Below are 48,977 nucleotides of genomic sequence, written 5' to 3'. Positions count from 1 at the left end.
TCGTGGGCGGGCCCGCCCGCGCCGGCCCCACCAACCCCGCCCCGCCCGCCCCGCAACGCGCCGCCCGGCCCGTCCCCCCCGCCCCCCGGGCGACCGCTGGTGCGGTCGCCGGGGCTCCTGGGACGTACGTCAGCTGTCTTCCGACGGCGTGGTCGAGCGGCTCGCGCCACCGCGGGTGCGGGTCACGACCTTCGGCGCCGGGGTCGAGGCGGTGCCGTTGCTGACGACCGGGGCCTCGGACTTGGGCGCGGTCATCACCGCGCCCTCGCCGGTGCTCACGACCTCGCGGCGGGCGCCGCGGCGCTGCCGGGTGACCACCTTGGGCTTGGAGTCGACCGGCTCGGCCGCAACCGGCTCGGCCACGATCGGCTCCGGCTTCGACTCGGGCTCGGTCGCCTCGGGCTCGACGGCCGGGGCCACGGGAGCGGGCTCCTCCTCGACGACCGGCTCGGCGACCGGCTCGGACGCAACCGGCTCGGACGGCGCCGGCTCCGGCTTCGACGCGGTCGAGCTGCCGACGACGGCGGCCAGGACCGGACGGCCGGTGGTGGCGGCACGGCGGGTGCGCGTACGCGTGGTGACCTTCGGGGCCTCCGGCTCGGCCGGGGTCTTCGGCTCGGCCGGAGTCTCGGCAGCCGGAGTTTCGGCAGCCGGGGTCTCGGCGGGCGTCTCGGCGGGCGTCTCGACCGGCTCGGTCACCGGGGTCGACGCCTTGGACCGGCGCGAGCGGGTGCGGGTCGTGACCTTGGGAGGCTCGACCGTCGCCGGCTCGGACGCGGCCTCGGCCGCCGGGGACTCAGCCGGGGTCTCGACCGGCTCGGCAACGGGGGCCGATGCCTTGGACCGGCGCGAACGCGTGCGGGTCGTGACCTTGGGGGCCTCGGCGGGCTCGGCGGGGGTCTCGACGGGATCGACGGCCTGGGCAGCCGGCTCGTCGGTCTTCTCCCCGCTGTCGCTCTGTCCGGCCATGGCGGCGAACTCGGCGGGCGTGGGCGTCTTGGCTGACTCCTCGACGGGCTCGGCGCGGTGCTCGGTGCCGATCTCGTCCTTGCCCTTGCCGCGGCCACCGCGACCACCACGACGGCGCGAACGCGGCTCGTCGGGGGCGACACCGGAGGACTTGCCGGCCTCGACCGGGTGCTCGTGGATCACGAGGCCACGGCCGCCACAGGCGTCGCAGTTCTCGGAGAAGGCCTCAAGCAGGCCGGTGCCGATCCGCTTACGGGTCATCTGAACCAGACCCAGCGAGGTGACCTCGGCGACCTGGTGACGGGTGCGGTCGCGGCCCAGGCACTCGACCAGGCGACGAAGCACCAGGTCACGGTTGGACTCGAGGACCATGTCGATGAAGTCGACGACGATGATGCCGCCGATGTCGCGCAGCCGGAGCTGGCGCACGATCTCCTCGGCCGCCTCGAGGTTGTTCTTGGTGACCGTCTCCTCCAGGTTGCCCCCGGAGCCGGTGAACTTGCCGGTGTTGACGTCGACGACGGTCATCGCCTCGGTGCGGTCGATGATCAGCGAGCCACCCGAGGGCAGCCAGACCTTGCGGTCCAGGCCCTTCGCGATCTGCTCGTCGATGCGGTAGGCGGCGAAGGCGTCGGCCTCGCCGTCGTACTTCTCAACCCGCTCCTCGAGGTCGGGGGCCACCGACTGGACGTAGTCCTTGACGGTCTCCCACGACGAGTCGCCGGAGATGACCAGCTTGGCGAAGTCCTCGGTGAACAGGTCGCGCACGACCTTGAGGGTCAGGTCGGGCTCGCCGTAGAGCAGCTGCGGGGCGTTGCCGTTGGCCTTCTTCTCGATGTCCTCCCAGCGCGCCTTGAGCCGCTCGACGTCACGCGTGAGCTCGTCCTCGGCAGCGCCCTCGGCAGCGGTGCGTACGATCACGCCGGCCGTGTCGGGGACGATCTCCTTCAGGAGGGTCTTGAGGCGGTTGCGCTCGGTGTCGGGCAGCTTGCGGGAGATGCCGGAGGTCGTGCCGTCGGGCACGTAGACCAGGAAGCGGCCGGCCAGCGAGATCTGCGAGGTCAGGCGGGCGCCCTTGTGGCCGATCGGGTCCTTCGTCACCTGGACGAGCACCTTCTGGCCGGAGGTCAGCACCGACTCGATCTTGCGGGGCTGGCCCTCCTTCCAGCCGAGCGAGGCCCAGTTGACCTCACCGGCGTAGAGCACCGCGTTGCGGCCCTTGCCGATGTCGATGAACGCGGCCTCCATGCTCGGCAGCACGTTCTGGACACGGCCCAGGTAGACGTTGCCGATCAGGCTGGTCTGGCTCTCGCGGGCGACGTAGTGCTCCACGAGCACCTTGTCCTCGAGCACCGCGATCTGGGTGAGGTCCTCGCGCTCACGGATCACCATGACCCGGTCGACCGACTCGCGGCGGGCCAGGAACTCGGCCTCGCTCACGATCGGGGCGCGACGACGACCGGCCTCGCGGCCCTCGCGGCGGCGCTGCTTCTTGGCCTCGAGGCGGGTCGAGCCCGCCAGCGCGGTGATCTGGTCATCACCGGTGCGGCTCTGGCGAACCTTGGTGACGGTGTTCTCCGGGTCGTCCCCGGCGGCGGCGTCGCCCGAGGCCTCGCCGGCCCGGCGGCGGCGACGGCGACGGCGCGAGGAGGTGCCGCCCTCGCCCTGGTCGGCGTCGGCGTCCTTGCCGGCGTCGTCGCTCTCGGCCTCGGAGTCGTCGGACCGGTCGTCGGTGTCGGACGCGTCGGAGCCGTCGGCGTCGCCGTTGGCACCCTTGCGACGGCGACGGCCGCCACGGCGGCGACGACGACGGCCGTTGCCGCCGCCCTCACCATCGTCGGCCGAGCTCTCGTCGGACTCGGTGTCGGACTCGGTCTCGGGCTCGGTGGTCTCGGCCTCGGGCTGCGTCTCGTCGGCGGGCTTCTCCTCGACCGGTGCCGCGTTGCGCGAGCCGCGCTTGCGGGTCCGGGTCGGGGCCTCCTCCTTCGCAGCCTCGACGGCGGGCTCGGGCTCAGCGGCCTGAGGCTCCTCCTCGGCGGGCGCCTCGACAGCGGCCGCGACCGGCTCCTCGACGGGCTTCGGCTCGGCCGTCTTGCGCGTACGCCGGCGGGTGGTCGTCTTGGTCGGCGCCTGGAACAGCACCGCGGGGGCCGGCGGACCGGCCTGCTCGGCCTCGGTCTCCTCGAGGGTCTCGTCGGCGACCTCCTCGGCGGGGGTCTCGACGGGCTCGACGACGGGCGCGGCGGCCTTCTTGGCGGCCGTCTTCTTCGCGGTGGTCCGCTTGGCGGCGGTCTTCTTCGCCGCCGTCTTCTTGGCCGGAGCCTCGACGGTCTCGGCGGGAGCCTCGGGGGCCTCGCCCTCCGGTGCGGTGATGGCCTCGGGGGTCTCGACCTCGGCCGGCGCAGGGGCCGCAGCCTTCTTGGTCGTACGCTTCCGGGTCGTCTTCTTCGCCGCCGTCTTCTTGGCGGGGGCCTCGGTTGCCTCAGCGGCCTCGGCGGTCTCGTCGGCGGGGGCCTCAGTTGCCTCTGCCGGGGCCGCGGCGGCGGCCTTCTTGGTGGTGCGCTTGCGCGTGGTCTTCTTCGCCGCGGTCTTCTTCGCGGGAGTGGTCTCGCCGGTCGCTTCCGCGTCGGTCGTGGGGGTGTCGGTCACCGGAGCCTGCGCTGTTTCAGCGTCGTTCTCGGTGTTCTCGACAGTGGTCTCGTCGGCCATGCCGTTCTCCTCATCCAGGACCTTCACAGGTGCCGGATAGTCAGGTGCCGGGAAACGGGCGCTGCGCAGTATCGAACTTTTCCACGTAGCAGCCGCGTCGCGGCGCAAAGCTTGTCAGGGCGGCGGCATCCTCCGCAGCGGTGCGTCACAGGCGGCGGTTCGTCACCTGCCGCGGTCGCTCGGCCGTCCGGGACCTTCCCGGGCGAGTCGCTCTCACTGACCTGCTAGGCCTGCGTCGCGGTCTGGTGACGCCCTACCTCCTGTGTGCCGGAGTGCGGCCCCGGAGGGTCCACGCCGGCGAGGCGTCGTCGGACTGTCCATTCCTCGGGTCGGGCCCGATTGTTTGAGCAGTCGTCTCGGAGTATCGCATACACCCTGTCAACAGATCGATATCCGGGGATGACGTACGCCCCTGGACGGACCTGCCAGATCATCCCGCGGGCTGATTCGTCCGCCGCGCCGCGCGCCTAGGCTCGGCCTGTGATCCAACTGCGCAACCTCACCAAGAGGTACGGCGACAAGACCGCCGTCGACGAGCTCACGCTCGATCTCGAGCCCGGCTCCGTGACCGGCTTCCTGGGCCCCAACGGCGCCGGCAAGTCGACGACGATGCGTCTCATCCTCGGCCTCGACGCCGCGACGTCGGGAACTGCGACGATCGACGGCAAGGCGTACGCCGATCTCGACCGTCCCGCGCACACCATCGGCGCGCTCCTGGACGCCAAGGCGGTCCACCCGGGCCGTTCGGGACGGAACCACCTGCGCGCGATGGCTCGCAGTCAGGGCATCGAGGACCGCCGGGTCGACGAGGTCCTGGAGCTGACCGGCATGACCGCTGCCGGCCGCCGCCGTGCCGGGATGTACTCCCTCGGCATGAGCCAGCGCCTCGGCATCGCCGGCGCGCTCCTCGGCGATCCCAAGGTGCTGATGCTCGATGAGCCGGTCAACGGCCTCGATCCCGACGGCGTGCGCTGGATTCGTACGCTGCTCCGCGCCCTCGCCACCGAGGGCCGCACAGTATTCGTCTCCTCCCATCTGATGAGCGAGATGGAGCAGACCGCCGACCGGCTAGTCGTCCTGGGCCGCGGGCGCCTGGTCGCCGACGCACCGATGAGCGAGTTCCTCTCCCCCAGCGGCACCCGCGTACGCGGCCCCGCGCTCGGTCCGCTCGCCGATCTGCTGGCCGGCCACGAGGTCACCTGGAACGGCGAGAACGAGCTGACCGTGGCGGTGCTGTCCCCCGAGGAGGTCGGCACGCTCGCCCATCGGGCCGGGGTGCTCCTGCACCTGCTCGAACCCGTCGAACCGACCCTGGAGGAGTCGTACGTGAAGCTGACCGCGGATGCCGTCGAGTACGCCGCCGGAGGTGCCGCATGAGTGCCCTCGCACGGGTCGTGAGCTCGGAGTGGCTCAAGATCCGGACCGTACGCTCCTCGCTCTGGTTCCTCGGCGGCGCAACCGCGATCATGCTGCTGACTTCGCTGCTCCAGGCCGACGACGGCGATCCGTCGGCCGTCGCCTCCACGGCGTCGGTGATCGGGTCGACGCAGTACTTCGTCCAGTTCCTCGCCGCCGCCTTCGGCATCCTCGCGATCACCGCGGAGTTCGCGTCGCGCTCGATCACCGTCACCTTCGCGTGCACGCCTTCGCGGACCCGGGTGCTGAGCGCCAAGGCGCTGGTCGTGGCGGCGAGCGTCCTCGTGGCTGGGGTGGCCGTGGCCGGGCTCGGCCTGCTGGCCGCGGCGATCCGGCTCGGGGAGCTCGGTGACCTCACCGGCGACGACGTCGCACTCGTCCTGCGGCTCGGCGTGTTCCTGGCACTGCTCGCGACCGTCGGCCTCGGCTTCGGCGGCCTGTTCCGCCGCACCGCCGGGGCGCTCTCCTTCGTGCTCTTCCTGCTGCTGCTGATGCCGGAGCTGCTCGGGCTGCTCGCCCAGCGGTTCGGCTGGTCGTGGCTGGAGACCGCGATCGACTACACCCCGGCACCGGCCGGGTACGCGCTCGTCGAGGGTGACTGGCTCTTCGGGGGCGTACTCCTGATCTGGGCGGTCGGGCTGGTCGCCGGCGCCGCCTGGGTGCTGCGCCGCCGCGACGTCTGATCCTCCCTGCGGTCGTCCCTAGGGGAGCCGCCCTTCCTTCATCTGCCGCGAGGCGTACACGTTGGTGATCACCACACCGTCCAGCCAGGCGGTCAACCGCTCCGCCTCGGCCTCCAGCGCCACGCGACCCGTGTCGCCGATGTCGTGGCGGAGGATCACCCGCACCGTCGCGTCCGCGTCCTGAACCCAGCAGCCGACGATCCGGCCGTCCCACCAGGCGGTGTTGCCGGCGTTGCCGTTGGAGTCGAAGAGGTACGCCACGTCCTCGGCGTCCAGATAGAACCCGCGTTCCTTCCAACCCATGACCGTGGGGTCGAGGGTGGGCAGCAGCGCGGCCCAGGGCTCGATCTCGGGCTCCGGCGAGGTGCCGATCGGGTCGTCCGGAAGGACCCATCCCGTGCCACCGCTCTCGAGCCCGACCTCCACGGCACCGACCGCGGCGAGCGCGGCTCGCACGGCGGACTTCGTGGACCCGAGCCACCAGACCACGTCGGCCTCGGTGCCCGGACCGAAGGTCCACAGCCAGCGGCGGACGAGCTCCGCGTAGCCCTCCGCAGACGCATGCGGGACCGGCACCTCGTCGAGCCACGCCTCGGTCAGCGTCCAGGCAGGCTTGTTCAGCCGCCAGTGACCGAGGTTGGTCGCGCGTATCAGCCGACCCTGCGCGGCGAGGGTGCCGATCACCCAGCGCCCGATCGGAAACTCTCCGCCCCACTTCTTGCCGGGCGTGCCCATCCGGAAGCGGGCGTCGAGCTCCGGCACCAGCTCACGCAGCTGCGTCGTGGTCCGCGGCTCTCCGTCGGCCAGCGCGGCCAGCGTCGCGGCGTACGCCTTCTCGATCCAGCCGTCCTGGTCCTCGTGGATGCCGCCGGCGGTCAGCCACTTGTAGAGGTTCTTCTCCTCCTGGGCGGCCACCCGGGCCGAGGCGCTCCCCAGGGCGGCCGGCAGCAGGTCGCGCGGGAAGGCGAAGAGCGTACGCCGCATCGCCAGCTGCTTGACCAGGGACCGCTCCTCGTAGAGCGCCCGCTCGACGTCCTCGACGCGGAGATCGTGGACCCGCGCGTGCAGGGCGAGGTGGACGGTCGCGGCCTCGGTCGCGTGCCAGGCGGTCATCGCCTGCGTCGCGGCCGCCACGTCGGCGTACCTGTGGTCGGGGGCGAGCCCGTGCCGGCGGGCCAGTCTCGCCCGGCGCTCACGGTCGGTGACCATTCTCATCGGCAGAGCCTCATCGAAGGCACGTTAGTGGAGCGGGTCGCCGATCGTGCCGGAAGCCTCGTCGAAGACTCCCTGGCTGAGCCGGGTCAGGAGCGGCAGTCCGCCGTGCTCGGGGCCGACCTTCAGGCCGCCGATGCGCTCCAGGCCGGTGACGACGTCGTCGGGACGTACGGTCGGGGTGCCGTGCTTGAGCAGGAGCTCCAGCCGGGAGCCACCCTCTCGAGGCGCCGAGCCGAGGCGTACGACCGCACTTCGGGCATCGAACTCCCGCAGACCCTTCTTGGTCATCCGGGACACGATGACCTCCTCGGCTCCGAGGAACGCCTCGACCGCCGCGGCCGCCTCCTCCGGAGCCGTCGGCAGGTCGATGATCCACTCGCTGCCGGTGAGCAGGTCGGCCAGCGCGCCCTTGGGCGACGTGGCGGTGTCCACGACGTCGATCAGGTCGAGACCGTCGGGCATGACCTCGTCCAGGGCGGCCTTGGTCGCGGCGGGGTCGACCGTCTCGCGCAGTCCCAGCTCGACGTACTCGGCCTCGCTCGCCGCTCCCGTCGGAGCCGCGCCGGCGTAGGAGATCCGCGGGTGCGGGTTGAAGCCCGAGGAGTAGGCCACCGGGATCCGGGCCCGCGCGACCGCGCGCTCGAAGGCGCGGCTGAAGTCGCGGTGGCTGGTGAACCGGAGCCGGCCGCGCTTCGCGTAGCGGATGCGGAGACGCTGGACCGGCGGGGCCTGCTGTTCGGGCTGTTGACGCACGAGGTCGATTATGTCGGTCCTCGGGCGCGATCACCCACCCGGCGAATGGAAAGCGAACGGTCTGTAACGGTTTGCACACCAAAAATGGGAGACTCGCGCGGTGACCCACCACAGAAGCAGGAAGTTCTCGGTACGCCTCAAGGAGCTTTTGCCGATCTTCGCGGTGGTCCTCACGGTCGGCGCCATCGCTGCACTGACCGTCCTCGCGCCCCGGTTGAGCGACTCCAGACAGGCCTCCGCGGACGCCTCCTCCTCGCCGAGCGCCGATCCCGATGCGCCCAGCCCGTCGGCCTCCGCCTCGGCGCCGTCGGAGCCGCTGCCGAAGTTCAAGACGCTCGACGCGCCACCGGCGATCGACAAGGTCCCGAAGAAGCCCAAGATCGACCCGTGCGCGGTCCCGCGCAACCTGAGGGTGATGACCTTCAACATCAAGGGTGGCCGGGTCTCCCCCGGCGAGCTCGGCGGCATCGCGAGCGTGATCCGGGCCTCCGGCGCCGACGTCGTACTCCTCCAGGAGGTCGACCAGAACCGCCGCCGCTCCGGCAACGTCGACCAGCCGGCGATCATCGCCTCGCACCTGGGCATGCAGTCGGTCTTCGGCGCCAACGCCTACATCACCGACCGCGGTGGCTACGGCACCGCGATCCTGTCGCGCTACCCCATCGACGGCTACGACAACACCCACCTGCCCAACCGCGACGGCAAGGAGCAGCGCGGCGTGCTCCGGGCCAACATCATCGTCGAGGGTCAGCGCCTGGTCGTCTTCAACACCCACCTCGACCACACCTCCGACTCGCTGCGGCAGGCCCAGATCGGTGCGGTCATGTCCAAGGTGAACGCCTACGACGGCGCCAAGCTCCTCGGCGGCGACCTCAACGCCGGCGACGGCTCCAGCGTCCTGGGCGCCGCCCTGGGCACGCTCTCCGACGCCGGCGCCTCGTTGGGCTCCAGCCACGACGGCGGTGGCCGCGTCGACTACCTGCTCCCCAACTCCTGGCTCTCCGCCGGCGACGGCAGCGTCACCCCCACCGGCCTCTCCGACCACCACGCCGTCAGCATCGACTTCGCCATGCGCGGCGCCGCGGACTGCTGAGGCTCCAGCGTCAGGTACGACGACCGGGCCAGCGCGTCAGTAGCGCTCGACCGTTACGGCTCGCTTCGGCGGGTCGTACGCCTCCGGCCAGAAGTCGGTGACACGTGTGATCCGCCCGGCGTCGATCTCGAGGAACGTCTGCGACTCACCCGACTCATCACCCATCCTCCAGTCGAACCAGACCACGGCCCGATCGTCGTCGGCGATCACGATCTTCGGGCTGAGGCGCCATTCGCCCGGGTAGGTCTGGTTGAACTCGAGAAACGACTCGCGCCCGATGATCAGCTCACGGGTCTGCGGCATGTCGTAGACCACGTCCTCGTCCAGCACCGCCGCCAAGGCGTCCCAGTCCCGGGCATCGAGGAGCTGGAGATATCTGCGCGCCAGCGCGCTGTTGTCCGACATGGCGGCAACCTACCGGTGGGCGAGCGAGCGCGTGGGAGACTTCCCGCCGTGATCGAGTTGCGCCCAGCGGTTGTTGCTGACGTCCCGTCACTTCTGGAGCTGTGGGAGGTGGCTGCGGAGAACGACTCGCGGCCGACCGACTCCGCGGTGAAGGTCGAGACGCTGATCGCGCGCGACCAGGAGGCCTGCACGGTCGCGGTCACCGAGGATGGCCGGGTCGTCGGCTCGCTGATCTCCGGGTGGGACGGCTGGCGCGCCCACCTCTACCGGCTGGCGGTCCACCCCGACGTACGCCGCCAGGGGCTGGCCCGTCGCCTTCTGGACCATGCCGAGACCCGCCTCGTGGCGCTCGGCGCGGGCCGGATCGACGCGATGGTGCTTGAGGGCAACGACCTGGGACAGTCGCTGTGGAAGAGCTCGGGCTACGAGTCGCAGGACGAGTGGCGCCGCTGGGTCCGCCCGGTCGGCTGAGCGGCGGTAACCGGTCGCCAAAGGGACCGAGTCGGGTCTACGTTCAGCGGATGGAGTTCCTGACCCCCGAAGACCTTCCCGCACCCGCCGGCTACAGCCACGCGGTGATCACCGACCCCGGCGCCCGGCTGGTCGTGACCTCGGGCCAGGTCGGCGTCACCGACGAGGGCGCCGTAGCCGACGGCTGGGAGGCGCAGACCCGGCAGACCTTCGTCAACCTCGGCGTGGCCCTGGCCGCCGCCGGCGCAGCCTGGGCGGATGTGGTCAAGCTGACCTACTTCGTCGTCGACACCACCGAGCTGCCGCTGATCCGGTCCGTACGCGACGAGTTCGTCGACCTCGCACACCCGCCGGCCAGCTCGCTGGTGCGGGTCGCCGGCCTCTTCCGCCCCGACGTACTCATCGAGGTGGAGGCCACCGCCGCCATCAGCTGACCGGTCAGCCAGATCGGGGGACGCCGAGCCGCTCGATGCCCTAGCCTCCGCGCCATGGATCACCCACCCGCGGCGCTCGGCCCACAGGCCGCACAGTCGACGACCCTGGCCTGGATCGCGCTGGCGCTCACCTTGGTGTGGGTCCCTCCGCTCGGTCTGTTGATCGGCCCTGTGGATACCTTCCTGGGCCTGGCGTGCACGATCGGCGGCACGACCCTGGCCGTCGTGGTGCTCCTGCGCTCACGCCACGGCGTCGACCACGGCAAGGTCCCGGCGTGGATCGCCTTGGCGAGTGCCGCGCTGCACCTGGCTGTCACCCTGGCCCTCGGCCTGATCCTGCTGACGACCACCGAAGCCATAGATGTTCCCGAGGTGGCGGAGGAGGCGGGTTGGCTCGTTCCTCCGGAAGAGTCAGTCACGGGCGACTGCCTGCAGAGTGTCGAGCGCCCGATCTCCACGCCCTGCGACGAACCTCACCGGGTGGAGGTCGCCGGCACCTACACGCTTCCTGACAAGGGCTGGTTCGAGGATGCTGAAGCCGAAGCTGATCCGCTCTGCTCCGACGCCGTAGCCAAGTACCTCGATATCCCCGAGGACGAGGCTTCCGGGCGCCACGGATTCTCCATCTCCGCAGACGAGCCCTACAAGGTCGCCTGCTGGGCCGTCTCCGAAGACCCCGTCACCGGCACGATGCGCGCCACTAGCCCCTGACCAGGAACTACGGCCGCCACAATCCCGCATGTGAGCGGTAATGACAGCTGAGGTCGCGACGGTCGCCGTCACTTCCACGCACATGCGGGAAAGTGACGGCTCCCAGGATCAGTCGAGTTCCTCGAGCGACCTCGGGAACTCACGTGGGTCGGTAAGCTGCGACTGCGCCTGACCGGCATTCAACTCGTCGGTGTCTTCGGCGATCAGAGCCGCCAAGTCGAGTCGCTCCGGATTGAAGACCAGGACATGCCAACGTACGTTCGCTGAGCGGTCAGAGGCGAGGCGGGTCAGCGTTGCCGGATCCAGACGCCGCGACGACGCAGCGACGGCACGCACACGCGCGATGCGATCGGCCGCCAGCATCTCGGTGTCCTCCCTGGACAGATGCTGATTGAGCACGGACTCAGCTCGCACACTTGGGTGCTCGTCGCGGGCAAGTCGCGCGAGGACCTCAGGGTCTTTCGACCATTGGGCCAACTGCTCCCGGACCTGATGGGCCGGATCGCGCATGAGCGCCTCGATGTCCGTCGAGCTCAGGTCACCGCGATGGGCCACCATCTCCCGAACGTCCCGGATCGGTGAGGCCAGTGCGATCGCGATCGCGTGCCTGTTCGGGTTCTCGGTCACGGCGAATCGCACCTGATAGTGCCGATCCTCGACGAGTACGTGAAGCAGGTCCGGTGGCGCAGCCGGGTTCTGCGCCACGGCCGCACGGACCCTGGGCGAGCGATCGGCGGCAAGCGTCACCAGATCAGCGACAGTCGCAGTCGGGTCGGCCGCAAGTGCTGCCCGCTCTGCGACTGTGGCCAAATCACACCACGCTGAGCGGAAGCAGCTTCTTGCCCGTCGGGCCGATCTGGATGTCGGTGTTCATCTCCGGGCAGACGCCGCAGTCGTAGCAGGGGGTCCAGCGGCAGTCCTCGACCTCGATGTCCTCGCCGTTGGCGACGGCGAGGGCGTCTTCCCAGTCGGCCCAGAGCCAGTCCTTGTCGAGGCCGGAGTCGAGGTGGTCCCAGGGGAGGATCTCGTCGTACTCCCGCTCGCGGGTGGTGTACCAGTCGAGGTCGACGCCGGTGCCGGCGAGACCGGTCTCGGCGGCGGTCATCCAGCGGTCGTAGGAGAAGTGCTCGCTCCAGCCGTCGAAGCGGCCGCCGTCGCGCCAGACGTGCTCGATGATCCGGCCGACCCGACGGTCGCCGCGAGACAGCAGGCCCTCGACGATGCCGGGCTTGCCGTCGTGGTAGCGGAAACCGATCGCGCGGCCGAACTTCTTGTCGGCGCGGACCATGTCGCGCAGCTTCTGCAGCCGCTCGTCGGTGGTCTCGTGGTCGAGCTGGGAGGCCCACTGGAAGGGGGTGTGGGGCTTGGGTACGAAGCCACCGATCGAGACGGTGCAGCGGATGTCGTTGCGGCCCGAGACCTCGCGGCCCTTGGCGATGACCTTCTTGGCGAGCTCGGCGATCTGGAGGACGTCCTCGTCGGTCTCGGTCGGCAGGCCGCACATGAAGTAGAGCTTCACCTGGCGCCAGCCGTGGGAGTAGGCCGCACCGACGGTGCGGATCAGGTCCTCCTCGGTGACCATCTTGTTGATCACCTTGCGCATCCGTTCGGAGCCACCCTCGGGGGCGAAGGTCAGACCGGAGCGACGGCCGTTACGGGAGAACTCGTTGGCCAGGGTGATGTTGAAGGCGTCGACGCGGGTCGAGGGCAGCGAGAGCGACACGTTGGTGCCCTCGTAGCGGTCGGCCAGACCGGTCGCGACGTCACCGATCTCGGTGTGGTCCGCCGAGCTCAGCGAGAGCAGGCCGACCTCCTCGAAACCGGACTTCCGGATCCCGTTCTCGACCATGTCGCCGATGGTGGTGATCGAGCGCTCGCGCACCGGGCGGGTGATCATCCCGGCCTGGCAGAAGCGGCAGCCGCGGGTGCAGCCGCGGAAGATCTCTACCGAGAACCGCTCGTGCACGGTCTCAGCCAAGGGCACCAAGGGATTCCGCGGGTAGGGCCAGGCGTCGAGGTCCATCAAGGTGTGCTTGCGCACTCGCCACGGGATGTCGGGGCGGTTGGGGACCACGGCCTCGATCTGGCCGTCGGCGGCGTAGTTCACGTCGTAGAACTTCGGGACATAGACGGCACCGGAGACGGCCAGTCGCCGCAGCAGCTCGTCGCGGCCGCCGGGGCGACCGTCCTTCTTCCACTCGCGCACGACCTCGGAGATCTTGAGCACGACCTCCTCGCCGTCGCCGAGCACGGCAGCGTCGAGGAAGTCGGCGATCGGCTCGGGGTTGAACGCGGCGTGGCCGCCGGCGAGCACCACCGGGTCGTCGTCGCCGCGGTCGACCGCGTGCAGCGGGATCCCGGCGAGGTCGAGCGCGTTGAGCATGTTGGTGTAGCCGAGCTCGGTCGAGAACGAGAGCCCGAACACGTCGAACGCCTTCACCGGACGGTGGGCGTCGACGGTGAACTGCGGGATCGGGCCGTGCTCGTCGCCCTCGCGCATGATCTTCTCGAGGTCGGGCCACACCGCGTAGGTGCGCTCGGCGGCGATCCAGTCACGCTCGTTGAGCACCTCGTAGAGGATCTGGACACCCTGGTTGGGCAGGCCGACCTCGTAGGCGTCGGGGTACATCAGCGCCCACCGCACCTCGACCTCGTCCCACTTCTTGACGGTCGAGTTGAGCTCCCCACCGACGTACTGGATCGGCTTGGACACCAGCGCCAGGCGCGGCTCCAGCCGAGGGAAGACGGACTCAGGAACGAGGTCGCTCTGGGCGACGGTCACGATGGGCACCTCAAAGCTCGGGAACGATCAACCCCAAGCGTACGCCGCCTCCTGACTCCCCTACCAAACCCGGCGTCGCGAGGACAGAATGCCGGGCATGGCTTTGCGTACGTGGGCAGGAGAGTTCGCCGGAGGGACCGTGGCAACAGGCATGGCCAGGCTCAACGCCCGGCATCCGTGGAGCCACAACGACCACTTCCACAGCTGGATCCTGGCGAACCTGCCGGCGCGGCGTCGCCGCGCGCTGGACGTCGGCTGCGGCCGCGGCGAGCTCGTCGCGTCGCTGTCGCCGCGGTTCGAGGAGGTCCGCGGGAACGATCGCGACGAGGAGATGCGGCGATACGCCACCGCCCGGTGCGCGGGTCTCGCCAACGTCACCGTCGACGGTCGCCCCTGGGCCGAGACCACCGGGCCGATCGACCTGGTCACGATGGTCGCCGTTCTGCACCATCTGGACGTCGCCGCAGCCCTCGCTGATGTGCGCCGCCTCCTGGAGCCGGGAGGGCGCTTCCTGGCGGTCGGGCTCGCACCGCCGCACAGCGCGACGGACCATCTCTGGGACCTCGCGTCGGCCGTGACCAACCCGGTGATCGGCTACGTCAAGCATCCATGGCCGTCGGCCGACGGCACACCCGTCACCCCGGTCCCGGTCATGGACCCGACGATGCCCTTCGACGAGCTGCGCGAGACCGTCAGAGACGTCCTGCCCGGCGCCTCGATCCGCCGCCGCCTCGGCTTCCGGCACACCATCGAGTGGACCAAGCCGTCGTAGCGGAGCGGAAATAGGCGGTGGGGCCGCCCCTCCCGGACGGCCCCAACACCCTGAGCTCAGAGCCGGTGGCTCAGAACAGCGTGGTGAGCAGCAGGTTCGGGGAACCGGTGCCCGGGTTGGTGACCACGTCGGGGGTGGCGGCGCCGGTCAGGCCCGTGGCGACGTCGGCCGGGGTGGCCGAGGGGTTCGCCTCGAGGAAGAGCGCGGCGGCACCGGCGACGTGCGGGGTCGCCATCGACGTACCGGAGATGGTGTTGGTCGCACCGTCGTTCCAGGCCGAGGTGATGTCGACGCCGGGGGCGAAGATGTCGAGGCACTCACCGGTGTTGGAGAAGTCCGCGGCGGCGTCGGTGTCGTCGGTGGCACCGACGGTGATCGCCTCCGGAACGGCCGCCGGCGAGGAACCGCAGGCGTCGGAGCTCTCGTTGCCGGCCGCGACGGCGTAGGTCACGCCGTCGGCGATCGAGGCCTGGACGGCCGCGTCGAGAGCGGCGTCGTTGCCGCCACCGAGCGACATGTTGGCGACGGCCGGGCCGTCGGTGTGGTTCTCGGTGACCCACTCGATGCCAGCGACGACACCCTCGGTGGTGCCGGAGCCCTGGTCGTCGAGGACGCGGACCGGAACGATCGTGGCCTCCTTGGCCAGACCGTAGGTGGTGCCGGCGACGGTGCCCGCGACGTGGGTGCCGTGGCCGTTGCCGTCGGTCGGGTCGGTGTCGCCGTCGACCGCGTCGAAGCCCTCACCGATCCGGCCGCTGAACTCCGAGTGGTCGGTCGCGACGCCGGTGTCGATGATGTAGGCGGTCACGCCGGCACCGGTCTGCTCGTAGTGGTAGTTCTTGTCGAGCGGCAGCGCGGCCTGGTCGACTCGGTCCAGGCCCCAGGTCGGGTCCGCCTGGTCACCCTGGGTGGTGTAGCGGTGGTTGGCCTGCACGTAGGCGACGTCCGGGTTGGAGCGGACCTCTTCGAGCGCGTCCTTGTCGAGCGAGGCCGAGAAGCCGTTGAATGCCGTGTTGAAGACCTCCCGTACGTCTCCACCCGCGTCACGGGCGTCGCTGCGCACCGACTTGGCCTCGGACTTGGCCACGTCGCTGCGGCCCTGCTTCTCCATCACGACGATGTACTCACCCTCGATTGCGGTCGAGGCGTCCGCGCCGCGCAGCGGTGCCGGACTGTCCGCGGCACCGGCCGGGACTGTGAAGGCGATCGCCGAGGCTGCTGCTCCAACAGCTACGGCGGAGATGACTGCCGGCGCCTTGAAGGCCCGGTTCTTGATGGTTCGGTTCACGAACTGACTCCCGTCATCGTGCGGCCCGATGGGGCCACAACCATTCTTTGCACCGGACTTGGGAACCGCCTGTAGGTGGTCCCACGCGCAGACCTCACACGTGCCGGCCGAACGCCCTGCGCCCTCCCTACGGCCGCAACCCGAAGCGTTCGGTCAACCACGTAATCACGTTACGTATGACCCGTAACGACCCAAGTCTTCGCATTGCAGCAACGTGCAGATACCAAAGGTGAACACCAATAAACAGGCCATAAACAAGGCGGGAAAAATGGCGTGTAACCAACACACCGGGCCGCTCGCGTTACGCGAGCGACCCGGCGTGGTCAGGCCTCAGGTCAGGCCGTCAGATGAGCACCCGAGATCAGGCGACGGAGGTGTCGTCGATCAGGAAGCTGGTCCCGAGCGAGGAGTCCTCGGTGCCGGTGAACGTCAGCGTGACGGTGCTGCCGGCGAAGGACCCGAGCGAGAACGACTTCAACGAGTACGACGAGCTCGCGTTCAGGTTGGAGTACGTCGCCAGCGTCGTCGACCCGACCTTGACGGTCAGCTTGTCGTAGGCCGTCGAGGTGGTCGTCTCGTTGGTGATCACCCGCAGATAGAACGACAGGGTCTTGCCGGTCGTGGGCAGGGTGACCGACTGCGACAGCGTGTCGGTGCGGGCGGTGCCATAGCCGTTCAGCCACGCCTTGTAGGAGCCCGTACGCGCCGGGGCACCGCTCGAGTTGTCGATCACGCCCGAGGAGGCGCTCCAGCCGGTCGCACCCGACTCGAAGCCCGGGTTGGTCAGCAGGTTGCCCGTGGTCGGCGGGTCCGTCGGGTCGGTGCCACCGCTCCACAGCGAGTAGAGGAGGCGGTTGGGCGAACCGGTCCCGGGCGAGGTGACCACGCCGGTGGTGGCGTTGGAGTTGATCGCCGAGGCGACGGCGGAGGCCGATGCCGTCGGGTTCGCCTGCAGGTAGAGCGCTGCCACTCCGGCGACGTGCGGGGTGGCCATCGACGTACCGGAGATCGTGTTGGTCGCCGTGTTGGAGGTGTGCCACGCCGAGGTGATCGAGGAGCCCGGGGCGAACAGGTCGACGCACGAGCCGATGTTGGAGAAGCTCGACCGGGCGTCGGTGTTGGTCGTCGAGCCGACGGTCAGGGCTCCGGCCACCCGGGCGGGCGAGCCGTTGCACGCGTTCGCACCGGAGTCGTTGCCCGCGGCCACGGCATAGGTGACGCCGTCCGCCATCGAGCTGGAGACCGCGGAGTCGAGGGTCGAGGAGACCCCGCCACCGAGCGACATGTTGGCGACCGCCGGACCGGAGGTGTGGTTCGAGGTCACCCAGTTCACACCCGCGATCACGCCGGCGGTGGTGCCGGACCCGGAGGCGTCGAGCACGCGGACGGGCACGAGGGTGACGTTCTTGGCGACACCGTACGTCGACCCGCCGACGGTGCCGGCGACATGGGTGCCGTGGCCGTTCTCGTCCTCGGTGCTGGACCCGATGGCGGTGTAGCCGGAGGTCACCCGGCCGCCGAAGTCCGCGTGCGCCGAACGGATGCCGGTGTCGATGATGTACGCCTTCACACCCGAGCCGGTGTAGTCGTAGTGGTAGTTCGAGTTCAGCGGCAGGTTGCGCTGGTCGATCCGGTTGAGCCCCCAGGTGGGGTTGGCCTGGTCGCCACTGGCCTTCACGACCTGGTTGGCCTCGATGTAGTCCACATCGGGGTTGCTACGGAGCGCGTCGAGCGCGTCGGCATCGAGGGTCGCGGAGAATCCGGTGACCGCCTTGTCGTAGGCGTACTTCACCGAGCCACCCTTCTCCTTGGCGAGCGCCCGGGCGTCGGCGGCGTTGGCCTTGGCCGCCGCACCGTTGCCCTTCATCACGACGATGTAGGAGTTGTCGATGGCCGTCGACTTCTCGGCACCGATCAGCGGTGCCGGACTGTCGGCTGCGCCGGCGGGACCGGACATGGCCAGGATGGTGGTAGCCGCACCGACGGCGGTGACCGTCGCTGCTGCCAGTGCGCCGAGGCGCTGGTTCTTGTGGGGTCGGTTCACGGTTACTGCTCCCGTCGTCAAGCAGCCTCGGGATGAGGGCTGCAAGGGGTAACAGATGCCCTGTGGGGCACCGGGAGGGAACGTAATCGAGTTTAATTTCGATGAAACGCGACATCTTTTCGCACTGCAGCAACCTGCAGGCGATCACGCGAGCGGAGGTCCTGAAGTGGTCCGGACCGGTCCAGACCGGTGCGCCGCGAACGGGCCGAGATGCCGAGCAGCAGACCCACCGCCAGCAGCGCCGCGATCATCGAGGAACCGCCGTAGGAAATCAGGGGTAGTGGGACTCCGGTCACCGGCATGATGCCCAGGCACATCCCGATGTTCTGGAAGCTCTGGATGCCGAGCCAGCACACGATCCCCGCCGCTGCGACCCGCCCGAAGAGGTCGTCGGTGCGCGCCGCGATCCGCAGTCCACGCCACAGCACGACACCGATCAGCCCGATCACCACCAGCGAGCCGACCAGCCCGAGCTCCTCCCCCACGACCGTGAAGATGAAGTCGGTGTGCTGCTCGGGGACGAAGCCCGCGCGGGCCTGCGAGCCCTGGAACAGACCCTGCCCGAAGATGCCGCCGTCGCCGATCGCGATCCGCGCCTGCTGGACGTTGTAGCCGGCCCCGCGAGGATCGAGCGACGGATCGGTGAACGCCATGAACCGGTTGATCTGGTACTGCTTCAGCACCCCGGTCGCGACCACCGTCGTCGCAACCGCGACACCGGCCAACGCCAGCAGCGCCAACCATCGCCGCGGTGTCCCCGCGGCCGCGAGCACGCAGAAGACCGTCACGCCGAGCACCAGCGTGGTGCCGAGGTCGGGCTGGAGCAGGACCAGGACGATCGGCACCGCCGCGACCAGGATCATCGCGACCACGTCGCCCAGCGACACCCGTGCCCGCCAGCGGCCCTCGCTGCGCTCGGCCAGGACCAGCGCCATCGCGATGACCACGGCCAGCTTGGCCAGCTCCGAGGGCTGGACCTGGACCGGCCCGAGATTCACCCACGACTTCGACCCGTTGACCGTGGAGCCCATCACGAGCACCAGCACCAGCCCGACCACCGCGGCCAGGTAGGCCACCGGCGTCAGGAGCCGGACCCAGCGATGGTTGGTCGCGACCACCCCCACCATCAGCACCAGCCCGGCGGCCACGTTGATCGCCTGTTTGCGCAGGTAGGCGGTGGTGTCACCGCCGGTGATCGCGTCGCGGTGGATGGTCGCGGACCAGACCAGCAGCACCGAGAGCGACACCAGGACCAGCACCGCGCCCAGGAGGACGAGGTCGATGCGGCGTACGAAGGCCATCACGTCGTTCTTCATGCTCTGCCCCTCAGTCCTTCGGGGCGACGATCGAGCCGTCGGCACCGAACGCGGGCAGGTTCCTGGGCGGGTCGATGCCCCGGATCGCGGCCTTGTCGGGCCGCACCTCGGCACCGCCCTCCTCGACTCCGTAGAGCGTCTCCCACAGCTTGCGTACGGCATCGCCCACCGAGCCCGAGCCGGTGCCGCCCTGGGAGATCGTCATGATGACGACGTACTTCTTGTTGTACGTCGCGACCCAACCGGTCGTCTGCTTGCCGGTGACCTCGGCGGTGCCGGTCTTGCCGCGCACCTTCACCTCGTCGAGCGGGAACCCGCCGAACTTCCAGGCCAGGGAGCCCGACTGGGGAGTGCCGAGCAGCGCCTCGTTGACGTAGTCGATGCTCTTGGCCGACATCTTCACCTTGCCGGCGACCTTGGGATCGATCTTCTCGACCACCGTCCCGTCGCCGCTGACGATGGCCTTCCCGATCCTGGGCTCGTAGAGGGTGCCGCCGTTGGCCAGGGACGCGTAGGCCCGAGCGAGCTGGATCGGGGTGACCATGGTGTCGCCCTGGCCGATCGAGAAGTTCACCGCGTCACCGGTGCGGTAGTAGTTGCCCTCGATGCAGAACTCGTGGGCGAACAGCTGCAGGAACGAGCTCGGTGCGTTCTTCTTCTCGTCCATCCGGCAGTAGTAGCCCTTCATGGCCTGGTAGTACTCGGCCTTCCACTTCCGGTCCGCGATCCGGCCCGCCGACTCCCCCGGCAGGTCGATGCCGGTGCGTTTGCCGAAGCCAAAGGCCTTGGCGGTCTCCACCAGCGGGTCCTTGGCGTTGACGTCGGCGGGGTTGGCGCCGTACTTCTGCCAGTAGTGGACCCCGACCTGGTAGAAGAACGTGTTGCAGGAAACCTGGAGCGCCTTGGCGAAGTCGATGAACCCGTAGGCGCCCGACTCGTAGTTCTTGAACACCCGGTTGCCCACCTGGAGCCCGCTGGAACAGTTGAGCAGGGTGTCGCGGCTGTAGCCGTTGTTGAGCGCGCCGACCGTCATGAACGGCTTCCACGTCGAACCCGGCGCGAACTGACCCTGCGTCGCCCGTGGCAACAGCGGGTAGCCCGCCTTCTCGGAGTAGAGCCTGTCGAGCTGCTTCTGGGTGATCCCGCCGACCCACTCCTCGGGGTCGTACGTCGGCTGGTTGGCCATCGCGACCAGCCGGCCGGTCTGCGCCTCCATGACGACGACCGAGCCGGAGTCGGCCTCGTAGTTGCGGCCGGAGATCTTGTCGAAGGTGTTGCGGGCGGTCTCGATCGACTCGGCGAGCAGCTTCTCGGCCCGGCCCTGCACCTTGGCGTCGATGCTGGTCACCAGCGTGTCGCCGGGCTGGGAGGCGACCGAGTCGCCGCGCCCGATCTCACGGCCGAGCGAGTCGACGGTGACGGTGTCGTAGCCGGGCATCCCGCGCAGCCACTGGTCGTACTCCTTCTCGACGCCGGAGCGACCCACCATCGAGGTGATGTTGAGCGACTCGTCGCCGCGCTCCTTGGCGTCGTCGTTCTCGTCCTCGGTGATCGGGGAGAGATAGCCGAGCACGCCGGCGGCGTTGATGCCGAAGGGGCTGGGGTAGGAGCGCAGCGTCTGCTTCTCCGCGACCACCCCGGGGAAGTCCTCCGGCTGCTCGAGGATGCGCAGCGCCGTCGACTCGGAGACGTCGGTGGCGATCGGGACCGGCTGGTAGCGGGTGCCGGACCAGTTGGCGATCGCCTCGTTCTGCTTCTTCGGGGACACGTCGACGGCCTTGGCGACGCGAGCCATCAGCGTCTTCCTGTCGTCATCGTCGAGCCCGTCGAGCACGCCCTGGTCGAGGCTGACCACCCAGGCGGAGCGGTTGGTCACCATCGGCCGACCCTGGGCGTCGACGATGATGCCGCGCACCGGCTGGCGCACGATCTCGCGTTTGGACTGCGAGGCCGCGGCGGCCTGATAGGCGTCGCCGTGGCGTACCTGTAGGTAGAAGAGCCTGACCCCGAGCGTGGCCAGCAGAGAGAAGACGAGCGCCTGGATCACGATCAGCCGCAGCCGGCTGACCTGCGCGGTGGAGAGTCGACTCCGCGCCATCTCAGAGATCCCCCTTGCCGATCAGCCACAGCAGCGCCGGGATGAGCAGCGGCGCCAGCAGCAGGTCGTAGCCCACGCTGATCGCCACGGTCGGCAGCAGGGTCAGCGGCGCCTCACCGAGGATCAGGCCGCTGACCGCGAAGATACTGACCCCGATGAACGCGCAGGTGGCCACCGTGGCCATCACGGTCATCGCGTTGGGACGGTTCTGGCCACCGTGGATGCTGCCCTCGTTGATGCTGCCTTCGCGCACGCGGCCGGCGACGTAGCCGACGATCAGCAGCGCCAGCGCCCACCGGCCCGCGGTGTGGTCTGCGGGCGGCGCCAGATCGAGGAGTACGCCGGCGGCGAACCCGGTCACCAGGCCGGCCTGCCCGCCACGGGTGAGAGCGACCGCGATGACGACCAGGAGCGCCAGGTCGGGGGTGATCCCGCGGATGGCGAAGGCCGGCGCCACGCTCAGCTGGAGGACGACCGCGATGACGACCAGCATGCCGACCAGCACGTTGCGCAGCACCGGAGCGGCGCCGGAGGCCCGGCCTTCCATCTCGCTCATCGCAGCTCTCCTTCCGGTGTGATGACAGCCCGGTCGCTCATGGTGTCGTTGGGCACCACCACACCGACGACGTCGAGCGAGCCGAAGTCGACGTACGGCTTGATCCGGACCGTCTGCGAGGAGTCACGCACGCTCTCGAAGCTGTCGGTCACCTCGCCGATCGGCAGCCCGGAGACGTACGGAGCGGCCCGGCCGTCACCCCAGGTGATGACCGTGTCGCCCTTGAGCGGGGTGATGGACCGGTCGACGAGGTCGAGGGTCAGCAGACCGGCGTTGGCGCCTCCGGCGACTGCGCCGGAGCCCCGGACCATGCCGACCTGGCCGGACTTCTTGCCGCTGCGGTCCTCACCGCCGACACGGCCGCCGACGACCGAGGCGGCATCGACGATCAGCAGGACCGTCGCCGAGGTCTTGGTGACCCGCAGGACCCTGCCGACCAGGCCGTCGCCGGTCACGACCGACATGTCGGACCTGATCCCGGCGGCGCTGCCGGCGTCGATGGTGACGGTGCGGTTGAAGGTCTGGGCGGGGCCGTAGGCGGTGACCCGCGCCGGCACCATGGCGTAGCCGAGGTCCTCGGCGGCGCGGGTGATCGACTCGTACTCGGCGAGCTTGGCGCGGCCGTAGTCGGTGACCTCGACCTGGCGGCGCAGCGTGGAGTTCTCGGCCTCGAGCTTCGCGACCCGGTCGCGCAGCTCGTCGCGGGTGTCGAACCACTCCGGGATGTCGGTGAACGGGCGGCCCACCAGCGCAGCGCCGGTCTCCAGTGGGGACATCACCTCACCGACGGCGGCGCGGGCCGGCTCCAGGACGGGGGTCTGATCGAGCGTGGCCAGCGTCGCGCAGCACAGGATGAGCGCGATCAGCCAGGAGCGCTTGGGACCGCCGCCGCCGGCCTTGGTCTCGAGGCTGCCGCGGCGGTTGAGCCTCTCCCGCGGCTTTCGGACCATGGGTTTGGGCCCTTTGCGTTGTTCCAGCCCTTTGCGCAGACGTTCGCTGGGGCGGGGGCTCAGCAACGACACGTCACCATCTCCTGTTCTCGTTCACCAGGACGGGGCGGAGCACGTCGTAGTCCTCGACGCAGCGGCCGGCGCCCATCGCGACCGAGGTCAGCGGGGACTCGGCGACGTGGACGGGCATGCCGGTCTCGTGGCGCAGGCGCTCGTCGAGCCCGCGCAGGAGAGCACCGCCGCCGGTCAGCACGATGCCGCGGTCCATGATGTCTCCGGCCAGCTCGGGCGGCGTCTGGTCGAGGGTGGAGCGGACCGCGTCGAAGATGTCGTGCAGCGGCTCCTCGATCGCCTTGCGCACCTCGGCGCTCGAGACGGTCACGGTGCGCGGCAGGCCACTGACCAAGTCGCGTCCCCTGATCTCGGCCTCGGGTTCGTTGGGCAGCGGCCAGACCGAGCCGAGGGTCATCTTGACCTCCTCGGCGGTGCGCTCGCCCAGGAGCAGCGCGTGCTCCTTCTTCAGCCAGGTCATGATCGCGTTGTCGAGCTGGTGGCCGGCGGTCCTGATCGACTGCGAGGTGACGATGCCGCCGAGGCTGATCACCGCGACCTCGGTGGTGCCGCCGCCGATGTCGACGACCATGTTGCCGGTCGGCAGGTGCACCGGGAGCCCGGCGCCGATCGCGGCCGCCATCGGCTCCTCGATGATGTTCACCATCCGGGCACCGGACTGGTAGCCGGCCTCCTTCACCGCGCGGATCTCGACCGCGGTGATCCCGGACGGGACGCAGATGACCATCCGCGGCTTGGCGAAGTAGCGGCGGCGGTGGACCTGATGGATGAAGTAGCGGAGCATCTGCTCGGTCGCCTCGAAGTCGGCGATCACGCCGTCCTTCAGCGGCCGCAGCGCGACGATGTCGTCAGGCGTACGTCCCAGCATCTTCTTGGCCTCATGGCCGACGGCGACCATCTCGCCGGTGTTCTTGTTGAGCGCGACCACACTCGGCTCATCGACAAGGACACCCTTGCCGCGGACGTAGACGAGTGTGTTTGCGGTGCCGAGGTCCACCGCCATGTCACGTCCAATGATGCTCGCCATGCGTCCTCGCGTTCCCGGGGCGCCGCGTCGGGGATCTGTGCTGCAGGATGCGGGCCTCCCGACGAGGCTACGAAGGTCCGAGCCTCAATCCGGAGAGGCTCGCCGAAACCGCAACGATACGGGGTACGTCCGCGGCGTCGAACCAGGGGATGCCTGTGCTCACCGGGTGCTGCGGAACGGCTCACGGAGGCCCGCGAAAGCGGCCTCCAGGGCAAATCAGAGATCGCGCCGGTAGAGGTACCGGCGCGATCTCGGGTCAGGCTGTTTCGCTGGTCTCAGGCGCCGAACCAGAGCTTGATCTCGCGGTCTGCCGACTCGGGTGAGTCGGAGCCGTGGACGAGGTTCTCGCGGTTGGAGAGCGAGAGGTCGCCGCGGATGGTGCCCGGGGCGGCCTTGCGGCCGTCGGTGGCACCGTTGAGCGCGCGGACGACCTCGATCGCCTCGTCGCCCTCGAGGACGGCGGCGACGAGCGGGCCGGAGGTGACGAAGTCACGCAGCGGCGGGTACCACGGCTGCTCGACGTGCTCGGCGTAGTGCTCGTCGGCCATGCCCGCGTCGATGGTGCGGTGCTCCAGTTTCACGATCGAGAGGCCCTTGGCCTCGTAGCGGGACAGGATCTCCCCCACCAGGCCCCGGCGGACGGCGTCGGGCTTCAGGATCACGAACGTGCGCTGCGTCATGGGGCCGAGCGTATCGGGGAGGGCCGGTCGGGGCACGTTCGGGCCGGTCGCCACTGTGCCCTTGTCGGCCATGTTGAAACCGTGTCGGTGGGATGCGGCAGGATGGCGCCCCGTGACGACAACCCCATCAGCTCCGACGCTCGCAGACTCGATGGCCGCCATCCCGGCCCGCATCGCCGAAGATCTCGGGGTGCGCCCGGCGCAGGTGACCGCAGCGGTCGCCCTGCTCGACGAGGGCTCGACGGTGCCGTTCATCGCGCGCTACCGCAAGGAGGTGACCGGCGGCCTCGACGACGCCCAGCTGCGTACGTTGGAGGAGCGCCTCGGCTACCTGCGCGACCTGGAGGAGCGGCGTGCCGCCGTGCTCGCCGAGATCGCGAAGCAGGACAAGCTCACCCCCGAGCTGCAGGCATCGATCCTCGCCGCCGACACCAAGGCGCGGCTGGAGGACATCTACCTGCCGTTCAAGCCGAAGCGTCGGACCAAGGCGATGATCGCCCGCGAGAACGGGCTCGAGCCGCTGGCCGACGGTCTGCTCGGCGACCCGTCGCAGGACCCGACCGTGGTGGCCGAGGGCTTCCTCGGCGAGAACGTCCCCGACGTGAAGGCCGCGCTCGACGGCGCTCGCGCGATCCTGGTCGAGCGGTTCGGCGAGGACGCCGACCTGATCGGCACGCTGCGGGAGCGGATGTGGAAGCAGGGTCGCCTGGTGACCCGTGTCCGCGAGGGCCGCGAGAACGACCCGGCGGCGGCGAAGTTCTCCGACTACTTCGAGTTCTCGGAGGCGTACGCGTCACTGCCGTCGCACCGCACCCTTGCCGTCCTGCGCGCGGAGAAGGAGGAGGTTCTCGACGTCACCCTCTCCCCCTATGCGGAGGAGCCGGAGCCGGGCGAGGTGACCGACTACGAGCGCTCGATCGCTGCTCGTTTCGGGATCGTCGACTCCGGCCGTCCGGCAGACAAGTGGCTGGCCGAGACGGTGCGGTGGGCGTGGCGTACGCGAATCCTCTTCCGCCTCGAGCTCGACATGCGCACCCGGATCCGCACCGCTGCCGAGGGGGCCGCGATCGCGGTCTTCGCCGACAACCTGCGCGACCTGCTGCTGGCCGCGCCGGCCGGAACGCGGGCCACGATGGGCCTCGACCCCGGCATCCGGACGGGCGTGAAGGTGGCCGTCGTGGACGCGACCGGGAAGGTGGTCGACACCTCGACGGTCTACCCGCACGAGCCGCGGCGCGACTGGGACGGATCGCTGGCGACCCTGGCGAAGCTGGCGAAGAAGCACTCCGTCGACCTGATCGCGATCGGCAACGGCACCGCCTCGCGCGAGACCGACAAGCTCGCCGCTGACCTGCTCAAGCTGCTGCCGGACCTGAAGATGACCAAGGTGATGGTCTCCGAGGCCGGCGCCTCGGTCTACTCCGCCTCGGCCTACGCCTCCGCCGAGCTTCCCGACCTCGACGTGTCGATCCGTGGGGCGGTGTCGATCGCGCGCCGTCTCCAGGACCCGCTGGCCGAGCTGGTGAAGATCGAGCCGAAGTCGATCGGCGTCGGGCAGTACCAGCACGACCTGCCCGAATACGGCCTCTCCAAGTCCCTGGACGCCGTCGTCGAGGACTGCGTGAACGGCGTCGGCGTCGACCTCAACACCGCCTCGGCTCCCCTGCTGCGCCGGGTCTCGGGGATCACCGAGTCGCTCGCCTCGGCGATCGTCGCGCACCGCGACTCCAACGGCCCCTTCCGCACCCGCCGCGAGCTCACCAAGGTGGCGCGCCTCGGTCCGAAGGCGTTCGAGCAGGCGGCCGGGTTCCTCCGGATCCGCGGCGGCGACGACCCGCTCGACATGTCCGGCGTGCACCCGGAGGCCTATCCGGTGGTCAACCGGATCCTGGACAAGGCATCGGCGGACATCGGGTCGCTGATCGGCAACACCTCTGCGCTGAAGTCGCTGAAGCCGTCGGAGTTCGTCGACGAGAAGTTCGGCCTGCCGACGGTCACCGACATCCTCGCCGAGCTCGAGAAGCCCGGACGCGACCCGCGTCCGGAGTTCCGCACGGCGACCTTCTCCGAGTCCGTGCACGTGATCGCCGACCTGCGTCCCGGCATGGTCCTGGAGGGCACCGTCACCAACGTGGCCGCCTTCGGCGCCTTCGTCGACATCGGCGTCCACCAGGACGGCCTGGTCCACATCTCCGCGATGTCGGACAAGTTCGTCGAGGACCCGCGCGACGTGGTCCGCTCCGGTGACGTGGTGCGCGTCAAGGTCCAGGAGGTCGACGAGGCCCGCAAGCGGATCTCGCTCACACTCCGGCTCAACGACGACGCGCCGGCGGGTGCTCCCGCCAAGGGCGAGTCCGGCGACCGCTCTGGTCGCCCCGGCAGTCAGCGGGGTCAGGGCAAGGGTGGGCCCAAGGGCGGCGGCAAGAGCGGCGGGGGGCGGCCCAGTGGCAACCGTGGCGGCCAGGGAGGACAGGGCGGTGGGCGCGGCTCCTCCGCCCCGGCCAACAGCGCCATGGCCGACGCGCTGCGGCGCGCCGGGCTCAGCTGAGCGTCGCCTGTTCCTTCGTCAAGGTATGCAGGTCAAGGGTCACATCCCCAGCGGACTTCCGCACGGGATGTGACCCTTCGGCTACATACCTTGACGAAGGTTCAGCTCGGCGGCGCGGCGTACGACATCCTCCGGCGCCGACCCGGTCGCGTCCTCGGCGGTGACCGGTGCGCCGGCGACGCGGTGGATCGGGATGACCCCCGCCCAGGTGCCGGACTCGATGTCGTCGGGGTCGTCGACCGGCCCCTCGGCGCGCGCCTTCATCGACGCCTCGGCGAGCGGGAGGGCGAGTACGGCGGTCGCGGCGAGCTCCTTGCGGGTGGCCGGACGCAGGGTGTCCCAGCGGCCGGGGATCATCTGGTCGACGACCAGGGCGAGGGCGCGTTCACGCTCCTCCGGGTCCTCGACCAGGCGTGCGCGGCCGATGACTACGGCCGAGCGGTAGTTCATGGAGTGGTGGAACCCGCTCCGCGCCGCGACCAGGCCGTCGAGCTCGGTGATCGTGACGCACACGTCGCGCTCCAGAGCCCGCGCGAGCCAGCCGGCGGCCACAGAGCCGTGCAGGTAGAGCGACCCGCCCGCGTCCGGGCCGTCGAGATCGAAGCCGTACGCGGTGGGCAGGACGACCGGGTGGGCGTCCTCGCCCGACCCGACGGTGACGCCCAGGTGGGCGATGAGGGCCTCGCCGAGGAAGGTGTGCAGGCGCTCGCGGTCGGGGACGGCGCGGTTCTTCCCGCGGCTGACCCGGGTGCGTGGGGTGGGTGACAACGTCGTGCTCATGGCACCATCCTGGTAGCGAAGTGGCCTGCACGCACGGGCCAATTCAGACCCACTCCGACAGGCCATTCGACCGATGCTTCCCGTAACCCTCGACCGTACCTCCAGCGAGCCGCTCCCCGCCCAGCTCGCCGGCCAGGTCCGCGCCCTGGTCCTCTCCGGCACCCTCGGGACCGGCGACCGACTGCCCTCGAGCCGTGCGCTCGCGGCGGACCTGGGCGTCTCGCGCGCTGTGACCGAGCAGGCCTACGACCAGCTCACCGCCGAGGGCTGGCTCGAGGCACGCCGCGGATCCGGGACGTACGTCACCGCGACCCGCACCCCGACCACCGCGGCGCCGCAGGTGACGTCTCGGCCGACGTCTCCGCGCTTCGCGCGGTCACTCCCTCGCTCGGCGCGAACGGACGAGCAAGCTCGCCGCTCGACCTCGCTCCGGTCGTCTCGGCCGACCGGGGTGACCTCTCGGCTGGATACGGGGACGCCGTTCTTCGACCCGCGGCTGGAGCCGGGGTGGCGGCGGGCGTGGCGGGAGGTCTCGGTCGCCACTCCCCCGCCTGGCTACGACGATCCGCGGGGGCTGCTGGAGCTGCGTGAGGCGCTGGCGGCGAGGCTCGGACGCACCCGCGGCCTGGAGCTCCATCCGGACGAGATCATCGTGACCGCGGGCACCACCGACGGGCTCCGCGCGCTGCTTCCCGAGCTGCGCCCCGGGCCGGTGGCGGTGGAGGATCCGGGATACCGGGCCGCGGCCGAGACGGTGCTCACCTACGGCCGCGAGGTCATCGACCTGCCCGCCGTGGAGACGGTGGGCGACCTGGGTGATGCGGTAGCTGCGTACGTCACTCCGGCGCATCAGCACCCCCTGGGACGCGTCATGCCGGCGGCCGACCGGCTGGCCCTCCTCGAAGCCGCCCGACGGGCGGACGCGGTGGTGATCGAGGACGACTACGACTCCGAGTTCCGCTACGACGTCGCACCCGTGCCCGCGATGGCGAAGCTGGACCGCGGCCGGGTGGTCTATCTCGGCACCGCGGCGAAGTCGGTGATCCCGACGCTTCGTCTCGGCTGGCTGGTCGCGCCGCCCGACCTGCACGAGCTCATCCTGCGCCGCCGCACCATCACCCACGCCGGCGCCGCCTGGCCCTCCCAGCGCGCACTGCTGACGCTGCTTCGCGACGGCTGGCTCGACAGGGCCGTACGCTCCGCCCGACGCGTCTACGCCGAGCGCGCCCCGAGGGTGGCCGAGGCGATGAGCCCGTACGCCACGCTCGCCGGCCCGCTCGCCGGGATGTACTCCACCTGGCTGCTGCCCGAGACGGATGCGCGCAGAGCCCGCGACGCCGCCCGAGCCGCCGGCTTCGAGATCAACCTGCTCTCCACCTACGCCCGCTCCAGCGGCTTGACCGGCCTGGTGATCGGCTTCGGCGGCGTGACCGACGCGGAGCTCGATCAGGCGCTCGCAGCGCTCACCGGGGCCCTCGCGCGCTAGCGTCCGGGTGCGTCGTCCTCGATCAGGTCGAACAGGTTCTCGAGGCTGTCCGGGTCGTCCTCGCCACCGCCGACGGCCCACCCGGAGCTGGTACGCCGCAGCTGCGCGCCCACGAGCCGGCACGACTCCCCGGCCTTGTGCGCGTAGTGCGCCGTACGCGTCCGCGGCCGCCGCAGCACCAGCGCGTTCCCGCACGCCGGGCACAGTGCCCAGTCGGTCGCGGTCTCGTCGTCGGTCGCCATCTGAAGCTCGTCGCGCTCCTCCACGGCAGCCAACCTACCTGGGCTCGGCCTCTTCCCCGGCGCTTTCCTCAGCGCTTTCCTCGGCGTCTTCCTCGGCGGCGATCCGGTCGAACGCCTCGAAGGCCGCGGCCCGTTCGCTCTCGATCTTGCGACCGAGGATGTCGGCCATGCCCCACAGGACCGCGAAGATCACGCCGACGACGAACATGATCGAGATCAGGAAGCCCATCCCGATCGCGACGACCTGCAGCGCCCAGCCGAGCCAGTAGGCCCACGGGCGGCGCAGCATTCCGGCCACCAGGATGCAGGCCACGAAGAATCCGAGGCCCAGCGGGAGCGCCAGCCCGGCGGAGACCCCGCCGATCGAGATCATCACGGGTGCGGCCAGCGCGACCGCGAGTCCCTCCATCGAGATGATCGCGGCGCACATCCCGCGCCGCGGCGACTTCTCCCGCTCACTCGCCATCTGCGTCCGCCTCCAGATATGCCTCCAGCTCGGGGTCGGCGGTCGGTACGACCCGGGCGGTCGCAGCCGACCGGGCGGCCGGGCCGCGGGAGCCCAGCAGCGTACGCGCCTCTCCGGCGGTGACCACGGAGCCGGTCACCAGCACCGCGCCCTCGGAGATCGAGCCGCCGCCGGAGGACTCCGAGAGGCCGATCGCGGCGTCGATGGCGTCGGCGAGACGCGGGACCACCGAGACCCGTTCCTCGCCGTAGAGATCGACGGCGATCTTGGCGAGCTCGATCGCGGGAAGGGCTCGCTCGGTGGAGTTCTGGGTGACGACGAGATGCTCGAGCACGGGCTCGAAGACGGCGAGCAGACCCTCGACGTCCTTGTCGCCCATCACCCCGATGACACCGACGACACCGGAGAACGAGAAGGAGTCCTCGAGCGCGGCGACCGTAGCCTCGGCACCGGCCGGGTTGTGGGCGGCGTCGAGCAGGACCGTCGGGGACGACCGCATGATCTCCAGCCGCGCCGGCGAGTCGACCTTGGCGAACGCGTCGCGCACGAGCTCGTCGGCCAGGACGGTGTCTCCCAGGAACGCCTCGACCGCGGCCAACGCGGTCGCCGCGTTCTGCGCCTGGTGGGCGCCGTAGAGGGGCAGGAAGAGGTCCTCGTACTCGCCCCGCAGCCCGCGCAGAGTGAGGATCTGTCCGCCCACCGCCGGGGTGCGGGAGACGACCCCGAAGTCGGTGCCCTCCCAGAGCAGCCGGGCGCCGACCTCCGCCGCGTGCTGGTCCAGCACCGCGGCGACCTCGACGGACTGCTCGGCGATCACGGCGACCGCGTCCGGCTTGATGATCCCGGCCTTCTCGCGCGCGATGGCGACCGGGGTGTCACCGAGATACTTCGCGTGGTCGACCGCGATCGGGGTCACCACCGCGACATCGGCGTTCGCGACGTTGGTCGCGTCCCAGCCACCGCCCAGCCCGACCTCGACCACGGCCACGTCGACCGGGGCCTCGGCGAACTTGGCGTAGGCCACCCCGACCATCGACTCGAAGAACGACAGCGGGTGCGGCTGGTCGTCGTCGACCATGCCGAGGTAGTGGGCGACGTCGTTGAACGCGGCCACGAACTCGTCGTCGGTCAGGGGCTCGCCGTCGATCGAGATCCGCTCGTTGATCCGCTCCACGTGGGGCGAGGTGAACCGCCCCACGCGCAGGTCGAGGGACCGCAGCAGCGTGTCGATCATCCGGGAGGTGGAGGTCTTGCCGTTGGTGCCGGTCAGCTGGATGATCCGGAACGCGTCCTGCGGATCACCGAGGATCTCGAGCAGGGCGCGGATCCGGTCCAGGGAGGGCTCGAGCCGGGTCTCGGGCCAGCGCGACTGCAGCGCTTCCCAGACCTCCTCGATCGTGGCCGCCAGACGCGGCGCGGGAGTCTCACTCATCAGGTCGAGTCTATGGTGTGCGCGCTTCCCAGCGAATTGCCAGACCCGCTACCCTCCCACTCATCTCGGACTGAACCCCATCCCCCCACAAGGTCCACCATTCATGCGTACGCTCCGGGCCGCTCTCGCGGTCTCGTTCCTGGCCGTTGCCTACGTCCTGGCTGCCTTCGCCCTGGTCGGTCAGCAGATGGCCCCACGGCGACGCACCAGGGCCTCGAGCGACCCCGGCGGGCTCGTCCTCACCGAGCAGGAACAGCCCGGGCTGTGGGCTGAGGTCCGCGCGCTGGCGGCCACCGCCGGGACCCGCGCCCCCGACGAGATCCGGCTGGTGCCGGAGGTCAACGCGGCGGTCAGCGAGGAGACCAGCCTGCTCGGGCTCAGGACCGGGACCCGGCGCATGTTCCTCGGCGTACCTCTCCTCCAGGGCCTCTCCCGCAACCAGCTCCACGCGGTGCTCGCTCACGAGCTCGGCCATCACAGCACCAGCCACACCCGGCTCGGCGCCCTCATCCACCGGAGCCGGCTGGCGATCGCCGAGGTCGCCGCGGGCCTATCCAACCCGCTGGTGAAGCGGCCGTTCCGGACGTACGCCCGTCTCTTCTTCTCCCTGACCCGCCCGCTCGCTCGCGACCATGAGATCGATGCCGACCGGCTCAGCGCGACGGTCGCCGGGCCACGGACCGCGGCCACCACGCTGCGCACCCTCCCCGCGCTCGACGCCGCCTGGCACATCTATCTGGAGCAGTACGTCGAGGCCGGCACCCACTACGGCCTGCGGCCCACGCGCTTCTTCGACAACTTCACCAACCTGATGAGCGACCCCGAGCGGCTCGAGGAGCTGGCCAGGATCAGCTCGGCGCCACCCGAGGCGAAGACGTCGGCCTACGACTCCCACCCACCGCTGTCGGAGCGGATCGAGCGGCTGGAGTCGATGGCCGCGTCGGACGAGGCGGACAAGACGGACAAGTCAGGCAACGCCGCCAGCATCCTGCGCTACCCGTCCCAGAACTTCCTGGCCCTCGAGGACAAGACGTTCGCCGGCTCGGGTCTGACGCCGGCGCCGATGGCCGAGATCGTGAGCGTCGCCGGCGCCCGTGCCGCGGCGATCAACGCCGAGACGCTCCTGAACGCGATGCAGGAGAACCAGATCGTGCCGGCCACCGTCCGCGGCGCCCTCGACCTGATCGCCTCCGGCAACCTCGACACGCTCCTGGACCTGGTCGACACCGAGTCCACGACTCCCGAAGCGGCTGGCAACCAGGCTGACGAGGCTGACGAGGCGAAACGGAAGGTCATCGCCCGGCTCCTCGGCGCCGCCATCGCCCATGAGCTGGTCGGCGAGGACAAGGCGCGCTACGAGCTCAGCTGGGCCGGTCCGTGGCGGCTGGTCGACATCGCCGGCCAGGAGGTCGACCCCGAGGAGCTCGCCTACGAGGCCCTCGGCTCCCCCGGCTACGCCGCCGCGCTGCGCGCCTGGGTGCACCAGCTCGACGCGCAGGTCGACGCCGAGACGCAGGCTGGCCCTGACGCCGAGACGCCGGCCCCGACGCCACCCGACGGCTACATCGGCGCCTTGGCTCCGATCTCCGGCGACGGCTTCCGTACGCTCCTGGTGACCGAAACGGGCCTGATGCTCCTCAAGCCCACCGGCTCCGACCGCCTCGCCACCGGCCTGGCCTCGGTGACCTCCGGCTCGCCCGGCCGGAAGCTGATCCAGCGCGCCCTGGACAAGTCCCCCGCCGAGCTCGCCGCCGCGTCCAACGCCGCCTACGTCCCCTGGGACCAGATCCGCGCTCTCCACCTCAAGCAGAGCAGCACCGGCCGGCGCTCCGCCGACATCACCACCGCCACCGGCAAGGGCTGGTCCCTGCATTGGACCAACGCCGCCGAGGCAGAGGGCCACATCTGGCCCGCCGTCGACCATTACCTCGGCCGCCGCTTCACCGTCGACTGAGACGCCGAGTCGGCTCGTTCTAACGAGCAGACTCGGCGCTCAACTGACGATCGTGTGGTTGGCCATGTCGACGACGGGGCGGTAGCCGATCTTGGCGTAGACGTGGTTGGAGACGGGGTTGTCGGCGTCGGTGAACAGGCACAGCCGGGTGCCGTCGGCGCCGAGGAGGCGTGAGGCCTCGGCGGTCACCGCGGTGCCGTAGCCGTGACCCCGCTGCTCCTTCGGCGTGTAGACCGGCGCGATCCGGACCACGCCGTGCGCGGGCGGGGTCGCACCGACCAGGGACACGACCTCACCGTCGACCTCCCACAGCAGCAGGAACTCCTCGATCCGGCGCCGCACCTCGTCCTCGCCGACCGCAGCATGCTCGTGGGCGTAGGCCTTGTTCGAGGACTGCTCCCGGGCCGCGTGCCCGAAGTCGGCCAGCCACTCCCGGCACAGCTCCAGGTCGTCGTACGTCGCCGGGCGGGCGCGCCCGGGCACGCCGGACGGCATCACCAGCGTGCCGAGCTCGTGCAGACGGGACGCCATCGCGACGCTCACCCGCCCGCCCGCGAGCCGGGCGGTCTCCTCGGCCACCGTCCGGGCTGCCGGGAGCGCGCCGTTGGCCCCACCGGCGTACTCGCCCCGCGTGTGCAGAACGCGCGCCAGCTCGAGCGCCGCCGACTCGGGCATCGGGCAGACGTAGAGCGGGTACGGCTCGAAGTTGGCCGTCCGCATCGCCGCCCCGACGACCCGGTCACCCTCGCGAGCGACAGCGAACCAGCGGTACGGCCCCTCCTGCTCCATCCGGGTGGCCTTCTCCGCGTTGGTAGCGACCACGTTTGCGGTCACCGGCTCCGCGGCGAGGTAGTCCAACGCGTTGGCGAGGAACTCGGCTGGGTCGGTGAAGAAGTCGATGGTGCCCATGACCGAAGCATGGCGAGTGTGCAACGCCGGTCTCAACCGGTTTCGCGCCAGCCACCGCGCGCCCATAGGATTTGGTCCCATGACTGAGACCACGCCCACGCAGACCGCACCGGAGACGACTACGCCCGCTGAGCAGCGCGTAGTCGCCGTACCGGACAAGCCGGTCCTCGAGGGCCTGGAGGCCAAGTGGGCCGAGCTGTGGAAGAACGAGAAGACCTACGCCTTCGACCGCACCCAGCCGCGCGAGAACGTCTACTCGATCGACACCCCGCCGCCGACCGTCTCCGGCAGCCTGCACGTCGGCCACGTCTTCTCCTACACCCACCCCGACCTGATCGCCCGCTTCCAGCGGATGAACGGCAAGTCGGTCTTCTACCCGATCGGCTGGGACGACAACGGCCTGCCGACCGAGCGCCGGGTCCAGAACTACTTCGGCGTCCGCTGCGACCCGAGCCTGCCGTACGACCCCGACTTCACCCCGCCGGAGAAGCCGGACCCGAAGCGCCAGATCTCGATCAGCCGGCCCAACTTCGTCGAGCTGTGCAACCAGCTGGTCGTCGAGGACGAGAAGGTCTTCGAGGACCTGTGGCGCACCCTGGGTCTCTCCTTCGACTGGGACCAGCAGTACACGACCATCGGCAAGGTCTCCCAGACCGCCTCGCAGAAGGCGTTCCTGCGCAACCTCGCCCGCGGCGAGGCCTACCTGCAGGAGGCGCCGACCCTGTGGGACGTCACCTTCCAGACCGCCGTCGCCCAGGCCGAGCTGGAGGCGAAGGACTACCCCGGCTTCTTCCACCGCGTCGCGTTCCACCGCGCTGACGGCACCCCGGTCCACATCGAGACCACCCGCCCCGAGCTGATCCCCAGCGTCGTCGCGCTGATCGCGCACCCCGACGACGACCGCTACAAGGACCTGTTCGGCAGCACCGTCACCAGCCCGATCTTCGGCGTCGAGATCCCCGTCCTGCCTCACGAAGCCGCCGAGATGGACAAGGGCGCCGGCATCGCGATGTCCTGCACCTGGGGTGACCTCACCGACGTCCAGTGGTGGCGCGAGCTCAACCTTCCCGCCCGCGCCCTGATCGGCCGCGACGGCCGCTTCTCCCGCGAGACCCCGGAGTGGATCACCACCGAGGCCGGCGTCGCGGCGTACGAGGAGCTGAAGGGCAAGACCGTCCACTCGGCCCGCGAGGCCGTCGTCGCGATGATCCGCGAGTCCGGTGACCTCGACGGCGAGCCGAAGAAGACCCAGCGGATGGCCAACTTCTACGAGCGGGGCGACAAGCCGCTCGAGATCGTCGCCAGCCGGCAGTGGTACATCACCAACGGTGGGCGCAACCCCGAGCTGCGTGAGCAGCTGCTCTCCCGCGGCGGCGACCTGACCTGGCTGCCCGAGCACATGCGCCACCGCTACGACAACTGGGTCGGCGGCCTCAACGGCGACTGGCTGATCTCCCGCCAGCGCTTCTTCGGCATCCCGTTCCCGGTCTGGTACGCACTCGACGCCGAGGGCAACCCCGACTACGACAAGCCGCTGCTGCCGAGCGAGGACCAGCTCCCGATCGACCCGTCCACGGACGTCCCGGCCGGGTACGAGGAGGCGCAGCGCGGCAAGCCCGGCGGCTTCCAGGGCGACCCGGACGTCATGGACACCTGGGCGACCTCCTCACTGACCCCGCAGATCGCGGGCGGCTGGGAGGCCGACCCCGACCTGTTCAGCCGGGTCTACCCGATGGACCTGTGCACCCAGAGCCACGAGATCATCCGCACCTGGCTCTTCGGCCGCATCGTCCGCGCCCACCTCGAGGACGGCACCGTCCCGTGGAGCCACGCGATGATCGCCGGCTGGATCCTCGACCCCGACCGCAAGAAGATGTCGAAGTCGAAGGGCAACGTCGTCGTCCCGACCGAGATCCTCGAGAAGTTCGGCGCCGACGCGGTTCGCTGGCGTGCCGCACTGACCCGCCCGGGCATGGACTCGCCGTTCGACGAGACCCAGATGAAGGTCGGTCGCCGCCTGGCGATGAAGATCCTCAACGCCTCCAAGTTCGTCCTCGGCAACGTCGGCGCGACCACGCTGAACCCGGTCGCGATCACCCAGCCGGTCGACTGCGCGCTGATGGCCCGTCTCAAGGAGACGATCACCAAGGCGACCGACGCCTTCACGGCGTACGACTACTCCACGGCGCTGGAGGCCTCGGAGAAGTTCTTCTGGGAGTTCTGCGACGACTACCTCGAGCTGGTCAAGGAACGTGCCTACGACGAGGACGGCGGTCTCGCCACCGAGTCCGCGCGCGCGACCCTCGCCACTGCTCTCCACGTCCAGCTGCGCCTGCTGGCCCCCTTCCTTCCGTACGTCACCGAGGAGGTCTGGTCGTGGTGGCAGGCCGGTTCCATCCACACCTCCGCGTGGCCGCGTGAGCTCGAGCTCGGCACCGCTGCCGCAGCCGACCCGGCGGCGCTGGACGCCGTCGCGGCGACCCTGACCGGGATCCGCGGCGCGAAGTCGACCGCGAAGGTGAAGATGCGCCACCCGCTGGCCAAGGCCGAGGTCACCGGCCCCGCCAAGCTGGTCAAGGACGCGGAGGCCGCCGCGCCGGACCTCAAGCGGGTCGGCAACATCGTCGGCGACCTCTTCTTCACCGTGGACGAGAACGCCACCGAAATCTCCGTGAGCGCGGAGCTGGCTGAGGTTCCCGAGGAGGCCTGAGCCTCAGGTAGACGGAGCCCAACGACGGAGCAGGCCCCGGACCGCGATGCGGTTCCGGGGCCTGCTTCGTCCCTCACTCCAGCCAAGCGCCCGGGGGGACTCGCTCGGCCGGTCACTCTGGCGTGGTGCAGTCGCCATCGGAGTGATCCCTACTGCACCGACTTCTCGGCACAAGTCTGGTCGTCCTCGCTGCCGTCCTTCGGCTCCTGCTCCGGCTCCTCTGTATCCGTCGTCTCGGCATCGGGCTGCTCAGTGTCGGACGGCTCAGCGGATTCGGTGGTGACCTCGGGTTCGGCTGCGGGCGACGACCCTACCGGTGTCTTCGGCTCAGCGCACGCCTCATCGCACTCCGGCGTGGCCCCCGGTTCGGAAGCGTCGTTCGCTCCCGGGAGCGTCTTCACGTCCTCGGTGATCGCGGCGGTGAGCTCGCAGGCGTCCTCGATGACCCGTTCGGCCTCGGACTCGCGCTTGGTCGACTCCGCCTCAGGGCCCTTCGACTCCGCGGTCGCCTCGTCGGTCTCTCGGTCTTCCTTGGGCTCCTCCAGCGGAAGATCCTCGACCGGGACGCCGGCGTCGGCAGCGATCAGTTGCCGCAGGAACATCGGCACGGCCTCGTCGACGGGGCGGGCGTCCTCCTCGGCCACGAACGGCCACAGCAGCGGCGCCATGATCCCCGGGATCGGGCCCACGGACGGGACCAGCGTGGGTGGTTTGCCGTTGCCATTGCCGTTGCCGTTGCCCTCACCGGGGTCAGCGGGAGTCGTTGGCTCCTCAGAGGGTTGCGCGTCGGGCTCCTCAGCGGGCGCGGACGGCGCCTTGTCCGGCTTCTCGTCCTTGCGGCTCTTCGGCGGGGCGGGGTCCTCGCGGTCGGTCCCGCGGTCCGCATCGGGCGTGGTGCTGGGGATCGTCGACACCCCGGAGACACCGGGAGACGGCGCCGGCGGGATCACGGTGAAGTCGGCTTGGCCCGAGAGCGTACGCGGCACCCGGTGCAGCGCCGAGACGTCCGGGCTGAGGGTCTGGATGACCACGAGCAGGCCGATGAGCACTACGGCGGCGTAGGCCATCACCGGGCCCCTCTGGAACCTCACGTGCCCACTTCCCTACCGAGTGACGGAGCTGGAAAGGTACAGATGATCATCAGTGCGTATTGTGTCCGACCGCCCGGGCCAATACCGACCCGGGCGGCGAAAATGACCCAAACGGGCTACGCGGACTTCTTCTTGGTTTCCTTCTCGCGAGGAACGAGGGTCGGCATCTCGCCGTCGTCGACCACCTCGCGGGTCACGATCACCTTGCCGACGTCGCCGCGGGAGGGCACGTCGTACATCACGTAGAGGAGAACCTCTTCGATGATCGCCCGTAGGCCACGGGCGCCGGTGCCGCGCTCGAGGGCCTTGTCGGCGATGGCGGTGACCGCCTCCTCGGTGAACTCGAGGTCGACGCCGTCGAGGTCGAAGAGCTTCTGGTACTGCTTCACCAGCGCGTTGCGCGGCTCGGTCAGGATCTGAACGAGCGCGGCCTGGTCGAGCTTCTCGACGCTCGCGATCAGCGGCAGCCGGCCGATGAACTCCGGGATCAGCCCGAACTTGGTGAGGTCCTCGGGACGCACCAGCTTCAGGAGGTCCTCCGACTCCTTCTCGGCCTTGCCACGCACCTCGGCGGTGAAACCGAGGGTCTTCTTGCCGACCCGCTGCTCGATGATGTGCTCCAGACCGGCGAACGCGCCACCCACCACGAAGAGGATGTTGGTGGTGTCGATCTGGATGAACTCCTGGTGCGGGTGCTTGCGGCCACCCTGCGGCGGCACCGAGGCGGTGGTGCCCTCGATGATCTTCAGCAGCGCCTGCTGCACGCCCTCACCGGAGACGTCGCGCGTGATCGAGGGGTTCTCCGCCTTGCGGGCCACCTTGTCGATCTCGTCGATGTAGATGATGCCGGTCTCGGCCTTCTTGACGTCGTAGTCGGCGGCCTGGATCAGCTTGAGGAGGATGTTCTCGACGTCCTCACCGACGTAGCCGGCCTCGGTCAGCGCGGTGGCGTCCGCGATCGCGAACGGGACGTTGAGCATCCGGGCCAGGGTCTGCGCCAGGTAGGTCTTGCCGCAGCCGGTCGGGCCGATCACCAAGATGTTGGACTTGGCGACCTCGACCTGCTCCTCCTTGGCGTGCTTGCCGGGGCCCTGCGGGCCGCCGGGCTGCAGGCCGGCCTGGACGCGCTTGTAGTGGTTGTAGACCGCCACCGCGAGCGACTTCTTCGCCTGCTCCTGACCGATGACGTAGGAGTTGAGGAAGTCGAAGATCTCCTTCGGCTTGGGGAGGTCGGCGATCTCCACCTCGGAGCCCTCGTTGAGCTCCTCCTCGATGATCTCGTTGCAGAGGTCGATGCACTCGTCGCAGATGTAGACGCCGGGACCCGCGATGAGCTTCTTGACCTGCTTCTGGCTCTTCCCGCAGAAGGAGCACTTCAGCAGGTCACCTCCGTCGCCGATGCGTGCCACGAGTGGCCTTCCTTCCCCGACTTGTGCTGCTAGGTCCGAATAGTTACTGACGGTACCCCGCGCCGCGCCCTCAGTGTGGGAGCGGCGCGGGGCCCGAGGGTCAAACGAGCTGCGGCGTCTTGAGCGACTCGAGCACCGAGTCGATCAGGCCGTACTCGACCGCTTGGGCGGCGGTGAGGATCTTGTCGCGCTCGATGTCGTGGCTGACCTCGTCCATCGACTTGCCGCTGTGGTCGGCGATCATCTTCTCGAGCAGCTCGCGCATCCGCAGGATCTCGTTGGCTTGGATCTCGATGTCGGAGGTCTGGCCGAAGGTGCCCTCGGTGTAGGGCTGGTGGATCAGGATGCGGCTGTTGGGCAGCGCCATCCGCTTGCCGTGCGCACCAGCGCCGAGCAGGATCGCGGCGGCCGAGGCGGCCTGACCGATGCAGACGGTCTGCACGTCCGGCTTGATGAACTGCATCGTGTCGTAGATCGCGGTGCAGGCAGTGAACGAGCCACCGGGGCTGTTGATGTAGATCGAGATGTCCTGGTCCGGGTTCATCGACTGCAGGCAGAGCAACTGGGCGATGACCGCGTTGGCGACATCGTCGCTGATCGGGGTGCCCAGGTAGATGATCCGGTCCTCGAAGAGCTTGGCGTAGGGGTCGATCCGGCGGACGCCGTAAGACGTACGCTCCTCCCACTGCGGGATGTAGTAGTTCATGTCCTCAATCCTTCTTGTGAGCGGGTCGGCCCTCGTCGGAGGCTTCCTTGGCGCTCCGGATGACCTGGTCGACCAGGCCGTAGTCGAGAGCTTCGGAGGCGGTGAACCAGCGGTCGCGGTCAGCGTCCGTGGTGACCTGCTCGACGCTCTGGCCGGTGTGCTCGCTGATCAGATCGAGCAGCACCTTCTTGATGTGCAGCGACTGCTGGGCCTGGATCTTGATGTCGGAAGCCGAGCCACCCATGCCCGAGGAGGGCTGGTGCATCATGATCCGCGCGTGCGGCAGCGCGTAGCGCTTGCCCTTCGCGCCGGCGCACAGCAGGAACTGGCCCATCGAGGCCGCCAGACCCATACCGACGGTCGCCACGTCGTTGGGGATGTAGTGCATCGTGTCGTAGATGGCCATACCGGCATCCACCGAGCCACCGGGCGAGTTGATGTGAAGGAAGATGTCGGCCTCGGGGTCCTCCGCGGAGAGCAGCAGGAGCTGCGCGCAGATCGCGTTGGCGTTCTGGTCGCGGACCTCGGAGCCGAGGAAGACGATGCGCTCCCGCAGCAGTCGGTTGTAGATGTTGTCGTCGAGAAGGCTCAGACCGCCGCCGTTGCCGCCCAGGCTCGGGGAGAGCCCTGGGGCACCGGCATGAGCGTCAGCCGCGCTGGAGTCGATGTTCACAGGATCGACACTAGCCGCCACATCCAGTTGTTCCACGGCTGGTGTGCCATTGTTCGCCGACGGCAGAACTATTGGCGATCGCGTCGCAATCCGCGCGGCGCCGCGATCCCCACGGCTACGCCAGCCAGCGCAGCAGGGCGTCGTGGACAGCCGGATGGTTCGACAGCGGCGTCTCGGCAGTCGAGAGCGTGAAGCGCTCCGCCGTCGGGAACAGGTCGCGCACCCGGCGCGACCGCAGCGGCGTCTTGTGCCGCCACCACAGCATCTCCCCGAAGAGTCGCCCGACCCGGTTGGGGCGCGAGGTCGCCTTGTCGGTGACCAGCAGATAGTCGACATCCGGCCGCGGCGGGAGCATCGCCTCGTCGGCCCCGACGACCGCGATCCCGGCGAGGTGCTCGTCGAGCTGCTTGCCGACGCCACCCGAGATCGGGGCCGAGGTGACCGCGTAGGGCGTCGTGCCGAGGGCGATCAGCTCGGAGACGTACGTCGTCCACGGCCGCGACCCGGCGGTGGCCACGCCGAGCGCGTTGCGGGCGATCAGACCACCACCGGCGTAGCCGACCAGGACGATGCGCGGCTCCGCCGCGATGGCGTCGACGCACTCCTGGATCCGGCTGCTGAGCGCCACCGCGGCGGGGACCGACTTGCTGCCGGCCGACACGTGCATGTTCAGGGGCATCCATCCGAGAAGCTCGGCGAGCCGGTCGGCGTACGTCGCCCCGGTCGCCTGCGAGCCTTCGTCCCAGACGGTCTCGTCCTTGCCCGCCGGCGGGATCAGGACCAGGATCCGAGGGCTCGTCCCGACCTGGCGCTGGGCGGCGGCCCACTCCTTCGGGCTGACCATGCGGCCCTGGTGCCGGACCGCGACGGCGGGTCCGGAGTCGGTGTTGACGACACCGCGGATGATCGGGGTCGCGAGCGCGAACGGGGCCGCGAACGGCCGCCGCGCGAAGGCCGTGATGCGCCAGGCGAGCTTCGCCAGACCGACGAGGCCGGCCACCTTGCCCTGACCGCGGTCGAGCAGCTCCTCGGCGTCGGGGTCCACCGGAGCGTCCTCGACGTTGAGGACAACGGCGCGGACGGTCTCAGGGCTGGAGGTCACGCTGGCAGCGTAGGGCCTACGCTGGGCCGACAGGATCACCTGTGCCCACTGTCCGGCCCGTCTGTGTCTCAGATCACACCGGCGCGACCACGTTCAGTACGTTTGCGTTCACTCACGCGTCTGGTGTCTGTGATGCTGTTGTTACTGGTGTTGCGTGACGACAGCGGTCTCCGCGGGTTACCGTCGTATGCGGAAGGGGGTGTCCGTGCGTGAGCGACGAGAAAGAATCACACTGCCAGTCGTGCGGCGATGATCTGCTGCCCGGGGCCATCTACTGCATCGGCTGCGGAACCCCGCTCCTGGCTCCCCCGGAGCAGCACCGTCCACTCTTCGTCGACGAGCTCGGCGACGATGCGACCACGGGTCGCAGCACCCGCGGATACTTCTTCGACGACGCCGCCTCGCCACCCCCGGCCCCACGGAAGGGCCGCACCGCGCCGATCCTGGTGATGATCGTGGTTCTGGTGCTCGTCGCCGGCGTGCTCGGGTTCATCTTCGGCAAGGACGGGACCGGTCCCGTGCAGTCCGAGGCGGAGCCTGAGCCTTCGACCAGCCCGACGGGCGAGCCGTCGAGCGTGCCGTCCGTGGACCCGAACGCCCCGCCGGAGCACCAACTGCTCCGCATCTCCCGCCTCGACACCGAAGCGGCAACCAAGCTCATCGGCACCTGGATCCCACAGCTCGCGGCGGTCGGTGCCGGGGACGGCGGCGACGCCGACTGGCACCAGGCGCTGAGCCGCTACCAGAAGATCAAGACCGCCCACCCCGAGGCGCTGCTCCTCGACACCGGTGAGTGGCCGAGCTCGTACGTGAAGCCGGGGATGTACGCCGTCGTGGTGCCCCGTCCGAGCGACACTTCCACGCCCGCGCTGGAGTGGTGCGTCGAGCAGGGACTGTCGAAGACCGACTGTGCGGCCAAGCACCTGGAGGTCTCAGGCGACCCGACGGACAACTTCGACGCCCAGTAGCGCCGACTCACCCGAAAACGACAGCGCCCCTGCCGCGAGGCAGGGGCGCTGTGACGTACGTCTGAGGGTGATCAGGCGTCGGCCTTCTCGGTGTCCTCGGGGGCGTCGGCCTCAGCCTCGGCCTCGGGCTCGGGCTCGTCCTCGCCGATGGTGCCGTCGGGGCGGAGGTTCTTCAGCTCGACGTGGTTGCCGGACTCGTCGGTGACCTTGGCGGCCTCGACGAGCTGGGCGAGCGCCTTGCCGCGCAGGATCTCCTGGACCAGCTCGGGCACGTGGTTGTGCTCGAGCATGTGGTTGACGAACTCCTGCGGGTCCTGACCGGACTGCTGCGCGCGGCGCATCATGTGCTCGGTCAGCTCCTGCTGCTCGACCCCGATCTCCTTCTCCTTGGCGATCTGGTCGAGGATCAGCTGGGCGGCGACGGCGTCACGAACGCGGCGCTCCAGGTCGGCCTCGAACTCCTCGATCGTCTGCTCCTCGTCCTCGAGGTACTTCTCGAAGGTGAGGCCGGCGAAGCCGAGCTGCTGCTCGATGCCCTCGCGGCGCGCGTTGAGCTCGTCGGTGACGATGCTCTCCGGCAGCGGGATCTCGATCTGCTCCAGGAGCGCCTCGAGGACGGCGTCACGGGCGGCGGCGGCCTGCTCGAGGCGCTTGCCGTTGCCGAGGCGGCCGCGGACGTCCTCCTCGAGCTCCTTGACGGTGTCGAACTCGCTGGCGAGCTGGGCGAAGTCGTCGTCGTACGCCGGGAGCTCCTGCTCCTGCACCTGGTTGACGGTGACGTTGACGTCGACCTCCTGGCCGATCAGCTCACCGCCCACGAGGGTGCTCTTGAAGTCCTTGGACTCGCCGGCGGACAGACCGACGATGGCCTCGTCCAGGCCGTCGAGCATGCCGCCCTTGCCGACCTGGTAGCTCATCCCGACGGCCTCGGCGCCCTCGACGTCCTCGCCGTCCTTGGTCGCCTTCAGGTCGATGACCACGAAGTCGCCGTCGGCGGCGGCGCGCTCGACGTCCTTGAGGGTGCCGAAGCGCTCGCGCATCGCCTGGATCTGCTCCTCGACGTCAGCGTCGGTGAGCTCGATGTCCTCGACCTTGGCCTCGATGCCCTCGTAGTCGGGCAGCGTGATCTCGGGCTTGATGTCGACCTCGGCGGTGAACTCCAGCGTCTCGTTGTCCTCGAGCTTGGTGACCTCGATCTCGGGCTGCGCGAGCGGCTCGAGCGAGTTCTCCTGGAGAGCGTCGAAGTACATCTGCGGGAGGACGTTGTTGACCGCCTCGGAGAGCACCGCACCGCGGCCGACCTGCTTGTCGATCACCTGGGGCGGGACCTTGCCCCGGCGGAAGCCGGGGACGTTGATCTGCTTGGCGATCTGCTTGTACGCCGCGTCGAGGCTCGGCTTGAGCTCCTCGAAGGGCACCTCGACGGTCAGCTTGGCCCGGGTCGGGCTCAACGTCTCGACGGCGCTCTTCACAGGGTGTCTCCTGTCGTTTGTTTCTGAGAATGATGTCGCGTGCAGGGCAATGAAATGTCGGGGCGACAGGACTCGAACCTGCGGTCTCCTGCTCCCAAAGCAGGCGCGCTAGCCACTACGCTACGCCCCGTCAAGGGCCCCTCCCCAATCAGCGGGAATGGCACTTGGAGCGGATGACGGGAATCGAACCCGCGTAATCAGTTTGGAAGACTGAGGCTCTACCATTGAGCTACATCCGCGCACGCGAGAGCCAGCGCCCTCGTGCGACCTGCGAAATCCTGCCATAGATCTGGCTCACACCTGTAACCGGCTCCCCTACCGGCCGGTTCGCAGGCTCGGTTCGGTCACCTGCGCCCGACCGCGACGAGCGCGCGATCGTCGGAGCTGGCGCTCAGTCCCTCGAGCAGGCGGCGTGCTCCCCCGCCTCTGCCGGTGACCGCGAGATGGTCGGCGGTGGCGACCAGGTTGCCGATGCCGCTCTCGAGGTCGACACCCCGCGCCTCCACGACGCCGTCGGTGTAGAGCATCACCATGTCGCCCACTCCGAGCACTCCCTCGCAGGCGTCGAACTCGACGTCGTCGATGAGCCCCAGCACCGGGCCGGTGCTCTCGGCCTCCTCCCAGCGGCCGGTGGCGGCGCGGCGTAGAAGGGCGGGCGGGTGGCCGGCCGAGCGGATCTCGTACGCACCGTTGGTCAGGTCGATCGAGAGGTAGACCGCGGTCGCGAAGCCTTCCTGCCAGTCCAGGCGGAGCAGGTAACGGTTGGCGGCCGGTAGGAACTCGCTCGGCGGGAGTGCGCCGAGGAGGCCACCGAACGCGCCGGAGAGCTGGAGGGCCCGGGTCCCGGCGCGCACGCCCTTTCCGGAGACGTCGACAACTACGACCTCGAGCCGGTTGTCCACCCGCACGGCGACCACCAGGTCGCCGGCGAACTGGGTGCCACCGGCCGGCAGGACCGCCGAGTCGGCGAGCCATCCGGGAGGCATCGGCGGGATCGCACCTTGGTCGAGCTTGCGGGTCAGGTCGCGAAGCATCACCTCGTTGCTCAGCCCGCCCACCCCGAGGTCGGTGCGGCGCTCCCCGACGAACAGCAATATGAAGCCGAGCATGAAGTGGACACCGATGGCGACGGCGTCCCTGTCGGAGAGGGTCAGGCGGCTGGCAGCGACCACGATCATGACCATCACGAAGACCACGAACCAGCTCAACGTACGCGGTCCGAGCAGTACCCCGCCGAGCAGCAGCGGCACGGTGAGGACCGCCACCGGGACGACCTGCAGCCAGCCCGTCTGAGCCGCGGCGAGGGCCGTCAGGACGATGGTGAGCAGCCCGAGCCACAGCACCGCTCGCAGCTCCGGGTCACGGAATCTGCGGCGGATCGCGTTGCTCCGCAGGCGGTCTGCGAAGGCATGGCTCGACATGGCCTCACTCTAGGTCTCGAGGTGGGGGCTGCGTGGTCGTTCTCGCAGGCCGGAGAGTAGTGCGGGCTACTTCTTTACGGTCGTCCGGGGCCGGTACGTGCGCTGGCACTTCGGGCACCAGAACAGGTTGCGCTGCTGCAGCTCGGTGGTGCGTACGCTCGTGCCGCAGACCAGGCAGGGCTGGCCGTGGCGGCGGTAGACGTAGACCTCGCCACCGTGGTCGTCCTTGCGGGGTGGACGGCCCATCGCCTCGGGGGTGTGCTCGTCGCGGACGGTGTCGATGCGGTTCCTCTGGACGCCGAGCTTCATGAGCTCGACCAGGTCGTCCCAGATGGCGTCCCACTGCTGCCGGCGCAGGGTGTTGCCGGGGCGCATCGGGTCGATCCGGTGCCGGAAGAGCACCTCGGCCCGATAGACGTTGCCCACCCCGGCCAGGACGGACTGGTCCATGAGCAGCGCGCCGATGGTCGTACGGCTCCGGCTGATCCGCAGCCACGCCCGACCCGGGTCGGCGTCGTCGCGCAACGGGTCCGGCCCGAGCTTCGCGACGACGGCGTCACGCTGGGCCGCGGTGACGAGGTTGCACGTGTTGGCGCCGCGCAGGTCCGCGTACGTCCCATCCTCGGTGGTCGAGCATGTCGAGACCAGGCGAAGTCGGACCTGGCCGATCGGGAGCGGCGGCTCGCCTGCGTGCGGCTTCAGGTCGAGCTTGCCGTAGAGGCCGAGGTGGATGTGGACGTACTGCTCCCCCGGGAACTCGAGGAAGAGCTGCTTGCCCCACGCCTCGGCGCCGGTGAAGACCTGGCCGTCGAGCAGCGCGGCAGAGTCGGCGAACCGGCCCTGCGGGCTGCTGACCCGGACCTGCTGGCCGGCGAAGGCATCGCTCAGATCGAGCGCGAGGCGGTGGAGGGTGTGCCCCTCGGGCATCCCCGGATCAGTCCTGGTCCTCGGCGGGCCCCAGGCCCTTGGCCGAGTCGGGAAGCGGCGGACGTACGCCGTCGGCATCGTAGGCGTGGAGCTGGTCGATGCGGCGTACGTGCCGCTCCTCCTCGCTGAACGGCTCGGCCAGGAAGATCTCGACGAACTTCGTCATGTCCTCGAGGCTGTGCATCCGGCCGCCCACCGCGACCACCTGGGCATTGTTGTGGTCACGGGCGAGCTTGGCGGTCTCCTCGCTCCACGCGAGCGCGCAGCGGATGCCGGTCACCTTGTTGGCCGCCATCTGCTCACCGTTGCCCGACCCCCCGATCACGACCCCGAGGCTGTCCAGCCCCTGTTCACGATCCCGGGCCACCCCCTCGGCCGCCCGGATACAGAAGACCGGGTAGTCGTCGAGTGCGTCGTAGACGAACGGGCCATGGTCGACAGGCTCGTAGCCGAGCTCCGTCAGACGGTTGATCAGGTGGGACTTCAGTTCGAGACCGGCGTGGTCACAGCCGATGTGGACGCGCATGCCGCCCATCCTCTCTTACCGCTGCAGGATCTTCGGATTTGGTGGTTGGTGTTGCTTGTTGGGCTGGGGCCGCCGACCCTTTCGGGGAGGGTGTTCTCGACGGCTCCCGGAGTAAAGGACGGCCTTCGGCCGCCGGCTTCGCCGGTCGCCTGCGGCGATCCTTGACACCGGGCTCCGTCGAGAATTTTGGCTGTATATCGGGTCGGCGGCGGGGTTTGGCGCGGAGTCCTAGGGTTGCGCACGGGCTTGGGATCTCGGGCCGGCCGCTCCCGGCTGCGGAGGCTTCTGCTCGTGCTTTTACAAGACGATGACACCTTGTGAACGCTTCACAAGCAGACGCACGAGTGAGCGGTCGTGCTGGAGCCCGCTCAGGTGCGCCGGGTGAACCGGATCCGCCCACTCGGTAGCCGCTCGTAGCCGTAGTTGGCGTCGTGGATCCGGCGATGATCGCTCGCGCAGAGCAAGACCATGTTGGCCAGGTTGGTGAGGCCGCCTTCGGACCAGGGTTTGAGGTGATGGGCCTCGGTCCACGCTGCTGGGGCGTCGCAGTCTTCGGCTTGGCAACACTTGTCTCGTAGTCGAAGCGCACGGTGTTGGATCGGGTACGCCAACCGGGCGGTTCGGCCGAAGTCGAGGATCTCGGAGTCGGTGCCCAACACGACCGGGACGAGGTCGGCGTTGCAGGCCATCCGTCGGGCCTCGGCGGCGCTGATCTGCTCGCCGTCGAAGCCGAGGGCTGCGGTGCCGAGGTCGTTGCGGAGGTCCTCGACGTTCATGGTGATGAACATCGTGGTGCCGTGACCACCGTGCCTGGGGAGCTGGTCGACGTCGTAGGTCTCGACCACGCGGGCAAAGGCCTGGCCCAGCAGCCGGTCGTAGGGCGCTTTGCGGCCCTTGTCCTCGGCCGAGAGCTTCCGGGGCTGGGCCAGGGAGTCCAGCTGGGTCCGGAGTCGCATCCCGACGGCGCGGGAGACTCTGGCGTGGATGTCGATGGTGCCGTCGCCGTTGTCACGGGAGGAGAAGAACGTACGCCGCTGGGCGTGCTCCTCCTCGCGCTGGAGGGTCTTGGCTTCAGCGGCCTCGAACCGCTCGGGGTCGATCTCGGCCAGGATCCGTCGGCCGACGATCTTCAGCTCGTTCGCGGTCAACTGGCTGGCGTAGTCGACCAGGAGCTTCTCGGCGAGGATCAGGTCTTCGCCGCTGGCAGCGGGGTCGGTCTCGACGGCGTCGAGGGCCTGGGTGATCACCCGTGCTTTGTCCTGCGACACAACACCTTCAGCGAGGCCGGCGGCGACGAGGTCGTACTTGGTCACCGCCGCCGCGAGTTTCACCTGGGCACGCCCGACCGCCTTGTCCACGAGAAGCTCGGTCCGCATCCACCCGGAGGCATCCTTGGCGCCGGTCTCCTCGGCGATATCGCCGGCCGTGGCCAGCACCCGCAGTCTCAACGCGGCCTGCTGAGCTTGGAGCTTCTCCAGCCGCTCGAGGAGGTCTTTCTTCTGCCCGGTCCGCCAGTAGGCGGGATCGGTCGCGAGCAGGTCTTGAAGGGCGGTCTCGATGGCCTTCAAGGCAGCGTCGATCGCATCACCGGGGTTGGTGCCCCAGCGGTCGATCGAGCGGCCGAGACTCATCGCCGTCCTCCCCTTCAGAGGTGTGCTGTGATGGTCTGATTCTACGCCTCCAGTCGTGCTACGGCCATCTATTTTCCCAG

General features: G+C 69.7%; 41 protein-coding genes and 2 tRNA genes. 12 read left to right on the top strand and 31 right to left on the bottom strand.

Annotation, left to right across the window (positions count from 1 at the left end):
- Window positions 1–129: 129 nt before the first annotated feature.
- Complete coding sequence (locus ABZY89_RS25125; protein WP_355231609.1) at window positions 130–3,678, bottom strand: Rne/Rng family ribonuclease; 3,549 nt, start codon at window positions 3,676–3,678, stop codon at window positions 130–132.
- Window positions 3,679–4,158: 480 nt separating this feature from the next.
- Here ABZY89_RS25125 and ABZY89_RS25120 point away from each other — a divergent pair, with 480 nt between their 5' ends.
- Together ABZY89_RS25120 and ABZY89_RS25115 are read left to right on the top strand one after the other, a co-directional pair.
- Window positions 4,159–5,055 carry an ABC transporter ATP-binding protein gene (locus ABZY89_RS25120; protein WP_355231608.1) on the top strand — a complete coding sequence of 299 codons (897 nt, stop codon included), beginning with the start codon at window positions 4,159–4,161 and terminating at the stop codon, window positions 5,053–5,055.
- Window positions 5,052–5,777: an ABC transporter permease subunit gene (locus tag ABZY89_RS25115; protein WP_355231607.1), complete on the top strand. Its 726-nt coding sequence runs from the start codon at window positions 5,052–5,054 to the stop codon at window positions 5,775–5,777. Before ABZY89_RS25120 ends, ABZY89_RS25115 begins: the two co-directional genes overlap by 4 nt.
- Before the next feature lie 18 nt (window positions 5,778–5,795).
- Here the strand turns inward: ABZY89_RS25115 and ABZY89_RS25110 are convergent, their stop codons facing one another.
- Window positions 5,796–6,992: a winged helix DNA-binding domain-containing protein gene (locus tag ABZY89_RS25110; protein ID WP_355231605.1), complete on the bottom strand. Its 1,197-nt coding sequence runs from the start codon at window positions 6,990–6,992 to the stop codon at window positions 5,796–5,798.
- A gap of 24 nt (window positions 6,993–7,016) precedes the next feature.
- A complete protein-coding gene (locus tag ABZY89_RS25105; protein WP_355231603.1) occupies window positions 7,017–7,745 on the bottom strand; it encodes a TIGR03936 family radical SAM-associated protein in 729 nt (242 codons plus the stop codon).
- 100 nt (window positions 7,746–7,845) lie between these two features.
- Here ABZY89_RS25105 and ABZY89_RS25100 point away from each other — a divergent pair, with 100 nt between their 5' ends.
- Window positions 7,846–8,838 carry an endonuclease/exonuclease/phosphatase family protein gene (locus ABZY89_RS25100; RefSeq protein ID WP_355231601.1) on the top strand — a complete coding sequence of 331 codons (993 nt, stop codon included), beginning with the start codon at window positions 7,846–7,848 and terminating at the stop codon, window positions 8,836–8,838.
- A gap of 36 nt (window positions 8,839–8,874) precedes the next feature.
- Here the strand turns inward: ABZY89_RS25100 and ABZY89_RS25095 are convergent, their stop codons facing one another.
- Entirely contained in the window at window positions 8,875–9,243 is a 369-nt protein-coding gene (locus ABZY89_RS25095) for a nuclear transport factor 2 family protein (protein WP_355231599.1), read from the bottom strand.
- Window positions 9,244–9,291: 48 nt separating this feature from the next.
- Here ABZY89_RS25095 and ABZY89_RS25090 point away from each other — a divergent pair, with 48 nt between their 5' ends.
- From ABZY89_RS25090 to ABZY89_RS25080, 3 genes are read left to right on the top strand one after another with little or no spacing between them, the layout of a single operon-like run.
- Window positions 9,292–9,714 (top strand): GNAT family N-acetyltransferase, encoded by a 423-nt coding sequence (locus ABZY89_RS25090; RefSeq protein ID WP_355231598.1) that lies wholly within the window; start codon window positions 9,292–9,294, stop codon window positions 9,712–9,714.
- Between the two features lie 50 nt (window positions 9,715–9,764).
- The gene (locus ABZY89_RS25085; RefSeq protein WP_355231596.1) at window positions 9,765–10,148 is read left to right on the top strand and encodes a RidA family protein; all 384 of its coding nucleotides are present in this window, start codon (window positions 9,765–9,767) and stop codon (window positions 10,146–10,148) included.
- A 54-nt stretch (window positions 10,149–10,202) separates the two neighbouring features.
- Window positions 10,203–10,859 carry a septum formation family protein gene (locus ABZY89_RS25080; protein WP_355231594.1) on the top strand — a complete coding sequence of 219 codons (657 nt, stop codon included), beginning with the start codon at window positions 10,203–10,205 and terminating at the stop codon, window positions 10,857–10,859.
- A 108-nt stretch (window positions 10,860–10,967) separates the two neighbouring features.
- Here the strand turns inward: ABZY89_RS25080 and ABZY89_RS25075 are convergent, their stop codons facing one another.
- Both ABZY89_RS25075 and ABZY89_RS25070 read right to left on the bottom strand, forming a co-directional pair.
- Complete coding sequence (locus ABZY89_RS25075) at window positions 10,968–11,606, bottom strand: hypothetical protein (protein WP_355231592.1); 639 nt, start codon at window positions 11,604–11,606, stop codon at window positions 10,968–10,970.
- A 64-nt stretch (window positions 11,607–11,670) separates the two neighbouring features.
- Window positions 11,671–13,641, bottom strand: coding sequence for a TIGR03960 family B12-binding radical SAM protein (locus tag ABZY89_RS25070; RefSeq protein WP_355231590.1), 1,971 nt, complete (start codon window positions 13,639–13,641; stop codon window positions 11,671–11,673).
- Window positions 13,642–13,738: 97 nt separating this feature from the next.
- On the opposite strand from ABZY89_RS25070, the gene ABZY89_RS25065 reads away from it, so the two are divergent.
- Window positions 13,739–14,413 carry a class I SAM-dependent methyltransferase gene (locus ABZY89_RS25065; RefSeq protein WP_355231589.1) on the top strand — a complete coding sequence of 225 codons (675 nt, stop codon included), beginning with the start codon at window positions 13,739–13,741 and terminating at the stop codon, window positions 14,411–14,413.
- Window positions 14,414–14,483: 70 nt separating this feature from the next.
- Here ABZY89_RS25065 and ABZY89_RS25060 read toward each other — a convergent pair whose 3' ends face one another.
- The 8 genes from ABZY89_RS25060 to ndk form a co-directional block, all read right to left on the bottom strand.
- Window positions 14,484–15,701: a S8 family peptidase gene (locus ABZY89_RS25060; protein ID WP_355231587.1), complete on the bottom strand. Its 1,218-nt coding sequence runs from the start codon at window positions 15,699–15,701 to the stop codon at window positions 14,484–14,486.
- A 361-nt stretch (window positions 15,702–16,062) separates the two neighbouring features.
- On the bottom strand, window positions 16,063–17,745 hold the full coding sequence (locus ABZY89_RS25055) for a S8 family peptidase (RefSeq protein ID WP_355231585.1): 1,683 nt from the start codon (window positions 17,743–17,745) through the stop codon (window positions 16,063–16,065).
- Between the two features lie 92 nt (window positions 17,746–17,837).
- A complete protein-coding gene (gene rodA, locus ABZY89_RS25050) occupies window positions 17,838–19,061 on the bottom strand; it encodes a rod shape-determining protein RodA (RefSeq protein WP_355231584.1) in 1,224 nt (407 codons plus the stop codon).
- A 10-nt stretch (window positions 19,062–19,071) separates the two neighbouring features.
- Entirely contained in the window at window positions 19,072–21,159 is a 2,088-nt protein-coding gene (gene mrdA, locus ABZY89_RS25045; RefSeq protein ID WP_355231582.1) for a penicillin-binding protein 2, read from the bottom strand.
- A gap of 1 nt (window position 21,160) precedes the next feature.
- Window positions 21,161–21,715, bottom strand: a complete 555-nt coding sequence (gene mreD / locus ABZY89_RS25040; protein ID WP_355231581.1) for a rod shape-determining protein MreD — start codon at window positions 21,713–21,715, stop codon at window positions 21,161–21,163.
- Window positions 21,712–22,665, bottom strand: coding sequence for a rod shape-determining protein MreC (mreC, locus tag ABZY89_RS25035; protein WP_355231579.1), 954 nt, complete (start codon window positions 22,663–22,665; stop codon window positions 21,712–21,714). Before mreC ends, mreD begins: the two co-directional genes overlap by 4 nt.
- A 73-nt stretch (window positions 22,666–22,738) precedes the next feature.
- The gene (locus ABZY89_RS25030) at window positions 22,739–23,764 is read right to left on the bottom strand and encodes a rod shape-determining protein (protein WP_160024659.1); all 1,026 of its coding nucleotides are present in this window, start codon (window positions 23,762–23,764) and stop codon (window positions 22,739–22,741) included.
- A gap of 275 nt (window positions 23,765–24,039) precedes the next feature.
- Window positions 24,040–24,444, bottom strand: a complete 405-nt coding sequence (ndk, locus tag ABZY89_RS25025) for a nucleoside-diphosphate kinase (protein ID WP_355231577.1) — start codon at window positions 24,442–24,444, stop codon at window positions 24,040–24,042.
- Window positions 24,445–24,556: 112 nt separating this feature from the next.
- Between ndk and ABZY89_RS25020 the strand changes: the two genes are divergently transcribed.
- Entirely contained in the window at window positions 24,557–26,992 is a 2,436-nt protein-coding gene (locus ABZY89_RS25020) for a Tex family protein (RefSeq protein WP_355231575.1), read from the top strand.
- A gap of 81 nt (window positions 26,993–27,073) precedes the next feature.
- On the opposite strand, the gene ABZY89_RS25015 is transcribed toward ABZY89_RS25020, so the two are convergent.
- A complete protein-coding gene (locus ABZY89_RS25015; protein ID WP_355231573.1) occupies window positions 27,074–27,772 on the bottom strand; it encodes a pyridoxamine 5'-phosphate oxidase family protein in 699 nt (232 codons plus the stop codon).
- Between the two features lie 73 nt (window positions 27,773–27,845).
- Between ABZY89_RS25015 and ABZY89_RS25010 the strand changes: the two genes are divergently transcribed.
- Window positions 27,846–29,258: a PLP-dependent aminotransferase family protein gene (locus ABZY89_RS25010; protein ID WP_355231571.1), complete on the top strand. Its 1,413-nt coding sequence runs from the start codon at window positions 27,846–27,848 to the stop codon at window positions 29,256–29,258.
- Here ABZY89_RS25010 and ABZY89_RS25005 read toward each other — a convergent pair.
- Genes ABZY89_RS25005 through ABZY89_RS24995 form a run of 3 tightly spaced genes read right to left on the bottom strand, consistent with a single transcriptional unit; the run spans window position 29,255 to window position 31,398 of the window.
- Window positions 29,255–29,524: a competence protein CoiA family protein gene (locus tag ABZY89_RS25005; RefSeq protein ID WP_160024663.1), complete on the bottom strand. Its 270-nt coding sequence runs from the start codon at window positions 29,522–29,524 to the stop codon at window positions 29,255–29,257. The two genes, ABZY89_RS25010 and ABZY89_RS25005, sit on opposite strands and share 4 nt — an antisense overlap.
- 10 nt (window positions 29,525–29,534) lie before the next feature.
- Window positions 29,535–29,966, bottom strand: a complete 432-nt coding sequence (locus tag ABZY89_RS25000; RefSeq protein WP_355231569.1) for a DUF4233 domain-containing protein — start codon at window positions 29,964–29,966, stop codon at window positions 29,535–29,537.
- Entirely contained in the window at window positions 29,956–31,398 is a 1,443-nt protein-coding gene (locus ABZY89_RS24995; RefSeq protein ID WP_355231568.1) for a folylpolyglutamate synthase/dihydrofolate synthase family protein, read from the bottom strand. Before ABZY89_RS24995 ends, ABZY89_RS25000 begins: the two co-directional genes overlap by 11 nt.
- A 103-nt stretch (window positions 31,399–31,501) precedes the next feature.
- Here ABZY89_RS24995 and ABZY89_RS24990 point away from each other — a divergent pair, with 103 nt between their 5' ends.
- Window positions 31,502–33,352, top strand: a complete 1,851-nt coding sequence (locus ABZY89_RS24990) for a M48 family metallopeptidase (RefSeq protein WP_355231566.1) — start codon at window positions 31,502–31,504, stop codon at window positions 33,350–33,352.
- Between the two features lie 39 nt (window positions 33,353–33,391).
- Here the strand turns inward: ABZY89_RS24990 and ABZY89_RS24985 are convergent, their stop codons facing one another.
- On the bottom strand, window positions 33,392–34,261 hold the full coding sequence (locus ABZY89_RS24985) for a GNAT family N-acetyltransferase (RefSeq protein ID WP_355231564.1): 870 nt from the start codon (window positions 34,259–34,261) through the stop codon (window positions 33,392–33,394).
- A 79-nt stretch (window positions 34,262–34,340) separates the two neighbouring features.
- Here ABZY89_RS24985 and valS point away from each other — a divergent pair, with 79 nt between their 5' ends.
- Window positions 34,341–36,971 (top strand): valine--tRNA ligase, encoded by a 2,631-nt coding sequence (valS, locus tag ABZY89_RS24980; RefSeq protein ID WP_355231562.1) that lies wholly within the window; start codon window positions 34,341–34,343, stop codon window positions 36,969–36,971.
- A gap of 149 nt (window positions 36,972–37,120) precedes the next feature.
- Here the strand turns inward: valS and ABZY89_RS24975 are convergent, their stop codons facing one another.
- The 5 genes from ABZY89_RS24975 to ABZY89_RS24955 form a co-directional block, all read right to left on the bottom strand.
- The gene (locus tag ABZY89_RS24975) at window positions 37,121–38,062 is read right to left on the bottom strand and encodes a hypothetical protein (RefSeq protein WP_355231561.1); all 942 of its coding nucleotides are present in this window, start codon (window positions 38,060–38,062) and stop codon (window positions 37,121–37,123) included.
- Window positions 38,063–38,178: 116 nt separating this feature from the next.
- Entirely contained in the window at window positions 38,179–39,471 is a 1,293-nt protein-coding gene (gene clpX / locus ABZY89_RS24970; RefSeq protein WP_091049272.1) for an ATP-dependent Clp protease ATP-binding subunit ClpX, read from the bottom strand.
- 100 nt (window positions 39,472–39,571) lie between these two features.
- The gene (locus ABZY89_RS24965) at window positions 39,572–40,177 is read right to left on the bottom strand and encodes an ATP-dependent Clp protease proteolytic subunit (RefSeq protein WP_355231559.1); all 606 of its coding nucleotides are present in this window, start codon (window positions 40,175–40,177) and stop codon (window positions 39,572–39,574) included.
- 4 nt (window positions 40,178–40,181) lie between these two features.
- Entirely contained in the window at window positions 40,182–40,790 is a 609-nt protein-coding gene (locus tag ABZY89_RS24960; protein WP_355231611.1) for an ATP-dependent Clp protease proteolytic subunit, read from the bottom strand.
- A gap of 175 nt (window positions 40,791–40,965) precedes the next feature.
- Complete coding sequence (locus ABZY89_RS24955; RefSeq protein ID WP_355231557.1) at window positions 40,966–41,952, bottom strand: hypothetical protein; 987 nt, start codon at window positions 41,950–41,952, stop codon at window positions 40,966–40,968.
- Window positions 41,953–42,161: 209 nt separating this feature from the next.
- Here ABZY89_RS24955 and ABZY89_RS24950 point away from each other — a divergent pair, with 209 nt between their 5' ends.
- On the top strand, window positions 42,162–42,920 hold the full coding sequence (locus tag ABZY89_RS24950; RefSeq protein ID WP_355231555.1) for a hypothetical protein: 759 nt from the start codon (window positions 42,162–42,164) through the stop codon (window positions 42,918–42,920).
- A 71-nt stretch (window positions 42,921–42,991) separates the two neighbouring features.
- Here the strand turns inward: ABZY89_RS24950 and tig are convergent, their stop codons facing one another.
- The 7 genes from tig to ABZY89_RS24915 form a co-directional block, all read right to left on the bottom strand.
- Window positions 42,992–44,392, bottom strand: a complete 1,401-nt coding sequence (gene tig / locus ABZY89_RS24945; protein ID WP_355231553.1) for a trigger factor — start codon at window positions 44,390–44,392, stop codon at window positions 42,992–42,994.
- 57 nt (window positions 44,393–44,449) lie between these two features.
- Window positions 44,450–44,522 (bottom strand) — tRNA-Pro (locus tag ABZY89_RS24940).
- A 35-nt stretch (window positions 44,523–44,557) separates the two neighbouring features.
- Window positions 44,558–44,631: transfer RNA gene (locus ABZY89_RS24935), tRNA-Gly, on the bottom strand.
- 105 nt (window positions 44,632–44,736) lie between these two features.
- Window positions 44,737–45,813: a PP2C family protein-serine/threonine phosphatase gene (locus ABZY89_RS24930; protein WP_355231552.1), complete on the bottom strand. Its 1,077-nt coding sequence runs from the start codon at window positions 45,811–45,813 to the stop codon at window positions 44,737–44,739.
- Window positions 45,814–45,879: 66 nt separating this feature from the next.
- Complete coding sequence (locus ABZY89_RS24925) at window positions 45,880–46,740, bottom strand: DNA-formamidopyrimidine glycosylase family protein (protein WP_355231550.1); 861 nt, start codon at window positions 46,738–46,740, stop codon at window positions 45,880–45,882.
- Between the two features lie 7 nt (window positions 46,741–46,747).
- Window positions 46,748–47,266 carry a ribose-5-phosphate isomerase gene (locus ABZY89_RS24920; protein ID WP_355231548.1) on the bottom strand — a complete coding sequence of 173 codons (519 nt, stop codon included), beginning with the start codon at window positions 47,264–47,266 and terminating at the stop codon, window positions 46,748–46,750.
- A 368-nt stretch (window positions 47,267–47,634) separates the two neighbouring features.
- Window positions 47,635–48,897, bottom strand: a complete 1,263-nt coding sequence (locus ABZY89_RS24915) for a DUF222 domain-containing protein (protein WP_355231546.1) — start codon at window positions 48,895–48,897, stop codon at window positions 47,635–47,637.
- Window positions 48,898–48,977 lie beyond the last annotated feature (80 nt).

Origin of the sequence: Nocardioides sp. NPDC006303 (genome assembly GCF_040613175.1) — a bacterium.
In the GTDB taxonomy this organism is placed as follows: Bacteria; Actinomycetota; Actinomycetes; order Propionibacteriales; family Nocardioidaceae; genus Nocardioides.
This window is presented reverse-complemented; position numbering and strand designations above follow the sequence as displayed.

What these genes read in the sequence shown, in the direction of transcription:
- ABZY89_RS25125 (WP_355231609.1), bottom strand. Translation starts at nt 3,678, where the DNA reads ATGGCCGACGAGACCACTGTCGAGAACACCGAGAACGACGCTGAAACA.
- ABZY89_RS25115 (WP_355231607.1), top strand. Translation starts at nt 5,052, where the DNA reads ATGAGTGCCCTCGCACGGGTCGTGAGCTCGGAGTGGCTCAAGATCCGG.
- ABZY89_RS25110 (WP_355231605.1), bottom strand. Translation starts at nt 6,992, where the DNA reads ATGAGAATGGTCACCGACCGTGAGCGCCGGGCGAGACTGGCCCGCCGG.
- ABZY89_RS25095 (WP_355231599.1), bottom strand. Translation starts at nt 9,243, where the DNA reads ATGTCGGACAACAGCGCGCTGGCGCGCAGATATCTCCAGCTCCTCGAT.
- ABZY89_RS25085 (WP_355231596.1), top strand. Translation starts at nt 9,765, where the DNA reads ATGGAGTTCCTGACCCCCGAAGACCTTCCCGCACCCGCCGGCTACAGC.
- ABZY89_RS25080 (WP_355231594.1), top strand. Translation starts at nt 10,203, where the DNA reads ATGGATCACCCACCCGCGGCGCTCGGCCCACAGGCCGCACAGTCGACG.
- ABZY89_RS25065 (WP_355231589.1), top strand. Translation starts at nt 13,739, where the DNA reads ATGGCTTTGCGTACGTGGGCAGGAGAGTTCGCCGGAGGGACCGTGGCA.
- rodA (WP_355231584.1), bottom strand. Translation starts at nt 19,061, where the DNA reads ATGAAGAACGACGTGATGGCCTTCGTACGCCGCATCGACCTCGTCCTC.
- mrdA (WP_355231582.1), bottom strand. Translation starts at nt 21,159, where the DNA reads ATGGCGCGGAGTCGACTCTCCACCGCGCAGGTCAGCCGGCTGCGGCTG.
- mreD (WP_355231581.1), bottom strand. Translation starts at nt 21,715, where the DNA reads ATGAGCGAGATGGAAGGCCGGGCCTCCGGCGCCGCTCCGGTGCTGCGC.
- mreC (WP_355231579.1), bottom strand. Translation starts at nt 22,665, where the DNA reads ATGGTCCGAAAGCCGCGGGAGAGGCTCAACCGCCGCGGCAGCCTCGAG.
- ABZY89_RS25030 (WP_160024659.1), bottom strand. Translation starts at nt 23,764, where the DNA reads ATGGCGAGCATCATTGGACGTGACATGGCGGTGGACCTCGGCACCGCA.
- ndk (WP_355231577.1), bottom strand. Translation starts at nt 24,444, where the DNA reads ATGACGCAGCGCACGTTCGTGATCCTGAAGCCCGACGCCGTCCGCCGG.
- ABZY89_RS25015 (WP_355231573.1), bottom strand. Translation starts at nt 27,772, where the DNA reads ATGAGCACGACGTTGTCACCCACCCCACGCACCCGGGTCAGCCGCGGG.
- ABZY89_RS25010 (WP_355231571.1), top strand. Translation starts at nt 27,846, where the DNA reads ATGCTTCCCGTAACCCTCGACCGTACCTCCAGCGAGCCGCTCCCCGCC.
- ABZY89_RS25000 (WP_355231569.1), bottom strand. Translation starts at nt 29,966, where the DNA reads ATGGCGAGTGAGCGGGAGAAGTCGCCGCGGCGCGGGATGTGCGCCGCG.
- ABZY89_RS24995 (WP_355231568.1), bottom strand. Translation starts at nt 31,398, where the DNA reads ATGAGTGAGACTCCCGCGCCGCGTCTGGCGGCCACGATCGAGGAGGTC.
- ABZY89_RS24990 (WP_355231566.1), top strand. Translation starts at nt 31,502, where the DNA reads ATGCGTACGCTCCGGGCCGCTCTCGCGGTCTCGTTCCTGGCCGTTGCC.
- ABZY89_RS24985 (WP_355231564.1), bottom strand. Translation starts at nt 34,261, where the DNA reads ATGGGCACCATCGACTTCTTCACCGACCCAGCCGAGTTCCTCGCCAAC.
- valS (WP_355231562.1), top strand. Translation starts at nt 34,341, where the DNA reads ATGACTGAGACCACGCCCACGCAGACCGCACCGGAGACGACTACGCCC.
- ABZY89_RS24965 (WP_355231559.1), bottom strand. Translation starts at nt 40,177, where the DNA reads ATGAACTACTACATCCCGCAGTGGGAGGAGCGTACGTCTTACGGCGTC.
- ABZY89_RS24930 (WP_355231552.1), bottom strand. Translation starts at nt 45,813, where the DNA reads ATGTCGAGCCATGCCTTCGCAGACCGCCTGCGGAGCAACGCGATCCGC.
- ABZY89_RS24925 (WP_355231550.1), bottom strand. Translation starts at nt 46,740, where the DNA reads ATGCCCGAGGGGCACACCCTCCACCGCCTCGCGCTCGATCTGAGCGAT.
- ABZY89_RS24920 (WP_355231548.1), bottom strand. Translation starts at nt 47,266, where the DNA reads ATGCGCGTCCACATCGGCTGTGACCACGCCGGTCTCGAACTGAAGTCC.
- ABZY89_RS24915 (WP_355231546.1), bottom strand. Translation starts at nt 48,897, where the DNA reads ATGAGTCTCGGCCGCTCGATCGACCGCTGGGGCACCAACCCCGGTGAT.